The following is a 54074-nucleotide window of genomic DNA, read 5'->3' as shown; positions in this document are numbered from 1 at the left end:
TAACGAGTACTTCAACTCGACCCACGGTGCCCGTAAGGGTCTTGCAGACACCGCCTTGAAGACGGCGAACTCGGGTTACCTTACCCGCCGTCTCGTCGACGTGGCACAGGATTGCATCGTGAACTCCGTGGATTGCGGCACCGACAAGGGCCTCACCATGACCGCCATCGTTGATGCCGGTCAGGTCGTTGCCTCGCTCGGCGCACGTATCCTCGGCCGTACGGCTCTTGATGACATCGACAATCCGGTAACTGGCGAAAACATCGTCAAGGCCAGAACGTTGATCGACGAAGCCGACGTTGCGATCATCGAGAAGGCTGGCATCCAGTCCGTCCGTATCCGCTCGGCACTGACCTGCGAAGTGCAGGTCGGCGTTTGCGGCGTCTGCTACGGTCGTGACCTTGCTCGCGGTACTCCGGTCAACATGGGCGAAGCCGTTGGCGTCATCGCCGCACAGTCGATCGGTGAACCGGGCACGCAGCTCACCATGCGTACCTTCCACCTTGGCGGTACGGCAAACGTGGTTGACCAGTCGTTCCTGGAAGCTTCGTATGAAGGCACGATCCAGATCAAGAACCGCAACATCCTGCGGAACTCCGATGGCGTTCTCATCGCAATGGGCCGTAACATGTCGGTCACCATTCTCGATGAGCGCGGCGTTGAACGTTCCTCGCAGCGTGTCGCTTATGGTTCGAAGATCTTCGTTGATGACGGCGACAAGGTAAAACGCGGCCAGCGTCTTGCAGAGTGGGACCCCTACACCCGTCCGATGATGACGGAAGTGGAAGGTACCGTTCACTTCGAGGACCTCGTCGACGGTCTTTCCGTTCTGGAAGCCACCGACGAATCCACCGGCATCACCAAGCGTCAGGTTATTGACTGGCGCTCGACGCCGCGCGGTTCGGACCTCAAGCCCGCGATCATCATCAAGGATGCTTCCGGCGCTGTTGCAAAGCTTAGCCGCGGTGGCGAAGCTCGCTTCCACCTCTCCGTGGACGCGATCCTGTCGGTTGAGCCTGGGTCGAAGGTCTTCCAGGGTGACGTGCTTGCACGTTCGCCGCTGGAAAGCGCCAAGACCAAGGACATCACCGGTGGTCTGCCGCGCGTTGCCGAACTGTTCGAAGCACGTCGTCCGAAGGATCATGCTGTCATCGCTGAGATCGATGGTACGATCCGCCTCGGTCGCGACTACAAGAACAAGCGTCGCGTGATGATCGAGCCTGCGGAAGACGGCGTCGAGCCGGTCGAATACCTGATCCCGAAGGGCAAGCCCTTCCATCTTCAGGAAGGCGACTACATCGAGAAGGGCGAATACATTCTCGACGGCAATCCGGCACCGCACGACATTCTGGCAATCAAGGGCGTAGAGGCTTTGGCTTCCTACCTCGTGAACGAAATCCAGGAAGTCTACCGACTGCAGGGCGTTGTGATCAACGACAAGCACATCGAGGTGATCGTTCGCCAGATGCTGCAGAAGGTCGAGATCACCGATGCGGGCGACAGCCACTACATCGTTGGCGACAATGTCGATCGTATCGAGCTTGACGACAACAACGACCGCCTGATCGAAGAAGGCAAGAAGCCCGCTTATGGCGATCCGGTTCTTCTCGGTATCACCAAGGCATCGCTGCAGACGCCGTCCTTCATCTCGGCCGCATCGTTCCAGGAAACCACCAAGGTTCTCACGGAAGCTGCGATCGCCGGCAAGACGGACACGCTGCAGGGCCTCAAGGAAAACGTCATCGTCGGCCGCCTCATCCCGGCCGGTACCGGCGGCACCATGACGCAGATCCGCCGCATCGCCACCTCGCGCGACGACCTCATTCTCGAGGAACGCCGCAAGGGTACGGGTGCAGGCTCTGCAACACAGATGCTGCAGGACATGACGGATCCGGCTCCGGCCGAATAAGGTCTGCGCAAGGGCAGGGGCTTTACGAAGCCCCGCCAAAGTTCAGTAAAAAAACGCCCGGAGCAATCCGGGCGTTTTTTGTTTTGGTCGGGTTAGAAGGTCAGATCTGGTCCTTCATATGGCCAGTCCCGTCTCGGGGTCTTTCCTGCTCACCGATGGTGTAGCGCGTCAAAACGGAAAGCCGGCGAACGAGATCGGTCTGGCCCGTACTGCCGGTCTTTGCATAGATAGACTTGGCGTTGCTGCGAACCGTTTCGTGCGAGATTTGAAGTTGCTTTGCCACGGAGGGAAGTGAAAGGCCCTTCAGGATTTCCAGCGCGACACGGGCCTCGCCCTTGGTGAGATCGTATAACCCCTTCAGAAGCGGCGTGACGTCGGCAACGGTGTCCGATGGTTGCGATATCAGCACGATGGCGCTGCCGTTAGGGGATAAATCCAGCGCGTCCTTGCGCAGCGGTATGACGTGAAGGATGCACACCCTGTCTTCGCTTGTCGGCAGGGGTAGGGAACTGACACTGCCGCCGGCTAGCGCCTTGTAAAGCAGCCGGTTTATTCTCTCGTCCAAGATCAAGATCCTGTCGCGGGCGCGGGTGGAAATACACTTTTTGGTCGCCTCGAACAGGGTGTTTGTGGAAAGAACGCGTCCGCTCGCCTGGAGCACCGCCGCCGGCGCACCGATGGCGTTGAGGCCGAGCGTGATGGCATCTGCTTTCTGGCGTTGCAGCCCTGTTGCGAGGGTGAGGCTGCGGGCGATATGCGGCCTCAGCCGGCCAAGTGCCGCCATGGTTTCCGGACCAATGATTCCTCTGTCGAGCTTGCGTTCGAACAGGAGAGTCATTTCGGGATGATCCGGCGGCGCAACCTGCGTTACTACCCCATATCCCAGTCCACGCGGCATCAGGAAATCGCGCACGATTGGCAGCCCCGCCCATTCGTCAGGGGTAAAGATATCGAAATCACGCACGAAGGAAAATTGGCCCTCGCGGACAGCGCGTGTGAGGCGATCGTTGCGGTGGTTCCAGCCGCCCTTCATGAAGGCTTGCATGAGTTCCTGGAAATTGGGCGGATAGAGCCATGCTTCATCCTCGCCTTTGCCCCAGGTGAGCGCGCCGCCCCAGAAATCGAGCCGTTGGCCGATTGCGGCTATCACGTTCGCCCAGCGATCGGGAAAAAGTGCTGCCTCGTAAATGTCATCTATAATGTCTGCCGAAGATATATTATCCAACCCGCCACCGAAATCATGCGTCGGGATCAATTTAATCTTATATCTTCGTATATTTCAACGGAAATACAAATAATACTATTATATTTAAAGTATATAATCTATCAGTGACTTAATATATTGACATTTACCAAGGTCTTTTGCAGGAAAAGGTGGCTGCACGCAAGATTTCGGCCTTGGCATCAAGTCCTGGAAGACAACCGCCCTGGTGTGGGCGGGTGCCGTTTTATCGGTGGCGGCGCATTTGTCGCGGTGAGGGCGGTCCCTCAGGCGAAACGGATGATGGCGACTTCGCCCTCCAGGGCGCCCTGATAGGCGGAAGCGTGCGGCTCTTCGTCCGGAACTTCAGTCAGCATGCCGATCTGGTCGAGGTCGGCTTCGATGAAACCTTCCTCCGAAAGCGCGTTCAGCGTTTCGCGTACGGCGGTGTCGTCGTCCGGCGCCCGCAGAATGACGTGGATGTCGATGCCTTCGGAATTGTCGTGTTCGTAAGCCTTGCCGATGACGATGAAGACCATCGGCTCGTCGCGTCCGTTGTCGTTGTCGGGGAGGTTTGTCATGACGCGGTTCCTTGATATGTCGTTGTGGAGTATGCGGGCCGGACGGAATCGGTCTTGCGCGCGGCGGTGCCAGCTCCGGCCCGCTTGAGGGAATCAATAGACGGATTTTGTGAAAAGCCAAAGGCCGGAGGTCAAAATCGCTGTTGCCGGCTGTGACTTATGTTAGAAGGAGAGGGCAAAGGGCCTGTGCGCAGGCTTTGTGGCCGCGGGTGCCAGCGCAAAATGCGGATTCGCCCTTGACGAAAGCTGGCTAAAACAGTAGTACGCCCGCCATCGGAGCCTCTATCTGTGCTGGCCGTTCGGAAACGTTTTTCCCGGACATCATCTCAAATGAAGCTTCATTGCACGTAGAAGACACGAATGTTGCACGCAAGACGCCTCATCCGGCGTCCTCTGCTCTTGGTGGTCCATCCGTGAAAACGGATCGGGCCACGTTTTGCGCATGAGGATATATGCGTGCTTCGTCGCCGGAAACGGCATAGCCGCCACCCGTGAGGGTGGCTAAAGTAGTTTTTGCAAGGGATGGTTATATGCCTACCGTAAACCAGCTGATCCGTAAGCCCCGCCAGGCACAGGTAAAGCGCAACAAGGTTCCTGCACTTCAGGAAAACCCGCAGAAGCGTGGTGTTTGCACCCGCGTTTACACGACGACCCCGAAGAAGCCGAACTCGGCTCTGCGTAAGGTTGCCAAGATCCGTCTCACCAACGGCTTCGAAGTCATCGGCTACATTCCCGGCGAAGGTCACAACCTTCAGGAACACTCCGTGGTCATGATCCGCGGCGGCCGCGTAAAGGACTTGCCGGGTGTGCGTTACCACATCATCCGCGGTGTTCTCGATACCCAAGGCGTCAAGAACCGCAAGCAGCGCCGTTCGAAGTACGGTGCGAAGCGTCCGAAGTAATTTTCGGCAACAACAATCAGGCGCTGCGCGAGGTTCTCCGCGTGGTTTAGCGTCAATAACATTGAGAGACAAAGAATATGTCCCGTCGCCATAGTGCAGAAAAGCGTGAGATCAACCCGGACCCGAAGTTCGGCGATCTGGTCGTCACCAAGTTCATGAATGCCATCATGCTTCACGGCAAGAAGTCCGTCGCGGAAAGCATCGTTTACGGCGCGTTCGACGTCGTTCAGGGCAAGACGAAGCAGGAGCCGCTCGGCGTGTTCCACTCCGCCCTCGACAACGTTGCTCCGCACGTTGAAGTGCGTTCGCGTCGCGTTGGCGGTGCTACGTATCAGGTCCCGGTCGACGTTCGTCCGGAGCGCCGTCAGGCTCTCGCCATCCGCTGGCTGATCACTGCTGCTCGCAAGCGTAACGAAACGACCATGGTCGATCGCCTTTCCGGCGAACTCATGGACGCTGCGAACAACCGCGGTTCCGCCGTCAAGAAGCGTGAAGACACGCACAAGATGGCCGACGCAAACCGCGCATTCTCGCATTACCGCTGGTAATCTTAAACGGTCGCATATCGAAAGGCAGTCCATTATGGCTCGCGAATATAAAATCGAAGACTACCGCAATTTCGGTATCATGGCGCATATCGACGCCGGTAAGACGACGACCACCGAGCGTATTCTTTATTACACCGGTAAGTCGCACAAGATCGGCGAAGTTCATGATGGCGCTGCCACGATGGACTGGATGGAACAGGAGCAGGAACGTGGTATCACCATCACGTCCGCTGCGACCACGACCTTCTGGAAGGGTCGCGATGGCAAGATGCGCCGTTTCAACATCATCGACACCCCCGGCCACGTTGACTTCACCATTGAAGTCGAGCGTTCGCTGCGCGTTCTCGACGGTGCCATCGCTCTTCTCGACGCCAACGCCGGTGTAGAGCCGCAGACGGAAACCGTCTGGCGTCAGGCTGAGAAGTACAACGTTCCGCGTATGATCTTCTGCAACAAGATGGACAAGACCGGTGCTGACTTCTACCGCTCGGTAGAAATGATCAAGACCCGTCTCGGCGCTACCGCCGTTGTCATGCAGCTGCCGATCGGCGCTGAGACCGAGTTCAAGGGCGTTATCGACCTGATCGAGATGAACGCACTCATCTGGCGCGACGAATCGCTCGGCGCTCAGTGGGACGTCGTCGAAATTCCTGAAGACATGAAGGCCAAGGCTGAAGAATATCGCGAAAAGCTGATCGAGACCGTTGTCGAGATCGACGAAGAAGCGATGGAAGACTACCTGAACGGCATCATGCCCGACAACGAGAAGATCCGTTCGCTCGTTCGCCGCGGCACCATCGACGTGAAGTTCCACCCGATGTTCTGCGGTACCGCGTTCAAGAACAAGGGCGTTCAGCCGCTTCTCGACGCCGTCGTCGACTACCTGCCTTCGCCGCTCGACATCCCTGCGATCAAGGGCATCGACTTCAAGACCGAAGCCGAAATCGAGCGTCATGCCGATGACAGCGAGCCGCTTTCCATGCTCGCGTTCAAGATCATGAACGACCCCTTCGTCGGTTCGCTGACCTTCGCCCGCATCTACTCCGGCAAGCTCGAAAAGGGCACGTCGGTCATCAACACGGTCAAGGACAAGCGCGAGCGCGTCGGCCGTATGCTGCAGATGCATTCCAACAGCCGTGAAGACATCGAAGAAGCCTTTGCCGGCGACATCGTTGCTCTGGCTGGCCTCAAGGAAACCACCACTGGCGATACGCTCTGCGATCCGCTGAAGCCGGTTATCCTCGAGCGCATGGAATTCCCCGAGCCGGTCATCCAGATCGCCATCGAGCCGAAGACCAAGGGCGACCAGGAAAAGATGGGCCTCGCGCTCAACCGCCTGGCTGCTGAAGATCCTTCGTTTCGCGTCAAGACGGATGAAGAATCCGGTCAGACGATCATCGCGGGTATGGGCGAACTTCACCTCGACATCCTCGTTGACCGTATGCGTCGCGAGTTCAAGGTTGAAGCAACCGTCGGTGCTCCGCAGGTTGCCTACCGCGAAACCATCACGCGTCAGCACGAAGAAGACTACACGCACAAGAAGCAGTCCGGTGGTACCGGTCAGTTTGCTCGCGTGAAGATCATCTTCGAACCGAACCCTGAAGGCGAAGAATTCAAGTTCGAATCCAAGATCGTCGGCGGTGCTGTTCCGAAGGAATACATCCCGGGCGTTCAGAAGGGTATCGAAAGCGTTCTGTCTTCCGGTCCGCTTGCTGGCTTCCCGATGCTGGGCGTCAAGGCGACCCTGATCGACGGCGCATACCACGATGTCGACTCCTCGGTTCTGGCGTTCGAAATCGCATCGCGTGCCTGCTTCCGTGAAGCAGCAAAGAAGGCTGGTGCACAGCTTCTCGAGCCGATGATGAAGGTCGAAGTCGTTACCCCTGAAGATTACGTCGGTGACGTGATCGGCGATCTGAACTCGCGTCGCGGTCAGATCCAGGGTCAGGAATCGCGTGGCATCACCATCGTGATCAGCGCACACGTTCCGCTCGCGAACATGTTCAAGTACGTCGACAACCTGCGCTCCATGTCGCAGGGCCGCGCGCAGTACTCGATGACGTTCGATCACTATTCGCCGGTTCCGTCGAACGTGGCGCAGGAAATCCAGGCAAAGTACTCCGGTCAGAAGTGATCGGGGTGCGCCCCATCAGAGATTTGAAGATTATTCCCCTCAAGGGACAAGAATGGAGAGCCACTAATGGCAAAGAGCAAGTTTGAGCGCAATAAGCCGCACGTCAACATTGGCACGATCGGTCACGTCGACCACGGCAAGACGTCGTTGACTGCTGCGATCACGAAGTATTTCGGCGAGTTCAAGGCGTACGACCAGATCGACGCTGCTCCTGAAGAAAAGGCTCGCGGCATCACGATCTCGACGGCGCACGTCGAATACGAAACGCCGAACCGTCACTACGCACACGTCGACTGCCCCGGCCACGCCGACTACGTGAAGAACATGATCACCGGTGCTGCCCAGATGGACGGCGCGATCCTGGTTTGCTCTGCAGCTGACGGCCCGATGCCGCAGACGCGCGAGCACATCCTGCTTGCTCGCCAGGTTGGCGTTCCGGCGATCGTCGTGTTCCTCAACAAGGTCGACCAGGTTGACGACGCCGAGCTTCTCGAGCTCGTCGAACTGGAAGTTCGCGAACTTCTGTCGTCCTACGACTTCCCGGGCGACGATATCCCGATCGTCAAGGGTTCGGCACTTGCTGCTCTTGAAGATTCCGACAAGAAGATCGGTGAAGACGCAATCCGCGAGCTGATGGCTGCTGTTGACGCCTACATCCCGACGCCTGAGCGTCCGATCGACCAGCCGTTCCTGATGCCGATCGAAGACGTGTTCTCGATCTCTGGCCGTGGTACGGTTGTGACGGGTCGCGTTGAGCGCGGTATCGTCAAGGTTGGTGAAGAAGTCGAAATCGTCGGCATTCGTCCGACGTCGAAGACGACGGTTACCGGCGTTGAAATGTTCCGCAAGCTGCTCGACCAGGGCCAGGCTGGCGACAACATCGGTGCTCTCGTTCGCGGCGTTACCCGTGACGGCGTTGAGCGTGGTCAGATCCTGTGCAAGCCGGGTTCGGTCAAGCCGCACAAGAAGTTCATGGCAGAAGCCTACATCCTGACGAAGGAAGAAGGCGGCCGTCATACGCCGTTCTTTACGAACTACCGTCCGCAGTTCTACTTCCGTACGACTGACGTTACCGGTATCGTTTCGCTTCCAGAAGGCACGGAAATGGTTATGCCTGGCGACAACGTGACTGTTGAAGTCGAGCTGATCGTTCCGATCGCGATGGAAGAAAAGCTGCGCTTCGCTATCCGCGAAGGCGGCCGTACCGTCGGCGCCGGCATCGTCGCTTCTATCGTCGAGTAATTTCACGACGTTGAAATTCAGACCGGCGGCGGTGTTACCCACACCGCCGCCGGGCTTTTAGTAAAAAAGCCTGGCGGCGTTGCATTTTTAGTGCTTGAAAAATTCGGTGAAAGCGCGTAAACGCGCATTCACACTCACCCGCTGGATTCGCAAGCAATTGCGGAGCGCGGTGTTTTAGCAATACAGACTACTGAAATGATTGGGGTGCGACGCGCATCCCTCTCGATTTTTGAAAATCTGCGGCGCCACGATCAATAGAAGTTCATGTGTTTCCGCGTGCGGAAACGAATAACAAAGAACAAGGACAAGACGAATGAACGGCCAGAATATCCGTATCCGCCTCAAGGCGTTCGATCACCGGATCCTCGATGCCTCTACCCGTGAAATCGTGTCGACCGCAAAGCGCACCGGCGCCAGCGTTCGCGGCCCGGTTCCGCTCCCCACCCGCATCGAAAAGTTTACCGTCAACCGCTCTCCTCACGTTGATAAGAAGAGCCGTGAACAGTTCGAAATGCGGACGCACAAGCGTCTTCTCGATATCGTTGACCCCACCCCGCAGACCGTCGATGCTCTGATGAAGCTCGACCTGGCTGCCGGCGTTGACGTTGAAATCAAGCTCTAAGACTGGCCTGACCTCATCCAAGTGAGGGCCATATAACAAGGAAGGTACGTGGAGAAATCCAACGGCTTCCAATCCGGAGACCGGAAACATCGTGAGATGTCGAAGGGCACTCCTTAACAAAGGCCAAAAAGGGTTTTCCCTTCAAGGCTCGCAAGAGGATGAACCAATGCGTTCAGGTGTGATTGCACAGAAAGTGGGTATGACCCGCGTCTACAACGACGCTGGTGAACATATTCCAGTAACAGTATTGCGGATGGATAACGTACAAGTCGTTTCCCAGCGCACGGAAGACAAGAATGGCTACACCGCAGTTCAGCTCGGTGCCGGCCAGTCCAAGGTCAAAAACACGACGAAGGCGCTTCGCGGTCATTTTGCCGCTGCCAACGTCGAACCGAAAGCAAAGCTCGTCGAGTTCCGGGTTTCCCCCGAGAACCTGATCGATATCGGTGCAACACTGACCGCAACTCATTTTCAGGCCGGCCAGCTGGTCGACGTAACGGGAACCACGATCGGTAAGGGTTTTGCCGGTGCTATGAAGCGTCACAACTTCGGTGGTGGTCGCGCTTCGCACGGTAACTCCGTATCGCACCGTGCGCACGGTTCGACTGGTAACAACCAGGATCCGGGCCGCGTGTGGAAGGGCAAGCGCATGGCTGGTCATATGGGCCAGACGCGCGTTACGACCCAGAACCTCGAAGTCGTTTCGACCGATGAAGACCGTGGCCTGATCCTCGTCAAGGGTGCAGTTCCCGGTTCCAAGGGCGCCTGGATCATCGTCCGCGACGCCGTCAAGTCGGCCGCGAAGTAAGGGAGCCTTATCATGGAATTGAACGTCAAGACCCTCGAGGGAAAAGACGCCGGCAAGGTTTCTCTGTCGGACGAGATTTTCGGCCTCGATCCCCGTCAGGATATCCTGGCCCGTATGGTTCGCTGGCAGCTTGCAAAGAAGCAGCAGGGAACGCACAAGACCAAGACCCGTGCGGAAGTTTCCCGTACTGGTGCGAAGATGTACAAGCAGAAGGGTACGGGCCGCGCTCGTCACCATTCGGCTCGCGCACCGCAGTTCCGCGGCGGCGGCAAGGCCCACGGCCCGGTCGTTCGCAGCCACGCACACGACCTTCCCAAGAAGGTTCGCGCGCTTGCTCTGCGTCACGCCCTGTCTGCAAAGCTGAAGGCTGAAGATCTGATCATCGTCGATCAGCTCGTCGCGTCCGAAGCAAAGACCAAGGCTCTGCTGGGCAGCTTCGCTTCGCTTGGCCTGACCAACGCTCTCGTTATCGGTGGCGCAGAACTTGATGGCAACTTCAAGCTCGCAGCTCAGAACATCCCGAACGTGGACGTTCTGCCGGTTCAGGGCATCAATGTTTACGACATCCTGCGTCGTGGTAAGCTCGTGCTTTCCAAGGCTGCTGTAGAGGCTCTGGAGGAGCGGTTCAAATGACGGATCTTCGCCACTACGATGTGATCGTATCTCCTTCGATCACGGAAAAGTCGACGCTGGTATCCGAACAGAACCAGGTCGTATTCAACGTCGCCAAAAGCGCTTCCAAGCCTGAAATCAAGGCTGCCGTGGAAGCTCTCTTCGGCGTCAAAGTCACGGCTGTGAACACGCTTATCCGCAAGGGTAAGACCCGTCGTTTCCGTGGGTTCGCCGGTAAGCTGAAAGACGTCAAGAAAGCCGTCGTTACGCTCGCCGAAGGTCAATCCATCGACGTGTCCACCGGACTCTAAAGGTTAGGCCCAAGCGGGCAAAGACCCAAAAGGGAACAAGAATATGGCATTGAAAAGTTTCAATCCGACCACGCCAAGCCAGCGTCAGCTGGTTATCGTGGACCGCGCTTCGCTCTACAAGGGCAAGCCGGTAAAGGCTCTCACCCAGGGCCTCAGCTCCAAGGGTGGCCGCAACAACCAGGGCCGGATCACCGTCCGGTTCCAGGGTGGCGGTCACAAGCGGACCTACCGTCTGGTGGACTTCAAGCGTCGCAAGTTCGACGTTGAAGGCACCGTTGAACGTTTGGAATACGACCCCAACCGCACCGCGTTCATCGCGCTGGTTACGTATACCGACGGCGAACAGGCTTACATTCTCGCGCCACAGCGTCTCGCTGCCGGTGACAAGGTGATCGCCTCCGACAAGGCAGTGGACGTGAAGCCCGGCAACACCATGCCGCTTCAGTACATTCCGGTCGGTTCGATCATCCACAACGTCGAGATGAAGCCAGGTAAAGGCGGTCAGATTGCCCGCTCCGCCGGTACGTACGTCCAGCTCGTCGGCCGCGATGCCGGTATGGCTATCCTGCGTCTCAACTCGGGCGAACAGCGTCTGGTGCACGGCTCCTGCCTCGCATCGATCGGCGCAGTTTCGAACTCCGATCACGGCAACACCAACGACGGCAAGGCTGGTCGTTCGCGTTGGCGTGGCAAGCGTCCGCACGTTCGCGGCGTCGTCATGAACCCGGTCGACCACCCGCACGGTGGTGGTGAAGGTCGCACGTCGGGTGGTCGTCACCCGGTTACTCCGTGGGGTAAACCCACGAAGGGCAAGCGCACCCGTTCGAACAAGTCGACCGACAAGTTCATCATGCGTTCGCGCCATCAGCGCAAGAAGTAAGAGGAGAAGTCTCAAGTGGCTCGTTCAGTTTGGAAAGGTCCGTTTGTTGACGGCTATCTTCTCACTAAGGCTGAGAAGGTGCGCGAAAGCGGACGCAATGAAGTAATCAAGATCTGGAGCCGTCGCTCCACGATCCTGCCGCAGTTCGTCGGATTGACGTTTGGCGTCTACAACGGCAGCAAGCATGTGCCCGTCTCTGTCAATGAAGACATGGTCGGACACAAGTTCGGTGAATTCTCTCCGACCCGTACCTATTACGGTCACGGCGCGGACAAGAAGGCAAAGAGGAAGTAATCATGGCGAAGGCTAAGACCGAACGCCGGCTGAAGGACAATGAGGCTCAGGCCATTGCCCGTACGCTCCGCGTCAGCCCCCAGAAACTGAACCTGGTTGCCGCTCTTATCCGTGGCAAGAAGGTTGATCGCGCTCTCGCCGAGCTCGAATTCTCCCGCAAGCGCATCGCAGGGACCGTCAAGAAGACGCTCGAATCTGCGATTGCCAATGCGGAAAACAACCATGACCTCGACGTCGACGCTCTCGTCGTCGCCGAGGCCTATGTTGGCAAGTCCATCACCATGAAGCGTTTCCACGCTCGTGGCCGTGGTCGTGCATCCCGCATTGAAAAGCCGTTCTCTCACCTCACGATCGTTGTTCGTGAAGTTGAGGAAAAAGGGGAGGCCGCATAATGGGTCAGAAAATCAATCCGATCGGCTTCCGCCTCGGCATCAACCGTACCTGGGATAGCCGCTGGTACGCTGACACCGCTGAATACGGCAAGCTGCTGCATGAAGACCTGAAGATCCGGGCTTACCTGATCAAGGAACTCAAGCAGGCCGGTATCGCCAAGGTGGTCATCGAGCGTCCGCACAAGAAGTGCCGCGTTACGATCCATTCGGCTCGTCCGGGTCTCATCATCGGCAAGAAGGGCGCGGACATCGAGAAGCTTCGCAAGAAGCTTTCCGAGATGACCAACTCCGAAACGCACCTCAACATCGTTGAAGTGCGCAAGCCGGAAATCGACGCGACTCTCGTCGCCCAGTCGATCGCCCAGCAGCTCGAGCGCCGCGTGGCTTTCCGCCGTGCGATGAAGCGTTCGGTTCAGTCCGCAATGCGTCTTGGCGCCGAAGGCATCAAGATCACCTGCGGTGGCCGTCTCGGTGGCGCCGAAATCGCTCGTACCGAATGGTACCGCGAAGGACGCGTTCCGCTGCACACGCTGCGTGCGGACATCGACTACGGCACAGCTGAAGCGGAAACCGCGTTCGGCATCTGCGGCATCAAGGTCTGGATCTTCAAGGGCGAAATCCTTGAGCACGATCCGATGGCTTCTGAGCGTCGTGGTCTCGAAGGCGATGCTCAGGGCCCTGCAAGCCGTGAGCGTGGCGATCGTCCCGATCGTCGTCGCGAAAACGCTTGATTGACGCTGGCGAAAGATAAGCTCGGAGAAGTAAGAAAATGTTGCAGCCAAAGCGTACTAAGTACCGCAAGCAGTTCAAGGGACGCATCAAGGGCGTCGCCAAGGGCGGCTTTGACCTGGCATTCGGTGAATTCGGCTTGAAGTCGCAGGAACCGAACCGCGTGAACGCACGCGAGATCGAAGCGGCCCGCCGCGCGATCACGCGTTACATGAAGCGCGCAGGTCGTGTGTGGATCCGCGTATTCCCAGACGTTCCGGTAACGGCAAAGCCGACCGAAGTTCGTATGGGTAAGGGCAAGGGTTCGGTCGAATACTGGGCATGCAAGGTCAAGCCCGGTCGTATGATGTTCGAGATCGACGGTGTGTCCGAGGAGATCGCCCGCGAGGCGCTTCGTCTCGGCGCTGCCAAGCTCTCGGTCAAGACGCGCTTCGTACAGCGCATCGCAGAGTAAGGAGCAAGGCACATGAAAGCCGATGAAGTTCGCGGCCTCAGCGCCGACCAGCTCAAGGACAAGCTCGCCGATCTGAAGAAGGAGCAGTTCAACCTGCGCTTCCAGAAGGCGACTGGCCAGCTGGAGAAGTCCTCGCGCATCAACGAAGTCCGCAAGGACATCGCCCGCGTTAAAACCATTGCCCGCCAGAAGGCGGCAGAAGCCAAGGCCTAAGGAAAAATAATATGCCGAAACGCATTCTGCAGGGCGTCGTAGTGTCCGACAAGAACGAGAAGACTGTTGTAGTCCGGGTTGAGCGCCGATTCGCTCACCCGCTGCTCCAGAAGACCGTTCGCCGTTCGAAGAAGTACAAGGCACACGACGAAAACAATCAGTATAAGGTCGGCGATGTCGTTTCCATCGAGGAATGCGCACCGATCTCCAAGGACAAGCGCTGGACGGTCGTTTCCGCCCAGGCTTAATTTCATCAGAATCGCGCCAGGTCTCTTGTACTTGGCGCGAAATACTGTATGAAGCACCGCAAGGACGCTCGTGAATCGAGCGTCTTTTGCTTTGATGCGCACGGAAGGTCCTTCGGGAAACCACCCTGTCACGACATTTCCGCGCAAAAAAAGAGACATTCATAAGCTGGGGCAGGGGGCTCACTCGGGAGAGTTTGCCCAACCGTTCCGGTAACAACAAGAAGGCGACCTGACATGATTCAGATGCAAACAAACCTCGACGTGGCGGATAATTCCGGCGCACGTCGTGTCATGTGCATCAAGGTGCTGGGCGGCTCGAAGCGCAAATATGCTTCTGTTGGCGACATTATTGTCGTTTCCATCAAGGAAGCTATTCCGCGCGGCCGCGTCAAGAAGGGCGATGTGATGAAGGCGGTTGTCGTTCGCACCGCCAAGGACATCCGTCGCGCTGACGGCAGCGTCATCCGTTTCGATAACAACGCAGCCGTTCTTATCGACAACAAGAAAGAGCCCATCGGCACCCGTATCTTCGGACCGGTTCCGCGCGAACTTCGCGCCAAGAACCACATGAAGATCATCTCGCTGGCTCCGGAAGTACTGTAAGGAGCGTATGCGATGCAGAAAATTCGTAAAGGCGACAACGTTGTCGTATTGACCGGTAAGGACAAGGGCCGTACCGGCGAAGTAATCCAGGTTTTGCCGAAGGAAGATCGGGCCGTTGTGCGTGGCGTTAACATGGTGAAGCGTCACCAGCGCCAGACCCAGGCTCAGGAAGCTGGCATCATCAACAAGGAAGCGTCCTTGCACATCTCCAACATTGCCATCGTCGATAAGGATGGCAAGCCGACCCGCGTTGGCTTTACTGTTGTAGGCGGCAAGAAGGTCCGCGTGGCCAAGCGTTCGGGAGAAGTGATCGATGGCTGATAAGTACGAGCCGCGTCTCAAGACGGAGTACGTTTCCCGTATCCGTGGCGCCATGCAGGAGAAGTTCTCCTACGCCAACGTGATGATGATCCCGAAGCTTGAAAAGATCGTGATCAACATGGGTGTTGGCGAGGCGACTGCCGACTCCAAGAAGCCAACCATTGCTGCCGGTGACCTGGCTGCGATTGCCGGCCAGAAGCCGGTTGTTACCCGCGCTCGCAACTCGATCGCTGGTTTCAAGGTTCGCGAAGGCATGCCGATCGGTGCGAAGGTTACCCTTCGTGGCGCCCGCATGTATGAATTCCTTGATCGCCTGGTCAACATCGCGCTGCCGCGCGTTCGCGACTTCCGGGGTCTGAACCCGAAGAGCTTTGACGGCCGTGGCAACTTCGCCATGGGCATCAAGGAACACATTGTGTTCCCTGAGATCAACTACGATAAGGTTGATCAGATGTGGGGCATGGACATCATCGTTTGCACGACGGCGACGTCGGACGACGAAGCACGGGCTCTGCTTACAGAGTTCAACTTCCCGTTCCGTCACTAACCGTAACGACGAGCGTAGAAAAGGAACTCCGATATGGCGAAAACAAGCGCAGTTGAAAAGAACAAGCGCCGCCGCAAGTCGGTCGCCCAGCAGGCCACCAAGCGGGCTGCACTGAAGGCGATCGTGATGAACCAGTCCCTTCCGATCGAAGACCGGTTCAAGGCCACTCTGAAGCTCGCTTCGCTGCCGCGTGACGGCTCGAAGACGCGTATCCGCAACCGCTGCGAAGTAACGGGCCGTCCGCGCGCGTTCTATCGCAAACTCAAGATGTCGCGTATCGCGCTTCGTGAGCTGGGCAATTCCGGCAAGGTGCCGGGCATTGTCAAGTCGAGCTGGTAAGGAGACGGGCACATGACCATGACTGATCCTTTGGGTGATATGCTCACCCGCATCCGCAATGGTGCTGCTCGCCGTAAGTCTTCGGTAAGCACGCCTGCTTCCAGCCTCCGCGCACGCGTTCTCGACGTGCTGCAGGCTGAAGGCTACATTCGCGGTTATTCCAAGGTCGATTTCGAAAACGGCAAGGCCGAATTCACGATCGAACTGAAGTACTACGAAGGCGCGTCCGTGATCCGTGAGATCGGCCGCGTTTCCAAGCCGGGCCGCCGAGTTTATGTCTCGGTTAAGTCCATTCCGCAGGTCGCGAACGGCCTCGGCATCACCATCCTTTCGACCCCGAAGGGCGTGATGGCCGATCACCAAGCTCGCGAACAGAACGTTGGTGGCGAGGTTCTTTGCTCGGTCTTCTAAGACCCGAGCACGGATCTCCATAACGAACAGACAGGATTGAACAATGTCTCGTATCGGTAAAAAGCCCGTTCAGGTTCCAGCAGGTGTTACGGCCAATGTCGACGGCCAGAAGGTCACTGCTAAGGGCCCGAAGGGTGAACTGTTTTTCGTCGCTAATGACGACATCCAGCTAAAACTCGAAGATAATGGCGTTTCCGTAACGCCGGCCAACAACACCAAGGAAGCTCGTTCCAAGTGGGGCATGTCCCGCACGATGATCGAGAACATCTTCAAGGGTGTTAAGGACGGCTACGAACGCAAGCTCGAAATCAATGGCGTCGGTTACCGTGCCGCCCTGCAGGGCAAGAACCTGCAGCTGGCTCTCGGTTTCAGCCACGATGTAGTTTACGAGCCTCCGGTCGGCATCACCATTGCCGTTCCTAAGCCGACGGAAATCATCGTTTCCGGCATCAACAAGCAGCAGGTTGGCCAGGTTGCCGCGGAAATCCGCGAATACCGTGGTCCCGAGCCCTACAAGGGCAAGGGCGTGAAGTACGCTGAAGAGCGTATCGTCCGCAAAGAAGGCAAGAAGAAGTAAGGATCACGCGAAATGGCTAGCAGGAAAGAAGCACTTGCACGTCGCGCGAGCCGTGTGCGCCGCCAGATCAAGGCGGTTGCCAATGGCCGCCCGCGCCTGTCGGTTCATCGCTCGTCGAAGAACATCTACGCTCAGATCATCGATGACGTTGCTGGCAAGACGCTTGCGTCTGCCTCCACGCTCGAAGCCGATCTGCGCGGCTCGCTCAAGACCGGCGCCGACGTTGCAGCAGCAGCTGTCGTAGGCAAGCTGGTTGCAGAGCGTGGCGTCAAGGCTGGCGTCAAGGATGTCGTATTCGACCGTGGCGCATTCATCTATCACGGCCGTATCAAGGCTGTGGCAGAAGCTGCCCGCGAAGGCGGTCTGAACTTCTGAGTGCTTGACCCTTTCGATTGTTCGCAATCGAGAGAAAGGGTCATGCACCACTCAAGATCCTGCAGCGTCCTTTGCGTGTCGGTTTCGACACGCGGCGCTGCAGTTTCCGCCCTGACAACGATCTGGGCGGAATTTCACCGGGCCATGCGGGTCTCTTCATCGAGGCCGGTGGTCTTTTCGTTTGCCGTTCCACCCGTAAAAGAAAAAGGACAAGGACAATGGCACAGGAAAAAAGAGGTTCTCGCGACGACCGCCAGAACCGTGAAGAACGCGATAGCGAATTCGTCGACAAGCTGGTCGCGATCAACCGCGTTGCAAAGGTTGTTAAGGGTGGCCGTCGCTTTGGCTTCGCCGCTCTCGTCGTCGTCGGCGACCAGAAGGGCCGCGTTGGCTTCGGTCACGGCAAGGCTCGCGAAGTTCCGGAAGCCATCCGTAAGGCAACCGAGAGCGCAAAGCGCGATCTGATCTTCGTTCCGCTGCGCGATGGCCGCACGCTGCATCACGACGTCAATGGCCGTCACGGCGCAGGCAAGGTTCTGCTGCGTTCGGCCAAGGCCGGTACCGGTATCATCGCCGGTGGTCCGATGCGCGCTGTTTTCGAAACGCTGGGCGTTCATGACGTTGTTGCCAAGTCGACCGGTTCTTCGAACCCGTACAACATGGTTCGCGCAACGTTCGACGCTCTGAAGCATCAGGTTCATCCTAAGGACATCGCTGCACAGCGTGGTCTCAAGTATGCGACCCTTCAGTCTCGTCGTGCCGCTTCCGGCAACGCTTCTGAAGAATAAGGAGCTGGATCATGGCCAAGAAGACTACTGAAGCCAAAAAGACTGTTACGGTCGAACAGATCGGCAGCCCTATCCGCCGCCCGGCAATCCAGCGTCAGACGCTGGTCGGTCTGGGTCTCAACAAGATGCACCGTCAGCGCACCCTGGAAGATACTCCTGCGGTTCGCGGCATGATCCGTGCGGTCCAGCATCTCGTTCGCGTCGTTGACGAGAAGTGAGACGGAGTAACCTATCATGAAACTCAATGAAATCAGAGACAACGAAGGCTCCACCAAGGACCGTATCCGCGTAGGTCGCGGTATCGGTTCCGGCAAGGGCAAGACCGGTGGTCGCGGTGTGAAGGGTCAGAAGGCTCGTTCGGGCGTCGCCATCAACGGTTTTGAAGGCGGTCAGATGCCAATCTACCGTCGTCTTCCGAAGCGCGGTTTCAACAACATTTTCGCTTCCGAATTTGCTGTTGTATCGCTCGGCCGCATTCAGACCGCCATCGACGCCAAGAAGCTCGACGCTTCCGCAACGATCGATGCTGCTGCTCTCAAGGCTGCTGGCGTTATCCGTCGCACCAAGGACGGCGTTCGCATTCTCGCTGACGGCGAACTGACGAGCAAGGTTGCTTTTGAAGTTGCCGGCGCTTCCAAGCCTGCACTCGAAAAGATTGAGAAGGCTGGCAGCTCTATCAAGCTTCTCGCAGTTGCAGCTGAAGCTTCCGAGTAATATATAGACTTCAGACGCCCGGGGCATAGTCGCTCCGGGCGTTTGCGCTCCCTGGCTTATGGTGCTCTCGATTTAAATCGATTTATTGTGGCATCACGGCAAACTCTTCGCGGTGCAGCTGTTAGGCGCGCCACATGCGGCATAAAGTGCCGCAGGGAGAGCCTCACAGTTCTTGAACTTCCTTGAGGGAGGGGATAGGACATAAAAAAACAGGGTGAGGCATGATGGCGGCGCAACGCCGTGTTCGTCCGAAGCCCGTTTTTGAACCGGTATTTTTAGACCTTTCCGCATTGGCCGGTTTCGCTGGCCGGCAAGGGTCATTCGGAGAAATTTATGGCTTCAGCAGCGGAACAACTGGCTTCGAACCTGAATTTTTCGACCTTCGCTAAGGCGGAGGATCTGAAAAAGCGTCTCTGGTTTACTCTTGCCGCACTTCTCGTCTACCGTCTTGGTACCCACATTCCGCTTCCGGGTCTAAACCCAGAAGCCTATGCGCAGGCCTTCCGTGGCCAGGCCAACGGTATTCTCGGTCTTTTCAACATGTTTGCGGGTGGCGCAGTCGAGCGTATGGCGATCTTCGCCCTCGGCATCATGCCTTACATCTCCGCTTCGATCATCGTGCAGCTCATGACCTCGGTCGTGCCTTCGCTCGAAGCGTTGAAGAAGGAAGGCGAAGCCGGACGCAAGATCATCAACCAGTACACGCGCTACGGCACGGTACTGCTTGGCACCCTGCAGGCCTACGGCATCGCTGTCGGCCTTGAGAGCGGCAACGGCCTCGTTGTCGATCCTGGCCTGTTCTTCCGTATTTCCACCGTCATCACGCTGCTCGGCGGCACGATGTTCCTGATGTGGCTTGGCGAACAGATTACCTCGCGCGGCATCGGCAACGGTATTTCGCTCATCATCTTTGCCGGTATTGCGGCAGGTCTGCCCAAGGCGCTTGCCGGCACGCTGGAACTCGGCCGCACCGGTGCGCTGTCGACGACGCTCATCCTCATGGTCGTTATCGTGGCAATCGGCGTCATCGCGCTGATCGTTTTCGTGGAGCGCGCCCAGCGCCGTCTGCTTATACAATATCCGAAACGCCAGGTCGGCAACCGGATGTTCCAGGGCGATACCTCGCATCTGCCGCTGAAGCTCAACACGGCTGGCGTTATTCCCGCGATCTTCGCATCCTCGCTGCTGCTTCTGCCTGCGACGGCTGCCGGTTTTGCCGGAAACACCAACCTGCCGGGCTGGGCAACCTCGATCATCGCGTCGTTGCAGCATGGACAGCCGCTGTTCATGGCGCTCTACGGCCTGCTCATCGCGTTCTTTGCATTTTTCTACACGGCTATAGTCTTCAATCCGAAGGACACGGCCGATAACCTCAAGAAGCATGGCGGCTTCATTCCGGGCATTCGTCCGGGCGAGCGCACCGCGGAGTACATCGATTACGTTCTGACCCGTATCACGGTTGTCGGCGCTGTTTATCTTGTCTTCGTGTGTATCCTTCCTGAGACACTTATCGCACGTACGGGCATTCCATTAGCCCTTGGTGGTACTTCGCTTTTGATCGTTGTCAGTGTAACTCTGGACACGGTTGCGCAAATTCAGGGACACCTGATCGCGCAGCAGTATGAAGGACTGATCAAGAAGTCGAAGTTGCGTGGAGGAAAGAGGGGACGATGAGACTGATATTTTTAGGTCCGCCGGGTGCGGGCAAGGGAACCCAGGCCAAACGCCTGACTGACAAGTACGGGATCCCGCAGCTTTCCACCGGTGACATGCTTCGCGCTGCGGTTAGCGCGGGCACGGAAATAGGCAAGCGCGCCAAGGCCGTCATGGACGCCGGCGGGCTGGTTTCCGACGATATCGTCAATCAGATCGTTTCCGAACGCATCGAAGCTCCGGACTGTGCCAAGGGTTTCATTCTCGATGGCTATCCGCGCACCGTTCCGCAGGCCAAGGCGCTTGCCGAGAACATGCACAAGAAGAACGTCGCCCTCGATGCCGTCATCGAACTGAAGGTGGACGAGGAGGCGCTGATTCGCCGAATCGAAAATCGCGTTGCAGAGACCATCGCTGCCGGTGGCACGGTTCGTTCCGACGACAATCCGGAAGCCTTCCGCAAGCGGTTGACGGAGTATCGCGAGAAGACTGCGCCGCTGTCGCAATATTACAGCGAGCAGGGCGAACTTGTGACACTGGATGGCATGGCTGATGTCGATGCCGTCACTGCGGCCATCGAACGGGTTCTGGAAAAGGCCTCGGCCTGATGGTTGGAGCGGGATGGTGAAAACCGCAGGCGGTTTTCCCGGCAAATCCTGTGCTCCTGATACGGCGTATCCTTTGGATCGCAAAAGAATCTTGGCGGAGCCGGTTGCTTTTTAGCGCTGATTCCGTTAAACACCGCGCCAACTCGCGACATCCCAAGCGACTGGCGCGGATTTCCCTTAAGGGAGGGAAATCCGGGTTCGGTCGTTTTGACTTGTCACGGACATCAATTTTGAACTGGCGGTCGTGTCGGCCGCTCGAATGGAATCACCACTTGCCGGATGGCAACTGGAACCAAGGAGAAAAGACGTGGCACGTATCGCTGGCGTCAACATCCCGACTGCAAAGCGCGTTGTTATTGCGCTGACGTATATTCACGGGATTGGTCCGAAATTCGCGCAGGAAATCATGGACAAGGTCGGTCTTCCGGCTGACAAGCGCGTTCATCAGCTTACGGATGCTGAAGTTCTTCAGATCCGCGAAGCCATCGACCGCGACTATCAGGTCGAAGGCGATCTTCGTCGCGAGACCTCGATGAACATCAAGCGTCTGATGGACCTCGGCTGCTACCGCGGCCTGCGTCACCGTCGTGGGCTTCCGGTCCGCGGTCAGCGCACGCACACCAACGCCCGCACCCGTAAGGGTCCGGCGAAGGCTATCGCTGGTAAGAAGAAGTAATTTTCCGGTTCTCCGGAAAGGAGAGGCTGGTGCGGTCTGCGCCAGCCTTTCTGAGTTTGGCGTGAAGCTCGGAAACGGGTCGATCGCCGGTGTAGCCGCTGGTGTTACGGCGGTGAAGAGATCAATGAAAGGTATAAAATGGCCAAGGAAGCCGCACGCGTTCGCCGTCGCGAACGTAAAAATATCACGTCGGGCGTCGCGCATGTCAACTCGACCTTCAACAACACGATGATCACCATCACCGACGCACAGGGCAATGCTATTGCCTGGTCGTCCGCTGGTGCCAAGGGCTTCAAGGGTTCGCGCAAGTCGACCCCGTTTGCTGCCCAGATCGCTGCTGAAGATTGCGCGAAGAAGGCTCAGGAACACGGCATGAAGTCGCTTGAAGTTGAAGTTTGCGGTCCGGGTTCCGGCCGTGAATCGGCACTTCGCGCTCTGCAGGCTGCCGGTTTCATGATCACTTCCATTCGCGACGTGACGCCGATCCCGCACAACGGTTGCCGTCCGCGCAAGAAGCGCCGCGTCTGACGCGACCGTGGTTCGGAAATTCCGCCTTTCCTTCGGTCTGGCGGAATTTTCGTGTATCTGGCGTGTGCGCGTCGATTTCGATCGACGGACTTGCGCTCAAGAACCCACTGATGAACCGCGGAATTAGGTTCCTCTCAGTGTTTTCATGCTCGGTCCGTCACGATTGGATGGTGGCGGCGAACGGAAGGTTTAAAGATGATTCAGAAGAACTGGCAGGAACTTATCAAGCCGAACAAGGTCGAGTTCACCTCGTCCAGCCGCACCAAGGCAACTCTCGTTGCCGAGCCGCTGGAGCGTGGTTTCGGTCTTACTCTCGGCAACGCGCTGCGTCGCGTTCTGTTGTCTTCTCTGCGTGGTGCCGCTGTTACGGCCGTGCAGATCGACGGTGTCCTGCACGAATTCTCCTCCATCCCCGGCGTTCGGGAAGATGTGACGGATATCGTGCTCAACATCAAGGAAATCGCCATCAAGATGGATGGTGACGATTCCAAGCGCATGGTCGTGCGCAAGCAGGGTCCGGGTTCGGTAACCGCTGGTGACATCCAGACGGTTGGCGACATCGAGATCCTGAACCCCGACCACGTGATCTGCACGCTGGACGAAGGCGCTGAAATCCGCATGGAATTCACCGTCAACAACGGCAAGGGTTACGTACCGGCTGAGCGCAACCGCGCGGAAGATGCCCCAATTGGCCTCATTCCGGTGGACAGCCTGTATTCTCCGGTCAAGAAAGTGTCCTACAAGGTGGAAAACACCCGTGAAGGTCAGGTTCTCGACTATGACAAGCTGATCATGACGATCGAGACCAACGGTTCGGTTTCCGGCGAAGACGCCGTTGCCTTCGCCGCTCGCATTCTTCAGGACCAGCTCGGCGTCTTCGTCAACTTCGACGAGCCGCAGAAGGAAGCAGAAGAAGAATCGGTTACCGAACTCGCGTTCAACCCGGCGCTTCTCAAGAAGGTCGACGAGCTGGAACTGTCCGTTCGTTCGGCAAACTGCCTGAAGAACGACAACATCGTCTATATCGGCGACCTGATCCAGAAGACCGAAGCCGAAATGCTTCGCACGCCGAACTTTGGTCGCAAGTCGCTGAACGAAATCAAGGAAGTTCTCGCTTCCATGGGTCTGCACCTCGGTATGGAAGTACCGGCATGGCCGCCTGAGAACATCGAAGATCTCGCCAAGCGTTACGAAGACCAATACTAACAAACAAGAAGGCAGACCTTAAAGACTGCCTTTCCCCGTCAAACAGCAGATAAGTCATCTGCATGTGCCAGGAAACGGCAGGCCTTAGAGAAGGCACCTGCGTAGAAGGAGAATAGCAATGCGCCACGGTAATTCAGGCCGCAAGCTCAATAGAACCGCCAGCCACCGCAAGGCAATGTTTGCCAACATGGCTGCTTCGCTCATCACCCATGAGCAGATCGTCACCACCCTTCCTAAGGCGAAGGAAATCCGTCCGATCGTTGAGCGTCTCGTGACGCTTGGCAAGCGCGGCGACCTGCACGCTCGTCGTCAGGCGATCTCGCAGATCAAGGATCAGGACGCTGTTCGCAAGCTGTTCGACGCAATCGCTTCGCGTTACGCAACCCGCAACGGCGGCTACCTGCGCATCATGAAGGCTGGCTTCCGCCAGGGCGACAACGCGGCTCTGGCCGTTGTTGAATTCGTCGAGCGTGACGTTGACGCCAAGGGCGCAGCCGACAAGGCTCGCGTTGCTGCGGAAGCTGCTGCTGCCGAAGCTGCGTAAGGTCTGACGCCGTTCAGGCGTCGTGAATTAAAAAGCCGGGTGAGAAATCACCCGGCTTTTTTATTTTCCAAAAGAATAGTCATGAACGACGCAGATAGTAACCGTCAGTGCCGTCGTCACCTTCGATCAACTCGACGGTCCGGTTGAGAAGCCATCTAATTCCCTTACCTTCGGCACCAAATTCAGCATTGGATGTGTTCCAAAGATCTCCAATCAAGCCATCTGAAACATCAGAGCGCAACAGGGATGCAAGGAATGTATTGAGCTCATTTCGCTCCTTTTTGTTTAAGTGATACAAACCTAAAAGTAAGACGCCATCCAAGCTTTCGAACATTTCGAAGTCTTGGATCATATAGCCTGTAAATTTCAGGAATACGGGCGCGGGTGTAATGGTCTTTTTCACAATATCGGCGTTCCGATGGTAAGCTGTATCAACATAGAAGCCATTAGGGCGGCTGGCGTCGTGAACAATAAATACGCCAACTTCGGTATTTTCGCTTGTCTTGTATATCGCCCGGTAGATTTTTTGGCAGGATTTACTTAATGATATCTAAGTTATTGCTCTCTATCGGCTCGATGTCCTGCAATCGTCGTTTTTAACGATGCTTGGAAAGCGCTCGTTTCACTCCGGAACGTGGATGCGGGCCTTGATGTGCTTGAGTTGCGCGACAATCGTAAACGTCATGATGACCAGCAGCGACCACGAACTCCACTTGCCGATATGCACCACGGACCAGGCGCCGATCTGATCGGGATATTTCCAGATACCGAAGAATGTGGAGATGTTTTCCGCCAGCCAGACGAAAAACCCTATCAGGACGAAGGAGAGAAGCAGCGGCATCTTTCGATCCCGATCATAGGGACGGTAGACCACTGTTGCGCGGGAATAGAGGCCGATGGCGCAGGCGGCGATGTACCAGCGGTAGTCACCGATAAAGTGGTGGGTGAAGAAGTTGGCGTAGATGGCGATGCCGATCAGCGTTGCCATCCAATAGGTGGGATAATTGCGAATGCGCACATCCAGCAGGCGCCACGCCTGGATGATGTAGCTGCCGACGGCGGCGTACATGAAGCCGGAAAAGAGCGGCACGCCGAGGACCTTGCTATAGGCGAAGTCGGGGTAGGACCAGGACTGGATAGCGCTTGACGTCTTGAACACCTCAAGCGCGAAGCCGACGATATGGAACAGCAGGATGGCCTTGGCCTCGTCAAGCGTTTCCAGCCTGCTCCAGATCATGAAGAACTGGATGCCGAGCGCGACGATCAGCAGCACGTCATAACGCGGAATGCCAAATACCCCACCATGCGGCACTACGAAGATGGAAATGAAGAACAATCCCGCAAACAGGCAGGCACGGGCTTCCTTGATACCGAAATAGAGAAATTCGATGACAAAGCGCCTGATGCCCTTGAGTTCGCCCCAAGGATAGGTATCGCACAGAAGATTGTCCAAAACCGAGAGGCGGGTTGCGGCTGGGCCTGTTGCTATGCTCATGTTCGCGCCTCGATTTGTATCCGTTAAATTTTCATACGAAAACCGGAAGGAACTCGCATGGGTCCGTCACGCCTTTCCCCGCCTTATTTTGCCCGCATCCGGCTTTTGGCGGCGGCCATGATTGTGATCATTGGCGGTCTTTGCTTGCGGGCGTTCGGCTACGAGGTGGGATTGCCGTTCGTGGCGGTAAAATATGGCGGATCCGTGCTCTGGGGGGCTATGGTCTATCTGCTGCTGGCGGCCATCCTTCCGTCCCGCTGGTACGGTTACGAGGTTCACATCGCCGTCATCGCCGTCGTCGTCGTGGAATTGATTCGGCTCGTTCATTTCCCGGCGCTGGACGCGTTTCGCGCAACGGCGGCCGGAGCTTTGCTGCTCGGCCGCGTTTTCTCGGTGTGGAATATCGTTTGCTATATCGGCGGGATCGCGGTGGCGTCCTTTACGTCCGGACGGGGCTTGCGCGCCTTGCCCTCTTCGCCGCCATGATCGAGGGCCGCACCAGCCGATACCCGAGCAACACCACCATCGTACTGATATAAAACACCGGCTCGAGCGTGATCGATTTTCGCGCCAACACGAAATGCAGTACGCCGACGATGAGCACGAGATAGACGAGCTTGTGCAGCGTGTTCCAGCGGCTGCCGAGCTTGCGGATCGACCAGCGGTTGGAGGTGAGCGCGAGCGGCAGCAGCATGACGAGCCCCGCCATGCCGAACATGATATAGGGCCGCTTGAGAATATCAGCGGCGATGGAGCTGAAGACCAGGCCGCGGTCCAGAACCAGATAGACGCTGAAATGTGCCAGCACGTAATAGAAGGCGATCAGTCCCAACGCCCGGCGATAGGCGATGAGGTTTATGTTGAAGAGATCGCGCAGCGGCGTCACCAGCAAGCCGAGGCATAGAAAGCGCAGTGCCCAGATGCCGAGCAGGTGCTCGAAATCCTTGACTGGGTTGAAGCCGAGGCCGCCGGTTGCGGCGAGGTAAAAATACCAGAGGCCGGGACAGAGGCCGATGACATAAAGCGACCAGATGGCTGCCGGCTGGTAACGCTTCGGCAGTGAGGGAAGCGAAAAGGCGAGGGCCATGATCAGTAATTCGCCTTTAGGTCGAGGCCGGTATAGAGGCTTGCCACCTCGTCATAGCCGTTGAACATCAGGGTAGGGCGGTTCTGGGTGCCAAAAAAGCCGCCTTCGCCGATGCGCTGTTCCGTTGCCTGGCTCCAGCGCGGATGGTCCACATGCGGATTGACGTTGGAATAGAAACCGTATTCGCGGGCGTTGGAGTTTTTCCACGTCGTGTCCGGCTGTTTCTCGACAAGCGAAATACGTACGATGGATTTGATGCCCTTGAAGCCGTATTTCCAGGGAACGACGAGGCGAATGGGCGCGCCATTCTGGTTCGGCAGGGTTTCGCCGTATAGTCCAACGGCAAGAATGGTGAGAGGATGGCGGGCCTCATCTAGGCGCAGACCCTCGACATAGGGCCAGGACAGAGGCTGGAACAGGCCGCTCTGGCCCGGCATTTCCTCCGGCCGCACCACGGTTTCGAAGGACACGTATTTCGCGCTGCCGAGTGGCTCCACCTTGTCGAGAAGCGCGGCGAGAGGGAAACCGATCCACGGAATGACCATCGACCAGCCCTCGACGCAGCGCATGCGATAGGTGCGCTCCTCTAGCTGATATTTCATCAGCTCTTCGATGCCGAATTCCTGCGGTTTGGAGACAAGGCCATCCACCTTCACCGTCCATGGGGTGGGCTTGAACTTGCCGGAATTTTCCTTCGGGTCGGATTTGCCCACTCCGAACTCATAGAAATTATTGTAGCTGGTGACGGCATCGAGCGGGGTGAGCTTCTCGTCCAGCTTGTAGGCGCCTGCTTTGGCAGCAAGCGGAGTGGCGACAGCCTCGCGGCCGGAAAGCCCGATTGCCGCAAGCCCCGCCGCCGTGCCCAGGAAGCCACGTCTCGAGAGGTAGATATTCTTCGGCGTGATTTCTCGTGCCGGGATGAGGGGCGGACGATAGGCGGGCATTTCAACCTCCACAAAAGCCGGGTGCATCGGCGATAAATCGATTATGATAGGCTATACGGCCGCTGCACAGATATGTTTCAGCACTCTGCGCAAAAACAGCGGTCGGGCGGCAAAAATCGCGCATTTGTGATGACGGGCCGCGCGAATTGCAACATTCAAACCGGGCGTACCGTACCGAACCGTACTGTTTTGCCCGAAGGTGACAGTGACAGGGCTTACGGTTTGCGCTAGAAAAACCGCAAAATAGGGCGAGGGCATTTTGACCGCGGTGCGGGAATGCGCTCTTCTGCCCAAGAGATCGAGGAAAACACCATGCCAGTCTATCGCTCCAGAACGACAACCCACGGCCGCAACATGGCGGGCGCGCGCGGCCTATGGCGCGCCACCGGCATGAAGGACAGCGATTTCGGCAAGCCCATCATCGCGGTTGTCAATTCCTTCACGCAATTTGTGCCGGGCCATGTGCATCTGAAGGATCTCGGCCAGCTCGTTGCGCGTGAAATCGAAGCGGCCGGTGGCGTTGCCAAGGAATTCAACACCATCGCTGTCGATGACGGCATCGCCATGGGCCATGACGGCATGCTTTATTCGCTGCCGTCGCGCGAAATCATCGCTGACTCGGTCGAATACATGGTCAATGCCCATTGCGCCGACGCGATGGTTTGCATCTCCAACTGCGACAAGATCACCCCCGGCATGCTGAATGCGGCGATGCGCCTCAACATCCCCGCCGTCTTCGTTTCCGGTGGTCCGATGGAAGCGGGCAAGGTCGTTCTGCATGGCAAGACGGTCGCGCTCGATCTGGTTGACGCCATGGTCGCAGCTGCGGACGACAAGATTTCCGATGAGGACGTCAAGATCATCGAGCGTTCCGCTTGCCCGACCTGCGGTTCCTGTTCCGGCATGTTCACTGCCAATTCCATGAACTGTCTGACCGAGGCGCTAGGCCTGTCATTGCCCGGCAACGGTTCGACGCTTGCCACCCATTCGGACCGCAAACGCCTGTTCGTCGAGGCCGGTCACCTGATCGTCGATCTGGCGCGCCGTTATTACGAGCAGGACGACGAGACCGTTCTGCCGCGCACCATTGCCAACAAGGCTGCGTTTGAAAACGCCATGTCGCTGGATATCGCCATGGGCGGTTCCACCAACACGGTGCTGCATATTCTGGCGGCAGCGCATGAGGGCGGTGTCGATTTCGGCATGGAAGACATCGACCGTCTTTCCCGCAAGGTTCCCTGCCTTTCCAAGGTCGCGCCTGCCAAGCAGGACGTGCACATGGAAGACGTTCACCGCGCCGGCGGCATCATGCGCATTCTCGGTGAGCTGGATCGTGGCGGTCTCCTCAATCGCGATACCTACACGGTGCACGAGGCGACGCTGGGCGACGCCATCGACCGTTGGGACATCACCCGCACCAACAGCGAAACCGTGCGGCAGTTCTTCAAGGCTGCCCCCGGCGGCGTTCCGACGCAGGTGGCCTTCAGCCAGTCGTCGCGCTGGGACGATCTGGATACGGACGGTGAAAACGGCGTTATCCGCTCGGTTGAAAAGCCTTTCTCCAAGGATGGCGGTCTGGCCGTGCTTTATGGCAACATCGCTCTTGATGGCTGCATCGTGAAGACGGCGGGTGTCGACGAATCCATCCTTAAATTCAGCGGTCCGGCGGTTGTTTACGAAAGCCAGGACGCGGCGGTGAAGGGCATTCTTTCCAACGAGGTCAAGGCAGGTGATGTCGTCGTCATTCGTTACGAAGGACCGAAGGGCGGCCCCGGAATGCAGGAAATGCTCTATCCGACCAGCTACCTCAAGTCCAAGGGCCTCGGCAAAGCCTGCGCGCTGATCACCGACGGACGTTTTTCGGGCGGCACATCCGGCCTGTCCATCGGCCATGCCTCGCCGGAAGCGGCGCAGGGCGGCGCTATCGGCCTCGTGCGTCAGGGCGACTTGATCGAGATCGATATTCCCAACCGCACGATCAACCTCAAAGTTACGGATGCGGAACTGGCAGCCCGCCGCGCCGAGCAGGATCAGCTCGGCTGGAAGCCTGCGGAGTTCCGCAAGCGCAACGTCACGACAGCGCTGAAGGCCTATGCGGCTTTTGCGTCCAGTGCCGACAAGGGTGCTGTTCGGATTTTGCCGGAGTAATCTGGCGGGCAGGGTCCTACATTGCAGGCAGCCTGAGCCGCTCTTCTGAGCGGCTTTTTCTTGTTCTGACCCAGATTACGCGCGTCGTTAAGAAACAGATTCAATTGCCTCAGAGCTTGATTCTCCAAGCTCGCGCAACACGTTGTTTCTGAAACGCAAATTCTAAACCATCCGGCCGTCCACCCTCCATGCCAGCAGTCACATTGGAGTGATGTTCCGTCACTTGCCCTTTTCCAACGCGCCGCGATGCCTAACTTCAGCACCATGAAAAGACGAACCGCACTCGGCCTTATCGCATCCCTGCCTTTCGCCCGCCTTGCCCACGGGCAAACACCCGGCAATGGCGCCCGCTTCAGTCCATTGCTCAACGAGGCGGATGGGCTTTCGAGCCTGAAAGCCGCCATCGTCAGTATTGACGGCCAGGAGGTGGCCAGCCGTGCCTATCACGGCGCCAGCCTTATGGGTTCCACCAACATCAAGTCGGCCTCGAAATCTGTGATTTCCGCGCTGGTCGGCATGGCGATCGACCGCAAGATATTGGCCGGGGCGGATCAGCCGATTGCCACGATCCTGCGCAGCGATTTTCCGCCGAACCCCGATGCGCGTCTGGAAAGGGTAACCATCGGCAACCTGCTTTCCATGCAATCCGGTCTGGAACGAATGTCCGGCCCGAACTACGGCCGCTGGGTCGCCAGCCGCAACTGGGTGCGAATGGCGCTGGGGTCGGGTTTTGCCGGAGAGCCAGGCGGTGGCATGCTTTACTCCACCGGTTCCACGCATCTGCTTTCGGCGATTTTGACCAAGGCATCCGGCCGTTCGACGCTGTCGCTGGCGCGCGACTGGTTCCGGCCGCTGGAGGGCTTCTCAATCGGCGGCTGGGAGCGCGATCCGCAGGGCATCTATCTCGGCGGCAACCAGATGGCGATGACGGCGCGGTCGCTGCTGGCTTTCGGCGAGCTTTACCGGCTGGGCGGGGTAACGCCAGGCGGCGAGCGTTTGATTTCGCAGAGCTGGATCGATCAATCCTGGCAACAACGCACCAATTCCGTCTTCAACGGCGATGGTTACGGCTATTGCTGGTTCATCAAGGAGATGGCGGGCGAGACGGTTTATTATGCCTGGGGCTATGGCGGGCAGATGCTCTATATCGTCCCCGCCAAACGGCTCTCGGTGGTTATGACGTCCCGTGAGGATGCGCCTTCGGCGAGAACCGGTTATCGCGACCAATTGCATGGGCTGATGGAGAATATCATTCGCGTTGCGTGAAAATCAGAGCGGTCTGTTTATGCTCTGGAAAGCTTCCCCGAGCCGCTTCATGCGCTCCTCATAGGCACTTGTGATGCAGGCGACATCCGCGTTGCATTCCTGGCGCTTTTTCAACCATTGGCTCTGTTCTTCGCGCAAGGTGTCGCGTGCGCCCATCGCTATCAGTTGTGTCAGGATGTCGAAGGTGGTGACCATCTTCACGTCCTGGTCGTTGAGGGCGCGGTTGTCGCAGATCGCCTTTTCATCCGCGGCCAGATCAGGCTTCGTGCAATCGAAGCTGGCGGCGTTGGCGGGCGAACCCAGTGAAGCGCAGGCGAAGAGGATGCCGGAGGCAAGGATTGTCTGTTTCATGTGCATGGGTCGTCTCATTTTGAGGACAGGCTCGTGTGGGGGAAACCGAAATGGGGTGCTGTTGGTTCCACCAGCACAAGCCGGTCATCGCATGAAAAAGATCGGCCATCATCTTGCCGCGCTTTGCTTTATAGGCTTTCACGTTATAACTCCATCATACTGATGAGGATGAGGAATCACATGCAGAGCGTGCTGAAGTATCTGTCCACCGGCTTTCTTGCGGCGCTGCTTCTCGTTCCGGTCGGAGCGCAGGCGCAGGACAACAAGACCGTGCCCGCAAGCCACACGGAAATGCAGCTTTCCTTCGCGCCGCTGGTCAAGCGTACCGCAGGCGCTGTGGTGAATGTCTATGCCGAACGCATCGTGCAGCGGCGCTCGTCGCCCTTTGCCGGCGACCCGTTCTTCGAACAGTTCTTCGGCCAGCAGATGCCGAACCGCACGGAGAAACAGTCCTCGCTCGGATCGGGTGTGATCGTAACCGCCGGCGGCCTCGTGGTGACCAATAATCACGTCATCGATGGCGCCGACGACATCAAGGTGGCGCTGGCGGATGGGCGTGAATTCTCCTCCAAGGTGCTGCTGAAGGACGACCGGGTCGATCTTGCCATTCTGCAGATCGACGCGAAGGAACAGTTTCCGGTGCTTTCGCTTGGCAATTCGGATGCCATTGAAGTCGGCGATCTCGTGCTTGCCATCGGCAACCCCTTCGGTGTCGGCCAGACGGTAACAAGCGGCATCGTCTCGGGGCTGGCGCGCAACCAGGTGACGCAGGGCGATTTCGGCTTCTTCATCCAGACCGACGCCTCCATCAACCCCGGCAATTCCGGCGGTGCGCTGATGAACATGGCGGGTGAGTTGATCGGCATCAATACTGCCATCTTCTCCAAGGGCGGCGGGTCGAACGGCATCGGTTTTGCCATTCCCGCCAATCTGGTCCGCGTTTTCGTTGCCGCCGCCGAGCGTGGCGACGCGAACTTCCAGCGGCCCTATATCGGCGCGACCTTCGATCCCGTCACCTCCGATGTCGCCGAGGCGCTTGGCCTGCACCGCGCGCGCGGTGCGCTCGTTGTCAGCGTCGTCAAGGGCGGCCCGGCGGAGAAAGCTGGCATCGAGCCGGGGCAGGTCGTAACGGCGGTCAACGGTTTGGAGGTGGAGCATCCCGATGCACTCGGTTATCGCCTCACGACGGCTGGCATCGGCAAGTCCGCCGAATTGACGCTGGTGGAGAAGGGTAAAGAGAAGAAGGTGACCATTGCGCTCGACACGGCGCCGGAAACCGCGCCGCGTGACGAACGGCTGCTGGAGGGACGCAATCCCTTGGCGGGCGCGACTGTCGCCAATCTCTCGCCGAAGCTTGCAGATGAACTGCGCATGCCTTCGCAGGTGACCGGCGTCGTCGTCACCGATGTGAAGCGCGGTTCGCCGGCCTATCGGGTCGGTTTCCAGCCGAAGGATGTCATCCTGTCGCTAAACGGCTCGGATATCGGCTCCACGGCTGCGGTCGAAAAGGCGCTGGATGACAATCCCGGCTTCTGGCGGGTGGAAATCCTGCGTGACGGTCAACGCATCCGGCAGTTCCTGCGATGAGCGATGACCTCTTTGCCCCACAGGTGCCTGTCGAGGTCGCCAACCGGCGGCCTCTTGCCGACCGCCTGCGTCCGAAGACGCTGGCGGAGGTGACCGGGCAGCCGTATCTGACGGGTGAAGAGGGCGTGCTACGCCGTATGATCGATAGCGGCTCACTCGGATCGATGATCTTCTGGGGACCGCCCGGCACCGGCAAGACGACGGTCGCGCGTCTGCTTTCGGGGGAGGCCGGGCTGGCTTTCGAGCAGATTTCGGCGATTTTTTCCGGTGTTGCCGATCTCAAGAAAGTTTTCGAGGCAGCACGCACACGCCGGATGAATGGCCGGCAGACGCTGCTTTTTGTTGACGAGATCCATCGTTTCAACCGTGCCCAGCAGGACAGCTTCCTGCCGGTCATGGAAGACGGTACCATCATTCTTGTGGGTGCAACCACCGAAAACCCGTCCTTTGAACTGAATGCCGCTCTTTTGTCGCGGGCGCGTGTCCTCACGTTCGGTTCGCATGACGAGGAGAGCCTGGGCGAGCTTTTGAAGCGCGCCGAAGAGGCGGAGGGCAAGCCTCTGCCGCTGACCGAGGAGGCGCGTGTCAGCCTGATCCGGATGGCCGATGGCGATGGCCGCGCCGTGCTGACGCTTGCCGAAGAGGTCTGGCGTGCGGCGCGCAAGGACGAGACTTTCGATACCGAAGGGCTGACGCGCATCGTGCAGCGGCGCGCGCCGGTTTACGACAAGGGACAGGACGGCCACTACAATCTGATTTCCGCGCTGCATAAATCGGTGCGCGGTTCGGACCCGGATGCGGCGCTTTATTATCTCTGCCGCATGTTTGACGCCGGCGAAGACCCGCTCTTTATCGGGAGGCGGCTGGTGCGCATGGCGGTGGAGGATATCGGCCTTGCCGATCCGCAGGCGCTTGCCGTCTGCAATGCCGCCAAGGACGCCTATGATTATCTGGGATCACCGGAAGGCGAACTGGCACTGGCGCAGGCCTGCGTCTATCTCGCCACCGCGCCGAAATCGAATGCCGTTTATACAGCCTTCAAATCGGCGATGCGGGCGGCCAAGGAAAACGGCTCGTTGGTACCGCCAAAACATATTCTGAACGCGCCCACAAAGCTGATGAAGGGCGAGGGTTACGGTGACGGTTACCGTTACGACCATGACGAGCCGGATGCCTTTTCGGGACAGGACTATTTTCCGGAAAAAATGGGGCGCAAGACGTTTTACGATCCGCCCGACAGGGGGTTCGAGCGGGACATCCGCAAGCGTCTCGACTGGTGGGCGAAGCTGCGCCGCGAGCGCGGTTCGCGTTAAAAAGCTTTCTTCACAAAAAGAATCAGGCGCTTGCCAAAGTGAGTCGTAAAAACGCGCCATCCAACTCTTTCCAAAGGGAAATCAGGATGCCTTCCGGTGTTGCATGACCTGCGACGGGGCAGGCAGCATCTTGACCGAGGATTCCGCCAGACCACTGTGCCCTTCGGCATCGATCACCAGATGCCAGTGCAAGGTCTCGGGAATGCTGATGCGGATCGGCGATTTTTTCGCGACGCCGCCGAGATATTTGAAATCGAGCAATTCGGTGAAACGCTGGAAGTTTGCGCCTGTCATAAGCCGTACATTGTTGACGGCCGAAAGGGACACCTCAATGGTCGTCCCAGCCCGCAATTCCTTCAGGTCATAGTGTGTAAAGCGGAAATTCGGCCGTGACATTGCGCGTCTCCCTGTACCTGTATTTTGGCAAAAGAGGATAGGACGTCAGGGTTAACGAGCTCTTTAAAACGGCAGCACCCTGTAGAATTTCGGGTCGCTGCGCCGGCTTTTAAGGGCCGTGGAGAGTATTGGCGGGTTGGGAGGAGGAGGTCTGGAATAATACTAACGTATAATAAGCGTATTCAGTTATAATAAATTTTTTAACTCTAACATACGCTGGTCGAAGTGCCGTCAGCGGCGTTGGGGGGAATATGAAAAACGTCACGATATCTATGCGCCTTTATGCGCTCGTTGCATTGTTTCTGGCAATATTGACTGCGGCACTTACATTCAGCCTGTTCGAGACTTTTCATGAGATGGAACGCGAGCGTAAAGCGGGACTCGCATCCATGAACGAAACGGCTGTCGCCATTCTTGAGCAATATTACCGGCTGGAGCAGGGTGGCACCCTGACGCGTGAGGCTGCGCAGCAACAAGCCAAGACCACGATTGCGGCGATGCGCTATGGCAACGGCAGCGGCTATTTTTGGATCAACGACATGCATCCCAAGATGGTGATGCATCCGATCAAGCCCGAGATGAACGGCAGCGATCTCACTGCCAACAAGGATCCGAACGGCAAGGCGCTGTTCGTCGAATTCGTCAATACGGTGAAGGCGGGGGGCCAGGGCTTTGTCGATTATTATTGGCCCAAGCCCGGCGCGCCGGACCCAGTCGAGAAATTTTCCCATGTCGCCGGTTTTGCGCCCTGGGGATGGATTGTCGGGACTGGCGTTTATGTCGACGATCTTGAGGCGGTTTTCTGGAGCAATGCCTATTTCAACATCGCAGTGTGTGTTCTGTCCGGCCTTCTGGTGATCGGCGTGGCTGCAGCCGTCGTGCGCAGCGTGACACGGCCTATCGATCGCATCCGGCAGAGTATGAAGCGGATCGCTGATGGTGACGGCGAGGCGGAAATTGAATTCGCCGACCGTCGCAACGAAATCGGCGCCATTGCCAAGACGTTGCTGGTGCTGCGTGACAGCGTCAATGAGCGCAGCGCCTTGCAGGCCCGCGAGGCGGGGCAGCAGCGGGCGCTGGAGGAGGCGCGGCATGGCAACGAGATGGCGTTGCGCTCCGCATCCGAGCGTCAGGCTCATGCCATGAACGAGCTCGGCAGTTCGCTGGAAGCACTCGCCAATGGCGATCTGACCGTCGAGCTTGCCGATATCGGCGGCGAATATGAAAAGCTGCGCATGGATTTCAACCGCGCCGTCGGCGCGCTGCATGGGGCGATCGAGGCGATCGCCAGAACCGGCCATGTCGTCAACGATAGCGCATCTGACATCAGCGGTGCGACCGGCAATCTTTCGCGCCGGACAGAGCAGCAGGCAGCGGCGCTGGAGGAGACGGCGGCGGCTCTTGACGAAATCACCGCGACGGTGCGCACCGCTTCCGAACGGGCGAACGAGGCCCGACAAATGGTGCAGGATACAAAAACGAGCGCAGGCCGCTCGGGCGAGATCGTGCGCAATGCCGTCGATGCGATGGGCCGTATTGAGGAATCTTCGCGGCGCATCGGACAGATCATTTCCGTCATCGACGAAATCGCGTTCCAGACCAACCTTCTGGCGCTGAATGCCGGTGTCGAGGCCGCAAGGGCAGGCGAAGCGGGACGCGGTTTTGCCGTGGTGGCGCAGGAGGTTCGCGAACTCGCGCAACGCTCTGCCAATGCTGCCAAGGAGATCAAGACCCTTATCAATCGTTCCGCGGAAGAAGTCGGCGGCGGTGTCGCACTCGTTCGCTCCACGGGCGATGCGCTGGATGAGATCGTGACGCTGGTCAACCGGGTCGACGGTCACGTCAATTCCATCGCCACGGCGGCACGCGAACAGGCCACCGGCCTGCAGGAGATCAACACCTCCGTCAACCACATGGACCAGATGACCCAACAGAACGCCGCGATGGTGGAAGAGACGACGGCTGCCAGCCAGACGCTGGCCGAAGAAAGCCGGCAGCTCCGCGCGCTGCTGTCCCGTTTCGAACTCGGGCATGGGGCAGGGCGCGAGGTTTCGCGGGCGGCTTGATTTTTATCCGCTTGAGATAGTTTACAGGGCGCGGCTTTGGCTGCGCCCTTTCTGTTTCGAGGAAGTGAGACAACATTTCCTCCGTCGTGCCGGACCCGTGGTGCGTCTGCATCGTGAGAGGCGTTGGTTTGCAGAGCTTTGCTCACACCTTTGGTATGATTTCGGTCGAGGCTTCCGCATTTCCCGCGTCACGGAACAGCCCGGGTCGTTATTTCTCCCAACCAATAAGGATTCGTTTACCCCGTTTCTTTAAAATTTACCTGTATTGCCGCGGGCAGCGGCCGCTGAAGGTACAGGTTCTCGTATGGCGTATGTTTCCCTTCCGCGTCGTCTTGTGACGTTGTTGATGATTTCCACGGTCATGGTGTCGTGTTCGGCGGAGGGCCTTGTGCCGCCGGCCGAGGTTGACGGCACGACGCGTGTCGGCGCCATCCGGTCGTCGCGGCAGCAAGGCTACAGCGCGCCGCCGGGTGCGGTCTATCAGGCCGAGCGGACCGGGCAGGCCACCAATTATCCCGCAGCCGTGTCACAGCCGATGCCGGAGCCTTATGCCTCGCAGGATCCCCTGCTGCAATCGCCACAGGGCGGCCAGGGCTATTCCACGCTGGATGGCCAGCATCAGGCGCGGATGGCCGCGAACGGCCAAAGCATGGCCTCCCCAGCCATGCCTAACCAGCAGGGCGCCGCAAATCAGATCGCCGAAGGCGAGGGCGGGGTGAACATGGATTCCATGCTGGGCGTGGAGCCGGTTCGCGGACTTGCGGAAGAGCAGGACGCCGATATTGCCGAAGGCGCTTCCGCCCAGCCGGTGGTGGACGGCATCGGCACCGACAATCCGGTTGCCGTTTCTCCCGCTCGCCGGCAACAAAGTGCGGGTCAGTCGCGGTTGATACCGCCACCGCCGCCCGGGTCTTCTTCCCGCCGCCAGCCGGTGGAGGAGGTCGCCATGTTGATGCCTAATGATCCGATGGCCCGCGACGGATTGCAAAGCAACCGCTCGGCCATGCCGCCCGGCGTCATGCCATCCTCGGAAGTGGCCTGTCGCTCCGAGCTGCGCCGTCTCGGCGTCGCCTTCCGCGATGTTGCGCGCATTGCAGATGGACCGACCTGCGGTATCGACTATCCGATCGAACTCAGCGGGCTTGCCAGCGGCGTTGCCATCCGCCCGGCCGTGAAGCTCAATTGCCAGGTCACGCTTGCCTTCGCCAAATGGGTAAAGTTCGAACTCGTGCCGTCCTCCCGCTTCCGTTACCTCTCAGGCGTCGGACGCATCACGCCCATGGGCGGTTATTCCTGCCGCAAGATGAATTCGCGCTCCAGCAATCCGTGGTCCGAACATGCGCGCGGCAACGCCATCGATATCGGCACCATAACGCTGAACAACGGGAAGGAGATTGACGTTCGCAGCAAGAACTTCTTCGCCTTCCGGGAAAAGGCGCTGCTGAAGGCAGTGAGGTCCGATAGCTGCAAATATTTCTCCACGGTTCTCGGGCCAGGCAGCGATCCCAACCACTGGAACCATTTCCACTTCGACCTGCGCACCCGCAAGTCCGGTTACAGGCATTGCGATTAGGGGGCGACGAGACGACACGGTGGTGCATTACGATAGGCGTGAGGCATTAGTTGTGGTGCGTCACGTCGACCCGTAACTTCCCGTCCGTCCCGGCGCTACCCGGAATGACGGAGTGGGGGATGTGGCCACATTACAATTTGGGCCTGTTGGGTTTGGTGCTAGCCGCCCAAAAAAAGACCGGCCCTAAGGCCGGTTGAAGAAGACTGCCTAAATCGGGGGATATCGGCGTCTTTGCAAGGGCATGCAATGGGAAGAAATCCCATAAAACGGTCCATCCGGTGCGGATATCCGGCAAAAAACATCGCGCCGTACTGACCTGCGGCCAACATGGCTTGCCGCCCTTTTCTGATACGCTATGAGCGTCACATGTTTGTGACAACGGCCCGCTGGAGCCTGCTTTCATGCCCCCTGTTTCAGAGATACTGATCTTTGCTTCGGCGCTTGCGGCCGCGGGCGTGGTCGCTGGACTTCTGGCGGGGCTGTTCGGCATTGGCGGCGGTGCTGTGCTGGTGCCGGTGTTCTACCATGTGTTCGGGCTTCTGGATGTGCCGGAGGCGGTGCGCATGCATCTGTCGCTTGGCACTTCGCTTGCCATCATCGTGCCGACTTCCATTCGTTCCTTCCTGACGCATCGCCAGAAAGGTGCCGTTGATATCGATCTCCTGAAGGGCTGGATCGTCGCCGTGCCGCTCGGCACCATCCTCGCATCTGTGGTGGCTGCGCATGCCTCGAGCGTCGCCCTGCGGCTGATCTTCGCTTTCATTGCGCTTGCGCTCGCCTTCCGGATGATCTTCAACCGGGCGAGCTGGCATCTCGGTTCAGACCTGCCGAAAAATCCGGTCCGCTTTCTGGTCGGCACCGGCATCGGCCTTCTGTCTGGCCTGATGGGTGTGGGCGGCGGGGTGATGAACAACACTTTCATGACGCTTTACGGACGCACCATCCATCAGGCGGTTGCCACATCCTCCGGTGTCGGAGTGCTTATTTCGCTGCCGGGTCTCCTCGGCTATATCTGGGCCGGCTGGGGTGATGCAGGTCTGCCGCCTTTTTCCACCGGCTTCATCAACTGGATCGCCGTCGCGCTGCTGATCCCCATCACGCTTGTCGTCGCGCCCTATGGCGCGCGGCTGGCGCATGCACTCAGCAAGAAGCAGCTGGAGCGGGCCTTCGGGGTGTTTCTGGTCTTCGTCGCGGCCCAGTTTTTCTACAGCGTCTACAGCTGATTTTCCCTCCCCGCCGAATGCAGTGTTCAGGCCGTTGGGCTGGCAATTGCGGGTTGTACGGCCTATATGGCGTGCATCTTACTCGTTTTTTCGAAAGATTCGCGATGAATGCCATTGTTTCGATACGGAATCTGACCAAATCCTACTCAAATGGCTTTCAGGCGCTCAAAGGTGTCAGCCTCGATATCAGAGAGGGGGAAATCCTTGCTCTTCTCGGGCCTAACGGAGCCGGCAAGACGACGCTGATCTCTATCATCTGCGGGCTTGTCAATCCGGGTGAAGGCTCGGTTCTCGTTGGCGGATATGATGTGGTGAAGGATTTTCGCCAGACGCGTGCCCTGATCGGCCTTGTGCCGCAGGAACTGACGACAGACCAGTTCGAGACCGTGTGGAACACCGTCAGCTTCTCGCGCGGTCTGCATGGGCAGAAGAAGAACCCCGAACTGATCGAGCGCGTCCTGAAATCGCTGTCGCTCTGGGACAAGAAGGACAATATGCTGCGGGAGCTTTCCGGCGGCATGAAGCGACGCGTGCTGATCGCCAAGGCGCTTGCGCACGAACCGAAGGTCCTCTTCCTCGACGAGCCGACGGCGGGTGTGGATGTTACCTTGCGCCGCGACATGTGGAATGTCGTTTCCGAGCTGCGCTCCAAGGGCGTCACAATCATTTTGACCACGCATTACATCGAGGAGGCGGAAGAGATCGCCGATCGAGTGGGCGTTATCAATGGCGGCCAATTGTTGCTGGTGGAAGAAAAGACCGCGCTGATGAAGAAGCTCGGCCGCAAGCAGCTTTTCCTTGAACTTTCGCAGCCGGTGGAGGCGTTGCCGGACAGTCTCTCATCTTTCGGCCTTTCGCTCTCGGATGACCGCAACACCATCACCTACGAGATCGAGGACAACGGCGAGCAGGGGCGCATTGCCGATCTGCTGACTGCGCTTTCCGGTGCCAACATCCATTTCAAGGATATTTCGACACGTCAAAGCTCTCTTGAGGATATTTTCGTCTCGCTGGTAGGAGACCAGAAATGAATTTCGAAGCCGTCAAGTCCATCTACCTGTTCGAAATGGCGCGCACCCGCCGCACCCTGTTGCAGAGTGTCGTGTCGCCCGTCATTTCCACCTCTCTCTATTTCATCGTTTTCGGAACGGCGATCGGTTCAAGGATTCAGGAGGTTGGCGGGGTTTCCTATGGCGCGTTCATAACGCCCGGCCTGATCATGCTGACGCTTTTGACGCAATGCATCAGCAACGGCTCTTTCGGCATCTATTTTCCGAAATTCACCGGCACGGTCTACGAGATATTGTCTGCGCCAGTGGCGATGACGGAAATTGTTGCCGGTTATGTCGGGGCGGCGGCGACCAAGGGGCTGATGATCGGCACGATCATCCTGATAACGGCCTCCTTCTTCGTGGATATCACCATCGCCCATCCGTTCATGATGATCCTGTTCTTTGTGCTGACGGCGGTGAGCTTCAGCCTGTTCGGCTTCATCATCGGCATCTGGGCCACGAATTTCGAGCAGCTGAACCTCATCCCGATGCTGGTGGTGCCGCCTCTGACATTCCTTGGCGGCAGCTTCTACTCCATCGACATGCTGCCGCCATTCTGGCAGACGGTCAGTCATTTCAACCCGGTGCTCTACCTCATCAGCGGTTTCCGCTGGAGCTTCTACGAGATCGCCGACGTCAATCCCGTCATCAGCCTGGCGATGATCACGCTGTTCCTCGCACTCTGCCTCGGTGTCGTCGGCTGGATGTTCAAGACCGGTTACCGGCTGCGCAACTGACCGGAAAGAGGTTTGCCGTGAATGTGATACGCCCGGTTTGCACCGGGCGTTTTCGTATTCGGATAGCGAGACGTTATTTTTGATCGCGAGCAGGAACTGTCTGCCCGGCAGGTTTCACCTGTCTCGCAATCTCAACTCATCGGTCTGCATCTGCATCGAACCAAGCGTCGACAGGAAGCTCATGCCGAGCAGGCTCTGGCCCAGTTGGCCATCCTGCGCGACGAGGGCGGGGATGTTGCTCCGCGCGATCGGGCCGATGCCGATCTCGGACAGGGTGACGGGCGCTGCCGCCGTGCGGCCGTTCGCGGTCATCACCGGCACGGTGTAGCGCAGTTTCGTGGTGTCGATGCCGATGGCGGCGGCATCGGCATTGGCCAGCACCACGGAGCTCGCGCCGGTATCGACCAGCATGTGGATCGTTTTGCCTTCAATGCTGACATTCGCCTCGAAATGGCCGCTCATCGATTTGTGTAGTATGATCTCCTGTTCGCCGCCAGCGGTCGTCACCACCACCGCGCGGCCGGGCATCAGGCCACCCAGCAGCCGGTCGGCGAAGGATTGCAGGTCGTAGCGATAGAGATAGACTGATACGAGGCCGAGGATAATCACGAGCCAGATGGCGAGTTGCCGGACAACGCTTGCGAAGCTGCCGCGGCTTCCCGCCAGAATGCCGACGGATAGCAAGCCCGCAATCGGCAGGAGATAGACGATCTGCCCGAATTTCTCGTTGTCGATGCCGAAGGTGCGGCCGCTGTCGTGATTGACGAGAAGCAGGCCGAGACCCACGGCCAGCAAGAGGAGAACGAAAGTCAGCCTGTTCATGCGGTGTGCGTCTCCCTGGAGGTGTCCTTGTCTGTTTTTGCCAGTCTTTCGGGAAGCGCCTGCATGATCATGCGGCGCTTTTCGTCGCTATAGGTTGCCCAGCCGCCGATCTCGTCCAGCGTGCGTCCGCAACCGATACAGAGGCTGTTTGTGGCGTCGAGGGAGCAGATATGAATGCAGGGTGTTTCCATGGGGATCTATATCAGTCTGTCACGTCGCAAGGGCAAGAGCGACGAGAGTAACGATCTCCGTGATCTGCTGGCTGGCGCCGATTGTGTCGCCGGTGTGGCCGCCGATCTTGCTGACACAGAGCCTGCCGAACAGCACCGTCGCGAGGCAGGCAGCCGCCAGAACGACTACGATCGACACAAAGGGCAGGGCATGCAGCGTGAAAAGCACGAGCAGCAGCAACCCTGTTGCGAGCGCGATGTTGCGCTCGCTTTCCCCGGGTTGGCCGGCGCCGGCGGCGATGCCGGAGGTTTTGGCGGCGGGCAGTGACTGCCAGTGCCATACCATCAGGGCGCGGCTCACCACCAGCGCGGCAATCAGGCAGGCGGCGGCGGTCTTGGCAGGCAGGGTTTCTATAAGCGATGCGAGTGCCGTGGCGCGCAGTGCAAAGGACAGGACCATGGCGATCGTGCCATAGCTGCCGATGCGACTGTCCTTCATGATCTCAAGCGTTTTCGGCTTGTCCTTGCCGCTGCCGAAGCCATCGGCCATATCCGCCAAGCCGTCTTCGTGCAACGCACCTGTTATGAGCGCGGTGACGGCGATGGCAAGCCAGCCGGTGAGCTGCGGTGAGGCGTCGAACTTCGCTAATGCCACCACGAGCACAGCAGCGGGCAGGGCGATCAGGAGGCCTGCGGCGGGAAAAGCGCGTGCTGTCCGTCGCATCGATGGACAGTCACCTTCACCGAAGAAGCGCGATGGGACCGGCAGGCGGCTGAGAAAGGCAACGGAATGCATGACATCTGTTATAAAATCCCCGGCCTTCATGCTCTCTCCGCTGCTGTGCTTGCATTTCCGGTTGTTCCGCGGCGCGTCCGCGATTATGAGAGGCGCAACAAAGACCGATTTGCCGGAAAACACAAGTTTCCGCCAACCCGACGACGAGAAAGACAGATACCATGAGCATGAGCGGATTGCCCTTCGACGATTTCCGCGCGCTGCTGCGCGAGCTTCCCGGCCCGGATACGCATGCGCTGGTCGCGGCCAAGGAGCGCAATGCGCAACTGACGAAACCGGCCGGTTCGCTCGGTCGGCTGGAAGAAATCGCCATGTGGCTTGCCGCATGGTCGGGCCGCTCGCCCGCCGTCACCCGTCCGCTGGTGGCGATTTTCGCCGGCAATCATGGCGTCACCCGGCACGGCATCACGCCCTATCCGACATCCGTGACGCAGCAGATGGTGGAGAATTTTGCGGCAGGCGGTGCGGCGATCAACCAGATTTGCGTCACCAACGATCTCGGTCTGAAGATTTTCGATCTGGCACTTGACTACCCGACCGGCGACATCACCTGCGAGCCTGCCCTTTCCGAGCGTGATTGCGCCGCCACCATGGCCTTCGGCATGGAGGCGATTGCTGGCGGTACCGACCTTCTCTGCGTTGGCGAAATGGGCATTGGCAACACCACCATCGCAGCGGCGATCAATCTGGCGCTCTATGGCGGTACGGCGGAAGAATGGACCGGTCCCGGTACCGGCTCCGAAGGCGAGGTCATGGCCCGCAAGATCGCGGCGGTGAAGGCTGCCGTGGAGTTCCACAAGGACCATCTGTCCGATCCGCTCGAAATCATGCGCCGTCTTGGTGGCCGTGAGATTGCGGCGATTGCCGGCGCGATCCTTGCCGCCCGCGTGCAGCGCATTCCTGTGCTGATCGACGGTTATGTGGCGACTGCCGCTGCCGCGCTGTTGAAGGCTGCCAATCCTTCCGCGCTCGACCATTGCCTGATCGGCCATGTCTCCGGTGAACCGGGCCATCTGGCTGCCGTCGAGAAACTTGGCAAGACGCCGCTTCTGGCGCTGGGCATGCGGCTTGGCGAGGGCACGGGTGCCGCTTTGGCCGCCGGCATCGTCAAGGCTGCCGCCGCCTGCCATTCCGGCATGGCGACTTTCGAAGCTGCCGGTGTCGATACTGGTACCCATTCCCACACTGAGCATTGAGGCCGAAGATGGACGCAACGCCGCAGAAGAAGCAACCGGAACCTGCCTTCCGTAAGGAAAAGGGATGGCGGCATCTTTTTGCTGCTGCCCGCTATTCCGTGCAGGGGCTTGGACGGCTGTGGCAGGAAGCGGCGTTCCGGCACGAGGTTCTCGCCTTCGGCGTCGGCCTTGCCCTGCTTCTGGTCGCCCGCGCGCCGTTTGCGCATCTTCTCGTCTTTACGGTGCTGATGCTGCTTTTGTTCGCGGTCGAGGCGCTCAATACCGCGATTGAGGAGTTGGTGGATCGCATCTCGCCGGAAATTTCTTCCGTCGGGCGGCACGCCAAGGATCTCGGTTCCTTCGCCGTCTTCTGCCTTTTGACGGCAAACGGATTTTTCGTGCTTTATTCGCTGGTGACGACGCTGTTCTTCTGAACGGCAGATTTGACGCTTAGGCGAAGGACCGGCGGCGTGGCTGGATGGCGTGGGTTTCCTCCACGGCTGGCAGGCTTTGCAGCACGCGTTTTGCCGGCAGGATGGCGATGCCTTCGGTGCCTTCACGCAATTTCGATTTCAGGATGAACTGGCCGTCATGCTTGGCAAGGATGGCCTGAACGATGGGCAGGCCGAGCCCGGTTCCCTGTTCGGCGCTCTTGATCGCGATCGATCCCTGACCGAAGGCCGACAGCACCACGGGGATCTCTTCCTCTGGAATGCCGGGGCCGTTGTCCTTGATCGACACATATTGCCCGCCACCCGCCGTCCAGCCTGCCTTCACGAGGATTTCACCGCCCTGCGGGGTGAATTTGACGGCGTTGGAGAGCAGGTTGAGGATGACCTGGCGGATCGATTTTTCATCCGCCCAGACCTGCGGCAGGCTGCTCTCGAACTGCTGCGAAATCCTGATGGTCTTGGCGCGGGCGCGAAGCTGGATCATGCCGATGCAATCTTCGGCGATCTCAAGCATCGAGACCGCTTCCTCATTGAGGTCGTAGCGGCCGGCCTCGATACGCGACAGGTCGAGGATTTCGTTGATGAGGTCGAGCAGATGCTGGCCGGAACGGTGGATGTCGCCGGAATATTCCTTGTAGAGCGGATTGTTGAGTGGACCGAGCACCTCCGCTGACATGACTTCGGAGAAGCCGAGAATGGCGTTGAGCGGGGTTCGCAGCTCGTGCGACATGGAGGCGAGAAAGCGCGATTTAGCCAGATTGGCCTCTTCCGCACGCCGCCGCGCCTCATCCGACATCGAGTTGGCGACTTCGAGTTCGGCGATCAGATCATCTTTTTCAGTTTGTGACGACAGCAGCTTGATGCTGGTCTGGTAAAGCCTGCTGGTGATGCGATGACAGAAAAGGATCGCCATGCCGAACATCAGGGCGAGGCCAACATCGAAGGGATCGCGGGAGACGACGGAGGTGACGCACAGCGCCGCCAGCACCGGCAGGAAGGTCATGAAGGTGGCCCGCCGCAGCATGAAATTGGCCATGGCGGTAAGCGAAAGCGCGATCAGCAGCGTCGCGCCCTTGAAGAAAAGAACGAGTGTCGGGTTGTTGCGCACCGGTTCGGCCAAGGCGAACATTGCCCAGGCGCAACCGATGAGGATCTGCATGGCAAGGAACAGATTGCGCCACTTCGGCAGATTTTCGGCCGTTATCCCCTGTTTGGCGGCTCTTTTGGCCAGCACAAGAGACATGGCATGGAAACTCAGCGCAATGAGCGACCAGATGATCAGCCCTATGTCACCCGTGATATACAAACCGATGATAGAGGCTAATACGATGAAAAGCGGCATGATCATCGCGCCCTGAAGGGCTTCTGCGATGTGCATCGTCAGCATTTCACGTTCATAGGCTTCGCTGCCGCCAGCGCCTTGCTGCAAGCGTTCACGCGTCGTCTTCACCGTGTCGAAAACAGCCTTGTTACGGTGCTTTCGTGAACGGTCGACGATGATCTTATCGGTGGACGTGCTGACGCTTTTACTCATTGTTACAACGCAGGTGACATGAACCCTTTGCAGGCTACGCACAAAATCTTAAGAAGATGCTGCCGTGAAAGGATTTGTTTGCCATTTCTGACAAGGGTTTGTTGTGACATGAGACGAAATGGAGGCAGGCGCGGCTTTTTCTCGACGTTTCGCAACGGCGGGCTTTTCCTTGCCACCGTTTTTCTCGGCATTCTGATTGCCGCCAAGCTCGATCAGATCAATAGCGAGACCCATACCGGCCGTTTCTTTGTGATCGATGGCGATACGCTTTCAAAGGGCGAGGACCGGTTCAGGCTGCTCGGCATCGATGCGCCGGAGCTTTCGCAGACGTGCCGACGCGGCAGCGAAACCTGGCCATGCGGCGCGGAGGCGCGCCGCGTTCTGCAACAGATGATCGAAGGCCCGACATTTTCCTGTTCCGGCAGTTCCAGGGACCGTTACGGACGTCTGCTAGTCTATTGCTCGGCGGGAGACCGGGATGTGTCCTCGGAAATGGTGGCGTCGGGTTTTGCCATCGCTTCAGGTTATTTCCAGTTCTCCGGCGAACAGGCGCTGGCGCGCAAAGAAGCTCGCGGCATATGGGCCGGAGAATTCGAAAAACCGGCAGAGTGGCGGCGCGAACATCGCGCAGCGGATTTGCAAACGCCCGCAGCGGGTTTCCTCACCATCATCCGTCATCTTCTGGGATGGAATCATGGCTGAGGCGGATCGAGCCCTGCCGATGAATGACGACGGGTTGGACGGGCTGCGGCGCGCGATTGCCCTCTGTCGCATCTGTCGCGACACCCCAACCTACGGACGCCTGCCGCACGAACCCCGACCGGTCGTGGTGATGTCGACCAGGGCGCGTATCCTGATTGCAGGGCAGGCCCCGGGGCTTCGCGTGCATGAAACGGGTGTGCCTTTCAACGATGCCTCCGGCGACAGGCTGCGCCAGTGGCTGAATGTTGATCGTAAGACATTCTACGATCCGGACCGCTTCGCCATCGTGCCCATGGGGTTCTGTTTCCCCGGCTATGACGACAAGGGCAGTGACCTGCCGCCTCGACGCGAATGTGCGCCGCAATGGCGGGAGAAGGTGCTGGCGGCGATGCCGCAGGTGGAGTTGGTCCTTGCCATCGGTCAATATGCCCAGGCCTTTCATCTCGGCGAAAGACGGCGGAAAACCATGACCGAGACCGTGTACGACTGGCGCAGCTATTTTCATTCAAATTCGGGACCGGCCATTTTACCGCTGCCGCATCCAAGCTGGCGCAACACCGGCTGGCTGAAGAAGAATCCGTGGTTTACCGAGGAGCTGCTTCCTGTTCTGCGAGAACATGTGGAAATGCGACTTTAGTGAAACAATTTTCTGTTTTTCTCTAAAAATTAGTGTATTGAAAGGAAATTAATTCAGGAGGGTAGACGCATTGGATCGCCTAGACCGTAAGATTTTGCGCATTCTGCAAGAGGATTCCACGCTGGCTGTCGCTGATCTGGCGAAAAAGGTCGGCCTTTCCACGACGCCCTGTTGGCGGCGTATCCAGAAGATGGAAGAGGACGGTGTCATCCGCCGGCGCGTTGCGCTGCTGGATCCGGTCAAGGTCAACACCAAGGTCACCGTTTTCGTCTCCATCCGCACTGCCTCCCATTCCATCGAATGGCTGAAGCGGTTTTCCGAGGTGGTGTCCGAGTTCCCCGAAGTCGTCGAGTTTTACCGCATGAGCGGCGATGTCGATTATCTGCTGCGCGTTGTCGTGCCTGACATCGCGGCTTATGACGCTTTCTACAAGCGCATGATCGCCAAGATCGAAATTCGTGACGTGTCGTCTGCCTTTGCGATGGAACAGATCAAATATACGACGGAACTGCCGCTCGATTACATGCTGCTGGATAATCCCAAATCCGGCGAGGAATGATCCCGGCTGATCAGGCTTTTTGAACAATGCCCTTCCCGGCTGCCGGGGAGGGCATTTTTCGTTGCGCAGTTTGCTTTTCCGCAAGCACTCAAGTCGGCCATCCGGCGGTTGTCCGGGGAATGCACACTCCTGGCGTGCCGAGGCGGCCAGGCAATCTTATTCCGCCTGCGACGGCAAATTAGCACATTCAATTCTCTTTGCACTGGTGCCGCGCAAAGTGGGATTTTGATAAAATCACTCGAATATCTACGCTTTGTATATCTGATGATGGCAACAGTGAAGGATATCCACATGCTCACACGACGCGGAACATTGGGACTGATTGCGGGTGCAACGGGGGCGGCGTTCCTGCCGCATATCCGACGGGCTGGAGCCGCGACCACCACATTACGGATCGGCTGGCAGAAGAATGGCGTGATCGCGTTGGCAAAGAGCCAGGGCGCGCTTGAAGCGCTGTTGAAGGATCGCGGCATTGAGGTCAAATGGTCGGAGTTCTCCTCCGGGCCGCCGCTTCTTGAAGCGCTGGGCGCAGGTGCGCTGGATATCGGACCGACGGGCGATGTGCCGCCGCTTTTCGCGCAGGCTGCCGGTGGCAATCTGCGCTATGTGGGAACTTACAAGGGCGCCGCCGGCGGATCGGCAATCCTTGTGCAGAAGGATTCGCCGCTGAAGACGCTGGCCGACCTCAAGGGCAAGAAGGTGGCTTTCAAGCGCGGCTCCAGCGCCCATAACGTTACTGTCAAAGCATTGCGAAAGGCCGGTCTGACGCTGAACGACATAACATCCATCGACCTTGCCCCGCCGGATGCGGCGGCCGCTTTCCGCAGCGGCAGCATCGATGCCTGGTCGATCTGGGATCCTTATTTTGCCGTGGCGGAAAAGGAGCCGACGACACGAGTTCTCGCGACTGCCGAAGGTATTGTCGATCCCTGGAGCTATTTCCTCGCCAATGGCGACTTCGTGGAAAGCAATCCCGACCTCGTGCCGCTGCTCCTCAAGGAACTCGCAAGCGTCGGCGCAAAGGCTCAGGCCAACATCGATGAGACTGCAAAATTGCTGGCGGCGATAACCGGCGTCCCGCAGGATGTAACCAAGGTGTCGCTGACGCGTCCGGGAGCGGATCTGGGGCGTGTCTCGCTGGTTTCGGATGAGGCCATCAGCTATCAGCAGGCGCTGGCCGACGAGTTCTACGATCTGAAAATCGTGCCAAAGAAACTCAAGGTTACCGATATCGTCTGGCGTCCGAAAGCGAGTTGATCCGGGCGAAAGCTGAGTCTCTTCAATCGTCTGGCTGTTGTTGCTGAGAGATTGATTCAGGCAAGCGCTCCATGTCAGGAGCGCTTGCCTCTACCTCAGCCCTTGAGCCTGGCAATCACCAGATGGCCGGGTGTGGGGTTGCCGTCCTGCATGCGCACGTTGATATCGGTGACTTCGACTATGTCGAAACCGGTCGCTGCCAGTCTTTCCCGAACATAGGTTTCGGCGTGGGCGAAACGCTGGTGCGGGCCTACCATATAGGGGCGTCCGGCCATGGTTGCTTCGGGCAGCGTTTCCGACGAGAAGATCAGCAGGCCACCAGGGACGAGGTTTTCAGCGGCGCCGAAAAACAGCGGTTCCAGCGCGCCGAGATAGGGCAGCACATCGGTTGCGGTGATGATGTCGAAGGGCTCGTCGTCATTGTCTTCGAGAAAGTCCTCGGCTTCGGCGACATAGAGCGTCTCGTAGAGGTCCTTCTCATGGGCGATCTCGACCATGTTTTCGGAAATGTCGATGCCGGTGATGTCATCAGCCATGTCGCGCAGCGCTTCGCCGGTGAGGCCGGTGCCGCAGCCGAGATCGAGCAGGCGCTTGAAGGGGCCGAGTTCAAGCGTTTGCAGGCGCTGGCGCACCATCATCGGCACTGCATAACCGAGCTGTTCGACAAGAATATCCTCGAAGGCTTCGGCGTGCTGGTCGAACAGGGTTTCGACATAGGCGTCGGGCGCTTTGGAAGGCGGTTCGCCGCGGCCCATGGCGGCGATGCGAACGGCTGCGCCACCGTGATCGTCCGGATCGATGGCCAGAACCTCTTCATAGGCCTTCACCGCCGCGTCAACATCGCCGGCCTTTTCAAGCGCGAGCGCGCGGTTATAGGCTTCGGCAAGCGCCTCTTCGTCAATTTTCTGGTTCTTCGTCATCGTGCAGTATCCGTCAGCATCTTCAGTTGAAGTCTGCTGTAAGCCGCAAGACGGACGGGCGCAATGCTTATGTGGCGATGGGCCTCAGTGGAGAATGAACTCTCCTTTCAATGCGCGCCATTCCTGCGCCGAGATCACCTGCCGGTGCACATAGCGGACCGAGTGCAACGGACCGTCTAGCTTTTCCTGCCAGAATTTGAGGAAACCGTGCATTTCGGGGAAATCCGGGGCGAGATCATAGTCCTGCCAGACATAGGTCTGGAGAACCAGCGGATGGTCCGGCATGCGATAAAAAATCTGGGCGGTGGTGAGGCCGTAGCCCCTCAGCATCATTTCCATTTCCTTGTTCATGTCGGCTGTTCCCGTTCTCATGATTGCCGATCACAGCGTTGTCGCTGTATCTGATATGGGAACACGACAGGGTTAACCCAACCTTGCCAAAGGTCTGGGTTGTCACAAAATAGTTATATTTTTCAAAATGTTGGCAGTCTTCTCTGTTGAGTGCTGCCAACGGTGTCCCTAGCGCTTGAGATGGCGCGTCAGGCGGGCTTCGAGCCATGCCCAGACATGCCGGAGCGTCTCGACGATCGTCAGGTAGAAGATCGCCGCCCAGAGATAGGCCTGATAATCGAATGTGCGGGAGAAGGCGTAGCGCGTCTGTCCCATCAGGTCGAAGACCGTGACGATGGAGACCACTGCCGAACCCTTGATCATCAGGATGATCTCGTTGCCGTAGGGGCGCAGCGCCACGATGAGGGCCTGCGGCAGAATGACCTTGCGGAAGGTGATGAATTTCGACAGGCCGAGCGAGGCCGCACCTTCAATCTGGCCGCGTGGCACGCTTCGGATCGCGCCCCTCAGAATTTCGGCCTGATAGGCGGCGGTGTTGAGGGTGAGCGACAAGAGGCCGCAATACCAGGCCTCGCGGAAGAACCACCATAGGCCAACGGTTTCCAGCCCCTGACGGAAACTGCCGAGGCCGTAATAGATCAGGAAAAGCTGCGCCAGCAGCGGGGTGCTGCGAAAGACGTAGACATAGGCATAGGCCAGCGCGCTGATGACGCGATTTTCCGACATGCGGGCGAAGGCGATCGGCACCGAGAGAATTGCGCCGAGGATGATCGAACTGCCAACCAGCGTAATGGTGGTGATGAGGCCATCGATATAACGCGGCCCGTAACGTTCGAATTTCGCCCAGTCCCAGCCTTCGATCATCGCAAAGATCAGCCCGGCGGCCAGCAGCAGCCAGAGCGTTATGACGGCGATGCCGACGACGCGCGATATGTTGAGGGGCTTGTCTGTGGCGACCGGCGCGGGGCGCGGCGGGATGAGTTCCTGAACATGGCTCATCGGCTTGCCTCCGACTTGCGCGACCAGCGATCGATGAAGCCGATGCCGATGGAGGAGAGCAGAGCGAGGATGAGGTAGAGCAGGCAGGCGATGCCGTAGAAGAAGAAGGCTTCCTTGCTGACGCGGGCAGCGATGCCGGTCTGGCGCACGATATCGGCAAGGCCGATGATCGAGACGTAAGAGGTATCCTTGAGCAGAATGACCCAAAGGTTGGTCATGCCGGGCAGGGCGATCCTGACCAGCTGCGGAATGATGACGAGCACCATGGTGTGGCCGCGCGAGAGGCCGAGTGCATGGCCCGCCTCATATTGGCCCTTTGGGATGGCCTTGAAGGCGGATAGCAACACTTCCGAGGAATAGGACGAAAACACCACTGACAGCGCGACCATGCCCGCCACAAAGGCGTTGATCTCTACCGGGCCGGTTATCCCGACATAACCGGCGGCCGATTGCAGCAGCATCTGTATGCCGTAATAGACGATGAACAGCGTCAGGAGTTCCGGCAGGCCGCGGAAGATGGTGGTATAGACACCGGCCGCCAGCCGCAGCGATTTTTCCTCCGATTGCGCGGCGAGCGCAATGAGGAAACCGATCACAAGCCCGACGGGCAGGGTGGCGAGCGCCAGCGAGATCGTGACCTTGACGCCGAAGGCGATTTCGTCGCCCCAGCCGGCATCGCCACAGGTGACGAGGGTGCCGTTTCCGAAAAGCGTGAAGAGACCGACCGGCCCACAGAAAGGGTCGAGAAGTGTCGAGACATAGGTCCAGAACGCACCTATGGCGGAAAATGCTCCGCTCATGCCAGTTTTCCCCCGCGGTCTTAAGCCGCCGTGATTGTTATGGTTACGTTTTCAAACAAAAATGGCGGAAGGGCAAGCCTTCCGCCACCAGATTTCAACAGGCGACGCGCCGCTTACTGGCCGTAAACGTCGAAATCGAAGTATTTCTTGTTGATTTCCTGGTACTTGCCGTTGGCGCGGATGCCGGCGATGGCAGCCGTGAACTTGTCGGCGAGCGCCGTATCGCCCTTGCGAACGGCTACGCCTGCACCATTGCCGTTGATCTCGACATCCACCGGAAGCGGCGTCAGGATCTTGCAGCACTTGCCTGCATCCGACTTCAGCCACTCCGACAGGACGACGATATCGTCGATGACGGCGTCGATGCGGCCGTTGGCGATGTCGAGCTTATATTCGTCGGCGGTCGGGTACATTTTCAGGTCGGAACCCGGGAAGTGCTTTTCGGCATAGTTGGAGTGAGTCGTGGAACCCTGAGCGCCGAGCGACTTGCCCTTCAGGTCGTCGACGGACTTGATCGGCGAATCCTTCGGTACGGCGATTGCCGGCGGGGTGTTGTAATATTTCTTGGAGAAATCGACCTTCTGGAGACGCTCCGGCGTGATCGACATGGACGCGATGATGGCGTCGAACTTCTTTGCCTGCAGGGCGGGGATGATGCCGTCCCAGTCATTGGTGACGAAGGTGCATTCAGCCTTCATTTCGACGCACAGCGCCTTGGCGATGTCGATGTCGAAGCCGGTCAACGTACCGTCGGCTTCCAGATTGTTGAAGGGCGGGTAGGCGCCTTCCGTGCCGATCACGATCTTGTCCTGCGCGAGGGCCGCGCCGGAAAACAGGGAGATGGCGGCAATCGATACGGCTGCGAGCAGACGGGTGGAAATAGGCATTTCGATCCTCTCTTTTGGTCGTTCATCCGCAGTCTGTTGTTGTTTTCAGTGCGGACGTCGTGAGCGCAGGCGCAACAGAACGGTTTGACATTCGTGGCCTTCAGCGCGCGGCAATTATTCGTCCGGTTGGTCAAAAAATGCAACTGCAATATTAGCGCCCTCTTTTTCGTCGCGGAGCTTTCACGAAATGGCCTTGATCTGTTCATTTCCGGTACAGAACGCTTTGGTCATCATGGGAACCGAAGCGTATGCAAGGCGTTGACCAGCGCCTGCACGCGCGGCCGGATTCACAATGTCGCGGCATAAGCGGCGTACAACGATTGGCAGATGAGGAAGCACCGATGCTGAAGAAGAACACATTGCTGACGGGGGTGGTTTTCCCCCTCATGTCGCTGGCGATCGCGGTGGAGCCGGCCGCCGCCGGTTATGCCGGCGCCGCACGGACGCAAACGCAAATGCCCCAGGCACAGGCCCCGGTGATATTGGCACAGGCGCAGCCGCAAGCGGAGGAGCAGAACCCGGAAGAGCTGCTGCGCAAGCAACGCCAGCAAGCAGAAGAGGCGCAGCCGAAGCCAGAGCCAGAGCCGAAAAAGCAGGAGCAGGCTCCGGAACCGCAGCGCGAACAGCCGAAGGCTGAAGCTGCACCGGCCGAACCGCGTCCTGAACCCAAGCGTGAAGCTCAGCCCGAGCCGCAACGCGAGCCTCAGCCAGAACCGAAACGGCAACCGCAGCAGCGCGAAGCCCAACCGGAACCGGCGCCAGCTGAACAGCCACCCGCCCGCAAGCAGCGCCCGCAGCCTGAGCC

At 58.5% G+C, this 54074-nt stretch carries 65 protein-coding genes and 1 pseudogene (1 of these 66 running past the window's edge); 49 read left to right on the top strand and 17 right to left on the bottom strand.

Features of this window, described 5'->3' with window-relative positions; translation table 11 throughout:
• On the top strand, nucleotides 1-1909 hold the end of the coding sequence (rpoC, locus tag AC5SEO_RS09960; RefSeq protein ID WP_003519344.1) for a DNA-directed RNA polymerase subunit beta'. Its footprint begins 2297 nt before the window's first position; 1909 of the gene's 4206 nt are visible here — the last part of the coding sequence; the start codon falls outside the window, past its left edge; the stop codon is at nucleotides 1907-1909.
• Nucleotides 1910-2009: 100 nt separating this feature from the next.
• Here rpoC and AC5SEO_RS09955 read toward each other — a convergent pair whose 3' ends face one another.
• Entirely contained in the window at nucleotides 2010-3134 is a 1125-nt protein-coding gene (locus AC5SEO_RS09955) for a helix-turn-helix transcriptional regulator (protein ID WP_174068495.1), read from the bottom strand.
• Between the two features lie 263 nt (nucleotides 3135-3397).
• Nucleotides 3398-3691, bottom strand: a complete 294-nt coding sequence (locus tag AC5SEO_RS09950; RefSeq protein ID WP_003519341.1) for a hypothetical protein — start codon at nucleotides 3689-3691, stop codon at nucleotides 3398-3400.
• A gap of 530 nt (nucleotides 3692-4221) precedes the next feature.
• Here AC5SEO_RS09950 and rpsL point away from each other — a divergent pair.
• The 31 genes from rpsL (at nucleotide 4222) to rplQ (ending at nucleotide 23970) form a co-directional block, all read left to right on the top strand.
• Nucleotides 4222-4593, top strand: a complete 372-nt coding sequence (rpsL, locus tag AC5SEO_RS09945; RefSeq protein WP_003507760.1) for a 30S ribosomal protein S12 — start codon at nucleotides 4222-4224, stop codon at nucleotides 4591-4593.
• A 77-nt stretch (nucleotides 4594-4670) separates the two neighbouring features.
• Nucleotides 4671-5141: a 30S ribosomal protein S7 gene (gene rpsG / locus AC5SEO_RS09940; protein ID WP_003507761.1), complete on the top strand. Its 471-nt coding sequence runs from the start codon at nucleotides 4671-4673 to the stop codon at nucleotides 5139-5141.
• A 34-nt stretch (nucleotides 5142-5175) separates the two neighbouring features.
• Nucleotides 5176-7275: an elongation factor G gene (gene fusA, locus AC5SEO_RS09935; RefSeq protein WP_003519335.1), complete on the top strand. Its 2100-nt coding sequence runs from the start codon at nucleotides 5176-5178 to the stop codon at nucleotides 7273-7275.
• A 66-nt stretch (nucleotides 7276-7341) separates the two neighbouring features.
• Nucleotides 7342-8517, top strand: coding sequence for an elongation factor Tu (gene tuf / locus AC5SEO_RS09930; RefSeq protein WP_013636434.1), 1176 nt, complete (start codon nucleotides 7342-7344; stop codon nucleotides 8515-8517).
• A gap of 313 nt (nucleotides 8518-8830) precedes the next feature.
• Nucleotides 8831-9139, top strand: coding sequence for a 30S ribosomal protein S10 (gene rpsJ, locus AC5SEO_RS09925; protein ID WP_003507767.1), 309 nt, complete (start codon nucleotides 8831-8833; stop codon nucleotides 9137-9139).
• Between the two features lie 166 nt (nucleotides 9140-9305).
• Entirely contained in the window at nucleotides 9306-9947 is a 642-nt protein-coding gene (gene rplC, locus AC5SEO_RS09920; RefSeq protein ID WP_003516149.1) for a 50S ribosomal protein L3, read from the top strand.
• Between the two features lie 12 nt (nucleotides 9948-9959).
• Entirely contained in the window at nucleotides 9960-10580 is a 621-nt protein-coding gene (rplD, locus tag AC5SEO_RS09915; RefSeq protein WP_003516147.1) for a 50S ribosomal protein L4, read from the top strand.
• On the top strand, nucleotides 10577-10870 hold the full coding sequence (locus AC5SEO_RS09910) for a 50S ribosomal protein L23 (protein ID WP_003495178.1): 294 nt from the start codon (nucleotides 10577-10579) through the stop codon (nucleotides 10868-10870). The genes rplD and AC5SEO_RS09910 overlap by 4 nt, the downstream gene beginning before the upstream one ends.
• Before the next feature lie 43 nt (nucleotides 10871-10913).
• Nucleotides 10914-11750: a 50S ribosomal protein L2 gene (gene rplB, locus AC5SEO_RS09905; protein WP_003516146.1), complete on the top strand. Its 837-nt coding sequence runs from the start codon at nucleotides 10914-10916 to the stop codon at nucleotides 11748-11750.
• Between the two features lie 15 nt (nucleotides 11751-11765).
• Entirely contained in the window at nucleotides 11766-12044 is a 279-nt protein-coding gene (rpsS, locus tag AC5SEO_RS09900; RefSeq protein ID WP_003507772.1) for a 30S ribosomal protein S19, read from the top strand.
• Nucleotides 12045-12046: 2 nt separating this feature from the next.
• Nucleotides 12047-12436: a 50S ribosomal protein L22 gene (gene rplV / locus AC5SEO_RS09895; protein ID WP_003495184.1), complete on the top strand. Its 390-nt coding sequence runs from the start codon at nucleotides 12047-12049 to the stop codon at nucleotides 12434-12436.
• On the top strand, nucleotides 12436-13167 hold the full coding sequence (gene rpsC / locus AC5SEO_RS09890; protein WP_003516138.1) for a 30S ribosomal protein S3: 732 nt from the start codon (nucleotides 12436-12438) through the stop codon (nucleotides 13165-13167). The genes rplV and rpsC overlap by 1 nt, the downstream gene beginning before the upstream one ends.
• Before the next feature lie 38 nt (nucleotides 13168-13205).
• Nucleotides 13206-13619, top strand: coding sequence for a 50S ribosomal protein L16 (gene rplP / locus AC5SEO_RS09885; protein ID WP_003516136.1), 414 nt, complete (start codon nucleotides 13206-13208; stop codon nucleotides 13617-13619).
• 12 nt (nucleotides 13620-13631) lie between these two features.
• Nucleotides 13632-13832 carry a 50S ribosomal protein L29 gene (rpmC, locus tag AC5SEO_RS09880; RefSeq protein ID WP_003495193.1) on the top strand — a complete coding sequence of 67 codons (201 nt, stop codon included), beginning with the start codon at nucleotides 13632-13634 and terminating at the stop codon, nucleotides 13830-13832.
• Nucleotides 13833-13843: 11 nt separating this feature from the next.
• The gene (gene rpsQ / locus AC5SEO_RS09875) at nucleotides 13844-14080 is read left to right on the top strand and encodes a 30S ribosomal protein S17 (protein WP_003495195.1); all 237 of its coding nucleotides are present in this window, start codon (nucleotides 13844-13846) and stop codon (nucleotides 14078-14080) included.
• Between the two features lie 234 nt (nucleotides 14081-14314).
• Nucleotides 14315-14683, top strand: coding sequence for a 50S ribosomal protein L14 (gene rplN, locus AC5SEO_RS09870; RefSeq protein WP_003495199.1), 369 nt, complete (start codon nucleotides 14315-14317; stop codon nucleotides 14681-14683).
• Nucleotides 14684-14695: 12 nt separating this feature from the next.
• Nucleotides 14696-15004 (top strand): 50S ribosomal protein L24, encoded by a 309-nt coding sequence (gene rplX, locus AC5SEO_RS09865; protein WP_313595816.1) that lies wholly within the window; start codon nucleotides 14696-14698, stop codon nucleotides 15002-15004.
• Nucleotides 14997-15551: a 50S ribosomal protein L5 gene (gene rplE, locus AC5SEO_RS09860; RefSeq protein WP_003495201.1), complete on the top strand. Its 555-nt coding sequence runs from the start codon at nucleotides 14997-14999 to the stop codon at nucleotides 15549-15551. Before rplX ends, rplE begins: the two co-directional genes overlap by 8 nt.
• A 33-nt stretch (nucleotides 15552-15584) precedes the next feature.
• Nucleotides 15585-15890: a 30S ribosomal protein S14 gene (gene rpsN, locus AC5SEO_RS09855; protein WP_003495202.1), complete on the top strand. Its 306-nt coding sequence runs from the start codon at nucleotides 15585-15587 to the stop codon at nucleotides 15888-15890.
• A gap of 12 nt (nucleotides 15891-15902) precedes the next feature.
• Entirely contained in the window at nucleotides 15903-16301 is a 399-nt protein-coding gene (gene rpsH / locus AC5SEO_RS09850) for a 30S ribosomal protein S8 (protein WP_003516131.1), read from the top strand.
• Nucleotides 16302-16344: 43 nt separating this feature from the next.
• Nucleotides 16345-16878 (top strand): 50S ribosomal protein L6, encoded by a 534-nt coding sequence (gene rplF, locus AC5SEO_RS09845; protein WP_003516129.1) that lies wholly within the window; start codon nucleotides 16345-16347, stop codon nucleotides 16876-16878.
• Between the two features lie 12 nt (nucleotides 16879-16890).
• Nucleotides 16891-17253 carry a 50S ribosomal protein L18 gene (rplR, locus tag AC5SEO_RS09840; RefSeq protein WP_003516127.1) on the top strand — a complete coding sequence of 121 codons (363 nt, stop codon included), beginning with the start codon at nucleotides 16891-16893 and terminating at the stop codon, nucleotides 17251-17253.
• Between the two features lie 218 nt (nucleotides 17254-17471).
• Nucleotides 17472-18041 (top strand): 30S ribosomal protein S5, encoded by a 570-nt coding sequence (rpsE, locus tag AC5SEO_RS09835; RefSeq protein ID WP_003516126.1) that lies wholly within the window; start codon nucleotides 17472-17474, stop codon nucleotides 18039-18041.
• Nucleotides 18042-18052: 11 nt separating this feature from the next.
• Nucleotides 18053-18259, top strand: a complete 207-nt coding sequence (gene rpmD / locus AC5SEO_RS09830; protein ID WP_003495212.1) for a 50S ribosomal protein L30 — start codon at nucleotides 18053-18055, stop codon at nucleotides 18257-18259.
• Between the two features lie 16 nt (nucleotides 18260-18275).
• A complete protein-coding gene (gene rplO, locus AC5SEO_RS09825; RefSeq protein WP_003516125.1) occupies nucleotides 18276-18755 on the top strand; it encodes a 50S ribosomal protein L15 in 480 nt (159 codons plus the stop codon).
• Between the two features lie 333 nt (nucleotides 18756-19088).
• Entirely contained in the window at nucleotides 19089-20429 is a 1341-nt protein-coding gene (secY, locus tag AC5SEO_RS09820) for a preprotein translocase subunit SecY (RefSeq protein ID WP_003516124.1), read from the top strand.
• A complete protein-coding gene (locus AC5SEO_RS09815) occupies nucleotides 20426-21016 on the top strand; it encodes an adenylate kinase (RefSeq protein ID WP_003516123.1) in 591 nt (196 codons plus the stop codon). The genes secY and AC5SEO_RS09815 overlap by 4 nt, the downstream gene beginning before the upstream one ends.
• Before the next feature lie 307 nt (nucleotides 21017-21323).
• The gene (gene rpsM, locus AC5SEO_RS09810) at nucleotides 21324-21692 is read left to right on the top strand and encodes a 30S ribosomal protein S13 (protein WP_003516122.1); all 369 of its coding nucleotides are present in this window, start codon (nucleotides 21324-21326) and stop codon (nucleotides 21690-21692) included.
• A 138-nt stretch (nucleotides 21693-21830) separates the two neighbouring features.
• Nucleotides 21831-22220 (top strand): 30S ribosomal protein S11, encoded by a 390-nt coding sequence (rpsK, locus tag AC5SEO_RS09805; RefSeq protein ID WP_003495225.1) that lies wholly within the window; start codon nucleotides 21831-21833, stop codon nucleotides 22218-22220.
• Nucleotides 22221-22415: 195 nt separating this feature from the next.
• Complete coding sequence (locus AC5SEO_RS09800; RefSeq protein ID WP_003516121.1) at nucleotides 22416-23426, top strand: DNA-directed RNA polymerase subunit alpha; 1011 nt, start codon at nucleotides 22416-22418, stop codon at nucleotides 23424-23426.
• A gap of 118 nt (nucleotides 23427-23544) precedes the next feature.
• Nucleotides 23545-23970 carry a 50S ribosomal protein L17 gene (rplQ, locus tag AC5SEO_RS09795; RefSeq protein ID WP_003495230.1) on the top strand — a complete coding sequence of 142 codons (426 nt, stop codon included), beginning with the start codon at nucleotides 23545-23547 and terminating at the stop codon, nucleotides 23968-23970.
• 79 nt (nucleotides 23971-24049) lie between these two features.
• Here the strand turns inward: rplQ and AC5SEO_RS09790 are convergent, their stop codons facing one another.
• Nucleotides 24050-24373: a hypothetical protein gene (locus AC5SEO_RS09790; RefSeq protein ID WP_313595911.1), complete on the bottom strand. Its 324-nt coding sequence runs from the start codon at nucleotides 24371-24373 to the stop codon at nucleotides 24050-24052.
• Nucleotides 24374-24592: 219 nt separating this feature from the next.
• Entirely contained in the window at nucleotides 24593-25465 is an 873-nt protein-coding gene (locus AC5SEO_RS09785; RefSeq protein ID WP_003516116.1) for a DUF817 domain-containing protein, read from the bottom strand.
• A gap of 57 nt (nucleotides 25466-25522) precedes the next feature.
• Between AC5SEO_RS09785 and AC5SEO_RS09780 the strand changes: the two genes are divergently transcribed.
• A complete protein-coding gene (locus AC5SEO_RS09780) occupies nucleotides 25523-25951 on the top strand; it encodes a ribosomal maturation YjgA family protein (RefSeq protein WP_003516114.1) in 429 nt (142 codons plus the stop codon).
• Here AC5SEO_RS09780 and msrQ read toward each other — a convergent pair.
• Nucleotides 25905-26552: a protein-methionine-sulfoxide reductase heme-binding subunit MsrQ gene (gene msrQ / locus AC5SEO_RS09775; RefSeq protein ID WP_003516113.1), complete on the bottom strand. Its 648-nt coding sequence runs from the start codon at nucleotides 26550-26552 to the stop codon at nucleotides 25905-25907. The two genes, AC5SEO_RS09780 and msrQ, sit on opposite strands and share 47 nt — an antisense overlap.
• Before the next feature lie 2 nt (nucleotides 26553-26554).
• Nucleotides 26555-27496, bottom strand: coding sequence for a protein-methionine-sulfoxide reductase catalytic subunit MsrP (msrP, locus tag AC5SEO_RS09770; protein WP_003516111.1), 942 nt, complete (start codon nucleotides 27494-27496; stop codon nucleotides 26555-26557).
• A 312-nt stretch (nucleotides 27497-27808) separates the two neighbouring features.
• Between msrP and ilvD the strand changes: the two genes are divergently transcribed.
• Nucleotides 27809-29644 (top strand): dihydroxy-acid dehydratase, encoded by a 1836-nt coding sequence (gene ilvD / locus AC5SEO_RS09765; protein WP_013636431.1) that lies wholly within the window; start codon nucleotides 27809-27811, stop codon nucleotides 29642-29644.
• Nucleotides 29645-29908: 264 nt separating this feature from the next.
• Nucleotides 29909-30910, top strand: coding sequence for a serine hydrolase domain-containing protein (locus AC5SEO_RS09760; protein ID WP_174068493.1), 1002 nt, complete (start codon nucleotides 29909-29911; stop codon nucleotides 30908-30910).
• 3 nt (nucleotides 30911-30913) lie between these two features.
• On the opposite strand, the gene AC5SEO_RS09755 is transcribed toward AC5SEO_RS09760, so the two are convergent.
• On the bottom strand, nucleotides 30914-31267 hold the full coding sequence (locus tag AC5SEO_RS09755) for a lysozyme inhibitor LprI family protein (RefSeq protein ID WP_174068492.1): 354 nt from the start codon (nucleotides 31265-31267) through the stop codon (nucleotides 30914-30916).
• A 174-nt stretch (nucleotides 31268-31441) separates the two neighbouring features.
• Between AC5SEO_RS09755 and AC5SEO_RS09750 the strand changes: the two genes are divergently transcribed.
• Complete coding sequence (locus tag AC5SEO_RS09750) at nucleotides 31442-32848, top strand: DegQ family serine endoprotease (protein WP_003516104.1); 1407 nt, start codon at nucleotides 31442-31444, stop codon at nucleotides 32846-32848.
• On the top strand, nucleotides 32845-34161 hold the full coding sequence (locus AC5SEO_RS09745; RefSeq protein WP_003516102.1) for a replication-associated recombination protein A: 1317 nt from the start codon (nucleotides 32845-32847) through the stop codon (nucleotides 34159-34161). Before AC5SEO_RS09750 ends, AC5SEO_RS09745 begins: the two co-directional genes overlap by 4 nt.
• Nucleotides 34162-34242: 81 nt before the next feature.
• Here AC5SEO_RS09745 and AC5SEO_RS09740 read toward each other — a convergent pair whose 3' ends face one another.
• Nucleotides 34243-34557 (bottom strand): DUF1883 domain-containing protein, encoded by a 315-nt coding sequence (locus AC5SEO_RS09740; protein ID WP_003516101.1) that lies wholly within the window; start codon nucleotides 34555-34557, stop codon nucleotides 34243-34245.
• A 251-nt stretch (nucleotides 34558-34808) separates the two neighbouring features.
• Between AC5SEO_RS09740 and AC5SEO_RS09735 the strand changes: the two genes are divergently transcribed.
• The 5 genes from AC5SEO_RS09735 to AC5SEO_RS09715 all read left to right on the top strand — a co-directional run bounded on the left by AC5SEO_RS09735 (nucleotide 34809) and on the right by AC5SEO_RS09715 (nucleotide 41208).
• Nucleotides 34809-36623, top strand: a complete 1815-nt coding sequence (locus tag AC5SEO_RS09735; protein WP_013636425.1) for a methyl-accepting chemotaxis protein — start codon at nucleotides 34809-34811, stop codon at nucleotides 36621-36623.
• 304 nt (nucleotides 36624-36927) lie between these two features.
• A complete protein-coding gene (locus AC5SEO_RS09730) occupies nucleotides 36928-38196 on the top strand; it encodes an extensin-like domain-containing protein (protein WP_025593934.1) in 1269 nt (422 codons plus the stop codon).
• A 401-nt stretch (nucleotides 38197-38597) separates the two neighbouring features.
• The gene (locus AC5SEO_RS09725) at nucleotides 38598-39419 is read left to right on the top strand and encodes a sulfite exporter TauE/SafE family protein (RefSeq protein ID WP_013636424.1); all 822 of its coding nucleotides are present in this window, start codon (nucleotides 38598-38600) and stop codon (nucleotides 39417-39419) included.
• Between the two features lie 104 nt (nucleotides 39420-39523).
• Complete coding sequence (locus AC5SEO_RS09720) at nucleotides 39524-40450, top strand: ABC transporter ATP-binding protein (RefSeq protein ID WP_019567066.1); 927 nt, start codon at nucleotides 39524-39526, stop codon at nucleotides 40448-40450.
• On the top strand, nucleotides 40447-41208 hold the full coding sequence (locus tag AC5SEO_RS09715; RefSeq protein ID WP_003516094.1) for an ABC transporter permease: 762 nt from the start codon (nucleotides 40447-40449) through the stop codon (nucleotides 41206-41208). Before AC5SEO_RS09720 ends, AC5SEO_RS09715 begins: the two co-directional genes overlap by 4 nt.
• Before the next feature lie 114 nt (nucleotides 41209-41322).
• Here AC5SEO_RS09715 and AC5SEO_RS09710 read toward each other — a convergent pair whose 3' ends face one another.
• From AC5SEO_RS09710 to AC5SEO_RS09700, 3 genes are read right to left on the bottom strand one after another with little or no spacing between them, the layout of a single operon-like run.
• The gene (locus AC5SEO_RS09710; RefSeq protein WP_003516092.1) at nucleotides 41323-42030 is read right to left on the bottom strand and encodes a TIGR02281 family clan AA aspartic protease; all 708 of its coding nucleotides are present in this window, start codon (nucleotides 42028-42030) and stop codon (nucleotides 41323-41325) included.
• On the bottom strand, nucleotides 42027-42221 hold the full coding sequence (locus AC5SEO_RS09705) for a DUF1289 domain-containing protein (protein WP_013636422.1): 195 nt from the start codon (nucleotides 42219-42221) through the stop codon (nucleotides 42027-42029). The genes AC5SEO_RS09710 and AC5SEO_RS09705 overlap by 4 nt, the downstream gene beginning before the upstream one ends.
• Nucleotides 42222-42240: 19 nt before the next feature.
• Nucleotides 42241-43026: an adenosylcobinamide-GDP ribazoletransferase gene (locus AC5SEO_RS09700; RefSeq protein ID WP_236771226.1), complete on the bottom strand. Its 786-nt coding sequence runs from the start codon at nucleotides 43024-43026 to the stop codon at nucleotides 42241-42243.
• A gap of 131 nt (nucleotides 43027-43157) precedes the next feature.
• Here AC5SEO_RS09700 and cobT point away from each other — a divergent pair, with 131 nt between their 5' ends.
• Nucleotides 43158-44192: a nicotinate-nucleotide--dimethylbenzimidazole phosphoribosyltransferase gene (gene cobT / locus AC5SEO_RS09695; RefSeq protein ID WP_003516086.1), complete on the top strand. Its 1035-nt coding sequence runs from the start codon at nucleotides 43158-43160 to the stop codon at nucleotides 44190-44192.
• Between the two features lie 8 nt (nucleotides 44193-44200).
• Nucleotides 44201-44605, top strand: coding sequence for a diacylglycerol kinase (locus AC5SEO_RS09690; protein ID WP_174068490.1), 405 nt, complete (start codon nucleotides 44201-44203; stop codon nucleotides 44603-44605).
• 16 nt (nucleotides 44606-44621) lie between these two features.
• On the opposite strand, the gene pdhS2 is transcribed toward AC5SEO_RS09690, so the two are convergent.
• Complete coding sequence (gene pdhS2 / locus AC5SEO_RS09685; protein WP_025593930.1) at nucleotides 44622-46157, bottom strand: two-component system sensor histidine kinase PdhS2; 1536 nt, start codon at nucleotides 46155-46157, stop codon at nucleotides 44622-44624.
• 108 nt (nucleotides 46158-46265) lie between these two features.
• Here pdhS2 and AC5SEO_RS09680 point away from each other — a divergent pair, with 108 nt between their 5' ends.
• The 4 genes from AC5SEO_RS09680 to AC5SEO_RS09665 all read left to right on the top strand — a co-directional run bounded on the left by AC5SEO_RS09680 (nucleotide 46266) and on the right by AC5SEO_RS09665 (nucleotide 49312).
• A complete protein-coding gene (locus AC5SEO_RS09680; protein ID WP_174068489.1) occupies nucleotides 46266-46859 on the top strand; it encodes a thermonuclease family protein in 594 nt (197 codons plus the stop codon).
• Nucleotides 46860-46878: 19 nt separating this feature from the next.
• Nucleotides 46879-47496 carry a uracil-DNA glycosylase family protein gene (locus AC5SEO_RS09675; protein ID WP_174068628.1) on the top strand — a complete coding sequence of 206 codons (618 nt, stop codon included), beginning with the start codon at nucleotides 46879-46881 and terminating at the stop codon, nucleotides 47494-47496.
• A 70-nt stretch (nucleotides 47497-47566) separates the two neighbouring features.
• Nucleotides 47567-48055 (top strand): Lrp/AsnC family transcriptional regulator, encoded by a 489-nt coding sequence (locus AC5SEO_RS09670; protein WP_003507846.1) that lies wholly within the window; start codon nucleotides 47567-47569, stop codon nucleotides 48053-48055.
• 291 nt (nucleotides 48056-48346) lie between these two features.
• Nucleotides 48347-49312, top strand: coding sequence for an aliphatic sulfonate ABC transporter substrate-binding protein (locus AC5SEO_RS09665; RefSeq protein ID WP_003516074.1), 966 nt, complete (start codon nucleotides 48347-48349; stop codon nucleotides 49310-49312).
• 95 nt (nucleotides 49313-49407) lie between these two features.
• Here AC5SEO_RS09665 and AC5SEO_RS09660 read toward each other — a convergent pair whose 3' ends face one another.
• The 5 genes from AC5SEO_RS09660 to AC5SEO_RS09640 all read right to left on the bottom strand — a co-directional run bounded on the left by AC5SEO_RS09660 (nucleotide 49408) and on the right by AC5SEO_RS09640 (nucleotide 53269).
• A complete protein-coding gene (locus AC5SEO_RS09660; RefSeq protein WP_013636415.1) occupies nucleotides 49408-50232 on the bottom strand; it encodes a class I SAM-dependent methyltransferase in 825 nt (274 codons plus the stop codon).
• An 84-nt stretch (nucleotides 50233-50316) separates the two neighbouring features.
• Nucleotides 50317-50583 (bottom strand): usg protein, encoded by a 267-nt coding sequence (locus AC5SEO_RS09655; protein ID WP_003516070.1) that lies wholly within the window; start codon nucleotides 50581-50583, stop codon nucleotides 50317-50319.
• A 168-nt stretch (nucleotides 50584-50751) separates the two neighbouring features.
• Nucleotides 50752-51582 carry an ABC transporter permease gene (locus AC5SEO_RS09650; RefSeq protein WP_025593926.1) on the bottom strand — a complete coding sequence of 277 codons (831 nt, stop codon included), beginning with the start codon at nucleotides 51580-51582 and terminating at the stop codon, nucleotides 50752-50754.
• Nucleotides 51579-52382: an ABC transporter permease gene (locus AC5SEO_RS09645; protein ID WP_003516067.1), complete on the bottom strand. Its 804-nt coding sequence runs from the start codon at nucleotides 52380-52382 to the stop codon at nucleotides 51579-51581. Before AC5SEO_RS09645 ends, AC5SEO_RS09650 begins: the two co-directional genes overlap by 4 nt.
• A 113-nt stretch (nucleotides 52383-52495) precedes the next feature.
• Nucleotides 52496-53269, bottom strand: a complete 774-nt coding sequence (locus tag AC5SEO_RS09640; protein WP_003516066.1) for an ABC transporter substrate-binding protein — start codon at nucleotides 53267-53269, stop codon at nucleotides 52496-52498.
• Nucleotides 53270-53610: 341 nt separating this feature from the next.
• Here AC5SEO_RS09640 and AC5SEO_RS09635 point away from each other — a divergent pair.
• Nucleotides 53611-54074: pseudogene (locus AC5SEO_RS09635) on the top strand (OmpA family protein); the annotation flags it as partial.

It is taken from the genome of Agrobacterium sp. K11 (genome assembly GCF_059429395.1).
The sequence above is the reverse complement of the archived record's forward strand: the minus strand, read 5'-3'. Positions and strand labels throughout refer to the sequence as shown.

Bases quoted from the DNA above. Each gene is read 5' to 3' on its own strand.
- AC5SEO_RS09950 (WP_003519341.1), bottom strand. From the start codon at position 3,691: ATGACAAACCTCCCCGACAACGACAACGGACGCGACGAGCCGATGGTC.
- rpsL (WP_003507760.1), top strand. From the start codon at position 4,222: ATGCCTACCGTAAACCAGCTGATCCGTAAGCCCCGCCAGGCACAGGTA.
- rpsG (WP_003507761.1), top strand. From the start codon at position 4,671: ATGTCCCGTCGCCATAGTGCAGAAAAGCGTGAGATCAACCCGGACCCG.
- fusA (WP_003519335.1), top strand. From the start codon at position 5,176: ATGGCTCGCGAATATAAAATCGAAGACTACCGCAATTTCGGTATCATG.
- tuf (WP_013636434.1), top strand. From the start codon at position 7,342: ATGGCAAAGAGCAAGTTTGAGCGCAATAAGCCGCACGTCAACATTGGC.
- rpsJ (WP_003507767.1), top strand. From the start codon at position 8,831: ATGAACGGCCAGAATATCCGTATCCGCCTCAAGGCGTTCGATCACCGG.
- rplC (WP_003516149.1), top strand. From the start codon at position 9,306: ATGCGTTCAGGTGTGATTGCACAGAAAGTGGGTATGACCCGCGTCTAC.
- rplD (WP_003516147.1), top strand. From the start codon at position 9,960: ATGGAATTGAACGTCAAGACCCTCGAGGGAAAAGACGCCGGCAAGGTT.
- AC5SEO_RS09910 (WP_003495178.1), top strand. From the start codon at position 10,577: ATGACGGATCTTCGCCACTACGATGTGATCGTATCTCCTTCGATCACG.
- rplB (WP_003516146.1), top strand. From the start codon at position 10,914: ATGGCATTGAAAAGTTTCAATCCGACCACGCCAAGCCAGCGTCAGCTG.
- rplV (WP_003495184.1), top strand. From the start codon at position 12,047: ATGGCGAAGGCTAAGACCGAACGCCGGCTGAAGGACAATGAGGCTCAG.
- rpsC (WP_003516138.1), top strand. From the start codon at position 12,436: ATGGGTCAGAAAATCAATCCGATCGGCTTCCGCCTCGGCATCAACCGT.
- rplP (WP_003516136.1), top strand. From the start codon at position 13,206: ATGTTGCAGCCAAAGCGTACTAAGTACCGCAAGCAGTTCAAGGGACGC.
- rpmC (WP_003495193.1), top strand. From the start codon at position 13,632: ATGAAAGCCGATGAAGTTCGCGGCCTCAGCGCCGACCAGCTCAAGGAC.
- rpsQ (WP_003495195.1), top strand. From the start codon at position 13,844: ATGCCGAAACGCATTCTGCAGGGCGTCGTAGTGTCCGACAAGAACGAG.
- rplN (WP_003495199.1), top strand. From the start codon at position 14,315: ATGATTCAGATGCAAACAAACCTCGACGTGGCGGATAATTCCGGCGCA.
- rplX (WP_313595816.1), top strand. From the start codon at position 14,696: ATGCAGAAAATTCGTAAAGGCGACAACGTTGTCGTATTGACCGGTAAG.
- rplE (WP_003495201.1), top strand. From the start codon at position 14,997: ATGGCTGATAAGTACGAGCCGCGTCTCAAGACGGAGTACGTTTCCCGT.
- rpsN (WP_003495202.1), top strand. From the start codon at position 15,585: ATGGCGAAAACAAGCGCAGTTGAAAAGAACAAGCGCCGCCGCAAGTCG.
- rpsH (WP_003516131.1), top strand. From the start codon at position 15,903: ATGACCATGACTGATCCTTTGGGTGATATGCTCACCCGCATCCGCAAT.
- rplF (WP_003516129.1), top strand. From the start codon at position 16,345: ATGTCTCGTATCGGTAAAAAGCCCGTTCAGGTTCCAGCAGGTGTTACG.
- rplR (WP_003516127.1), top strand. From the start codon at position 16,891: ATGGCTAGCAGGAAAGAAGCACTTGCACGTCGCGCGAGCCGTGTGCGC.
- rpsE (WP_003516126.1), top strand. From the start codon at position 17,472: ATGGCACAGGAAAAAAGAGGTTCTCGCGACGACCGCCAGAACCGTGAA.
- rpmD (WP_003495212.1), top strand. From the start codon at position 18,053: ATGGCCAAGAAGACTACTGAAGCCAAAAAGACTGTTACGGTCGAACAG.
- rplO (WP_003516125.1), top strand. From the start codon at position 18,276: ATGAAACTCAATGAAATCAGAGACAACGAAGGCTCCACCAAGGACCGT.
- secY (WP_003516124.1), top strand. From the start codon at position 19,089: ATGGCTTCAGCAGCGGAACAACTGGCTTCGAACCTGAATTTTTCGACC.
- AC5SEO_RS09815 (WP_003516123.1), top strand. From the start codon at position 20,426: ATGAGACTGATATTTTTAGGTCCGCCGGGTGCGGGCAAGGGAACCCAG.
- rpsK (WP_003495225.1), top strand. From the start codon at position 21,831: ATGGCCAAGGAAGCCGCACGCGTTCGCCGTCGCGAACGTAAAAATATC.
- AC5SEO_RS09800 (WP_003516121.1), top strand. From the start codon at position 22,416: ATGATTCAGAAGAACTGGCAGGAACTTATCAAGCCGAACAAGGTCGAG.
- rplQ (WP_003495230.1), top strand. From the start codon at position 23,545: ATGCGCCACGGTAATTCAGGCCGCAAGCTCAATAGAACCGCCAGCCAC.
- AC5SEO_RS09785 (WP_003516116.1), bottom strand. From the start codon at position 25,465: ATGAGCATAGCAACAGGCCCAGCCGCAACCCGCCTCTCGGTTTTGGAC.
- AC5SEO_RS09780 (WP_003516114.1), top strand. From the start codon at position 25,523: ATGGGTCCGTCACGCCTTTCCCCGCCTTATTTTGCCCGCATCCGGCTT.
- msrQ (WP_003516113.1), bottom strand. From the start codon at position 26,552: ATGGCCCTCGCCTTTTCGCTTCCCTCACTGCCGAAGCGTTACCAGCCG.
- msrP (WP_003516111.1), bottom strand. From the start codon at position 27,496: ATGCCCGCCTATCGTCCGCCCCTCATCCCGGCACGAGAAATCACGCCG.
- ilvD (WP_013636431.1), top strand. From the start codon at position 27,809: ATGCCAGTCTATCGCTCCAGAACGACAACCCACGGCCGCAACATGGCG.
- AC5SEO_RS09760 (WP_174068493.1), top strand. From the start codon at position 29,909: ATGAAAAGACGAACCGCACTCGGCCTTATCGCATCCCTGCCTTTCGCC.
- AC5SEO_RS09755 (WP_174068492.1), bottom strand. From the start codon at position 31,267: ATGCACATGAAACAGACAATCCTTGCCTCCGGCATCCTCTTCGCCTGC.
- AC5SEO_RS09750 (WP_003516104.1), top strand. From the start codon at position 31,442: ATGCAGAGCGTGCTGAAGTATCTGTCCACCGGCTTTCTTGCGGCGCTG.
- AC5SEO_RS09745 (WP_003516102.1), top strand. From the start codon at position 32,845: ATGAGCGATGACCTCTTTGCCCCACAGGTGCCTGTCGAGGTCGCCAAC.
- AC5SEO_RS09740 (WP_003516101.1), bottom strand. From the start codon at position 34,557: ATGTCACGGCCGAATTTCCGCTTTACACACTATGACCTGAAGGAATTG.
- AC5SEO_RS09735 (WP_013636425.1), top strand. From the start codon at position 34,809: ATGAAAAACGTCACGATATCTATGCGCCTTTATGCGCTCGTTGCATTG.
- AC5SEO_RS09730 (WP_025593934.1), top strand. From the start codon at position 36,928: ATGGCGTATGTTTCCCTTCCGCGTCGTCTTGTGACGTTGTTGATGATT.
- AC5SEO_RS09725 (WP_013636424.1), top strand. From the start codon at position 38,598: ATGCCCCCTGTTTCAGAGATACTGATCTTTGCTTCGGCGCTTGCGGCC.
- AC5SEO_RS09720 (WP_019567066.1), top strand. From the start codon at position 39,524: ATGAATGCCATTGTTTCGATACGGAATCTGACCAAATCCTACTCAAAT.
- AC5SEO_RS09715 (WP_003516094.1), top strand. From the start codon at position 40,447: ATGAATTTCGAAGCCGTCAAGTCCATCTACCTGTTCGAAATGGCGCGC.
- AC5SEO_RS09710 (WP_003516092.1), bottom strand. From the start codon at position 42,030: ATGAACAGGCTGACTTTCGTTCTCCTCTTGCTGGCCGTGGGTCTCGGC.
- AC5SEO_RS09705 (WP_013636422.1), bottom strand. From the start codon at position 42,221: ATGGAAACACCCTGCATTCATATCTGCTCCCTCGACGCCACAAACAGC.
- AC5SEO_RS09700 (WP_236771226.1), bottom strand. From the start codon at position 43,026: ATGAAGGCCGGGGATTTTATAACAGATGTCATGCATTCCGTTGCCTTT.
- cobT (WP_003516086.1), top strand. From the start codon at position 43,158: ATGAGCATGAGCGGATTGCCCTTCGACGATTTCCGCGCGCTGCTGCGC.
- AC5SEO_RS09690 (WP_174068490.1), top strand. From the start codon at position 44,201: ATGGACGCAACGCCGCAGAAGAAGCAACCGGAACCTGCCTTCCGTAAG.
- pdhS2 (WP_025593930.1), bottom strand. From the start codon at position 46,157: ATGAGTAAAAGCGTCAGCACGTCCACCGATAAGATCATCGTCGACCGT.
- AC5SEO_RS09680 (WP_174068489.1), top strand. From the start codon at position 46,266: ATGAGACGAAATGGAGGCAGGCGCGGCTTTTTCTCGACGTTTCGCAAC.
- AC5SEO_RS09675 (WP_174068628.1), top strand. From the start codon at position 46,879: ATGAATGACGACGGGTTGGACGGGCTGCGGCGCGCGATTGCCCTCTGT.
- AC5SEO_RS09665 (WP_003516074.1), top strand. From the start codon at position 48,347: ATGCTCACACGACGCGGAACATTGGGACTGATTGCGGGTGCAACGGGG.
- AC5SEO_RS09660 (WP_013636415.1), bottom strand. From the start codon at position 50,232: ATGACGAAGAACCAGAAAATTGACGAAGAGGCGCTTGCCGAAGCCTAT.
- AC5SEO_RS09655 (WP_003516070.1), bottom strand. From the start codon at position 50,583: ATGAACAAGGAAATGGAAATGATGCTGAGGGGCTACGGCCTCACCACC.
- AC5SEO_RS09650 (WP_025593926.1), bottom strand. From the start codon at position 51,582: ATGAGCCATGTTCAGGAACTCATCCCGCCGCGCCCCGCGCCGGTCGCC.
- AC5SEO_RS09645 (WP_003516067.1), bottom strand. From the start codon at position 52,382: ATGAGCGGAGCATTTTCCGCCATAGGTGCGTTCTGGACCTATGTCTCG.
- AC5SEO_RS09640 (WP_003516066.1), bottom strand. From the start codon at position 53,269: ATGCCTATTTCCACCCGTCTGCTCGCAGCCGTATCGATTGCCGCCATC.